Origin of the sequence: Rhizobium sp. BK196, from assembly GCF_014193255.1 — a bacterium.
Taxonomy (GTDB): Bacteria; Pseudomonadota; Alphaproteobacteria; order Rhizobiales; family Rhizobiaceae; genus Rhizobium.
In genome coordinates, this window is the sequence record NZ_JACHZB010000007.1 from 230,206 (window position 1) to 285,525 (window position 55,320).

Annotated in this window: 58 protein-coding genes (2 of these 58 cut by a window edge); 27 read left to right on the forward strand and 31 right to left on the reverse strand. The window is 60.1% G+C overall.

Annotation, left to right across the window (positions count from 1 at the left end; genetic code table 11):
- Both FHT78_RS22275 and FHT78_RS22280 read left to right on the forward strand, forming a co-directional pair.
- Positions 1 to 650 carry the 3' end of a sigma-54 dependent transcriptional regulator gene (locus FHT78_RS22275; protein WP_183748727.1) on the forward strand. It extends 895 nt beyond the left edge of the window, so the window shows 650 of its 1,545 coding nt (coding positions 896–1,545); its start codon lies off the left edge, out of view; it ends in the stop codon at positions 648 to 650.
- A 179-nt stretch (positions 651 to 829) separates the two neighbouring features.
- Positions 830 to 2,704 (forward strand): DUF882 domain-containing protein, encoded by a 1,875-nt coding sequence (locus FHT78_RS22280; protein ID WP_183748729.1) that lies wholly within the window; start codon positions 830 to 832, stop codon positions 2,702 to 2,704.
- 180 nt (positions 2,705 to 2,884) lie between these two features.
- On the opposite strand, the gene FHT78_RS22285 is transcribed toward FHT78_RS22280, so the two are convergent.
- From FHT78_RS22285 to FHT78_RS22295, 3 genes are all read right to left on the reverse strand, one after another.
- Complete coding sequence (locus tag FHT78_RS22285) at positions 2,885 to 3,148, reverse strand: DUF2312 domain-containing protein (RefSeq protein ID WP_007822869.1); 264 nt, start codon at positions 3,146 to 3,148, stop codon at positions 2,885 to 2,887.
- Positions 3,149 to 3,237: 89 nt separating this feature from the next.
- Positions 3,238 to 3,543 carry a DUF1244 domain-containing protein gene (locus tag FHT78_RS22290; RefSeq protein ID WP_183748731.1) on the reverse strand — a complete coding sequence of 102 codons (306 nt, stop codon included), beginning with the start codon at positions 3,541 to 3,543 and terminating at the stop codon, positions 3,238 to 3,240.
- A 17-nt stretch (positions 3,544 to 3,560) separates the two neighbouring features.
- Complete coding sequence (locus FHT78_RS22295; protein ID WP_183748865.1) at positions 3,561 to 4,349, reverse strand: N-formylglutamate amidohydrolase; 789 nt, start codon at positions 4,347 to 4,349, stop codon at positions 3,561 to 3,563.
- A gap of 203 nt (positions 4,350 to 4,552) precedes the next feature.
- Here FHT78_RS22295 and FHT78_RS22300 point away from each other — a divergent pair, with 203 nt between their 5' ends.
- Together FHT78_RS22300 and pyk are read left to right on the forward strand one after the other, a co-directional pair.
- Positions 4,553 to 5,038 (forward strand): DUF1036 domain-containing protein, encoded by a 486-nt coding sequence (locus FHT78_RS22300; protein ID WP_183748733.1) that lies wholly within the window; start codon positions 4,553 to 4,555, stop codon positions 5,036 to 5,038.
- Positions 5,038 to 6,477 carry a pyruvate kinase gene (gene pyk / locus FHT78_RS22305; RefSeq protein WP_183748735.1) on the forward strand — a complete coding sequence of 480 codons (1,440 nt, stop codon included), beginning with the start codon at positions 5,038 to 5,040 and terminating at the stop codon, positions 6,475 to 6,477. The genes FHT78_RS22300 and pyk overlap by 1 nt, the downstream gene beginning before the upstream one ends.
- Before the next feature lie 78 nt (positions 6,478 to 6,555).
- On the opposite strand, the gene FHT78_RS22310 is transcribed toward pyk, so the two are convergent.
- The 3 genes from FHT78_RS22310 to FHT78_RS22320 are packed head-to-tail and all read right to left on the reverse strand — an operon-like array spanning position 6,556 to position 7,924.
- Positions 6,556 to 7,107, reverse strand: a complete 552-nt coding sequence (locus tag FHT78_RS22310) for a DUF4865 family protein (RefSeq protein ID WP_183748737.1) — start codon at positions 7,105 to 7,107, stop codon at positions 6,556 to 6,558.
- Entirely contained in the window at positions 7,104 to 7,508 is a 405-nt protein-coding gene (locus FHT78_RS22315) for a cupin domain-containing protein (protein WP_183748739.1), read from the reverse strand. Before FHT78_RS22315 ends, FHT78_RS22310 begins: the two co-directional genes overlap by 4 nt.
- A complete protein-coding gene (locus FHT78_RS22320; protein ID WP_183748741.1) occupies positions 7,505 to 7,924 on the reverse strand; it encodes a tautomerase family protein in 420 nt (139 codons plus the stop codon). The genes FHT78_RS22315 and FHT78_RS22320 overlap by 4 nt, the downstream gene beginning before the upstream one ends.
- 107 nt (positions 7,925 to 8,031) lie before the next feature.
- Here FHT78_RS22320 and FHT78_RS22325 point away from each other — a divergent pair, with 107 nt between their 5' ends.
- Together FHT78_RS22325 and FHT78_RS22330 are read left to right on the forward strand one after the other, a co-directional pair.
- Positions 8,032 to 8,964: a LysR substrate-binding domain-containing protein gene (locus FHT78_RS22325; RefSeq protein ID WP_183748743.1), complete on the forward strand. Its 933-nt coding sequence runs from the start codon at positions 8,032 to 8,034 to the stop codon at positions 8,962 to 8,964.
- A 226-nt stretch (positions 8,965 to 9,190) separates the two neighbouring features.
- Positions 9,191 to 9,997: a phytanoyl-CoA dioxygenase family protein gene (locus tag FHT78_RS22330; protein ID WP_183748745.1), complete on the forward strand. Its 807-nt coding sequence runs from the start codon at positions 9,191 to 9,193 to the stop codon at positions 9,995 to 9,997.
- A gap of 428 nt (positions 9,998 to 10,425) precedes the next feature.
- Here the strand turns inward: FHT78_RS22330 and FHT78_RS22335 are convergent, their stop codons facing one another.
- Positions 10,426 to 11,364, reverse strand: coding sequence for a GlxA family transcriptional regulator (locus tag FHT78_RS22335; RefSeq protein WP_183748747.1), 939 nt, complete (start codon positions 11,362 to 11,364; stop codon positions 10,426 to 10,428).
- Positions 11,365 to 11,493: 129 nt separating this feature from the next.
- On the opposite strand from FHT78_RS22335, the gene FHT78_RS22340 reads away from it, so the two are divergent.
- A complete protein-coding gene (locus FHT78_RS22340) occupies positions 11,494 to 12,291 on the forward strand; it encodes an SDR family oxidoreductase (protein ID WP_183748749.1) in 798 nt (265 codons plus the stop codon).
- Positions 12,292 to 12,345: 54 nt separating this feature from the next.
- On the opposite strand, the gene FHT78_RS22345 is transcribed toward FHT78_RS22340, so the two are convergent.
- The 3 genes from FHT78_RS22345 to FHT78_RS22355 all read right to left on the reverse strand — a co-directional run bounded on the left by FHT78_RS22345 (position 12,346) and on the right by FHT78_RS22355 (position 15,612).
- Entirely contained in the window at positions 12,346 to 13,371 is a 1,026-nt protein-coding gene (locus tag FHT78_RS22345) for a dienelactone hydrolase (protein WP_183748750.1), read from the reverse strand.
- A gap of 131 nt (positions 13,372 to 13,502) precedes the next feature.
- Positions 13,503 to 14,477: a threonine/serine dehydratase gene (locus FHT78_RS22350; protein WP_183748752.1), complete on the reverse strand. Its 975-nt coding sequence runs from the start codon at positions 14,475 to 14,477 to the stop codon at positions 13,503 to 13,505.
- Positions 14,478 to 14,547: 70 nt separating this feature from the next.
- Positions 14,548 to 15,612, reverse strand: coding sequence for a helix-turn-helix domain-containing protein (locus FHT78_RS22355; RefSeq protein ID WP_183748754.1), 1,065 nt, complete (start codon positions 15,610 to 15,612; stop codon positions 14,548 to 14,550).
- Between the two features lie 149 nt (positions 15,613 to 15,761).
- Between FHT78_RS22355 and FHT78_RS22360 the strand changes: the two genes are divergently transcribed.
- Positions 15,762 to 16,466 carry a hypothetical protein gene (locus tag FHT78_RS22360; protein ID WP_183748756.1) on the forward strand — a complete coding sequence of 235 codons (705 nt, stop codon included), beginning with the start codon at positions 15,762 to 15,764 and terminating at the stop codon, positions 16,464 to 16,466.
- A 9-nt stretch (positions 16,467 to 16,475) separates the two neighbouring features.
- Here the strand turns inward: FHT78_RS22360 and ggt are convergent, their stop codons facing one another.
- On the reverse strand, positions 16,476 to 18,218 hold the full coding sequence (ggt, locus tag FHT78_RS22365; RefSeq protein WP_183748758.1) for a gamma-glutamyltransferase: 1,743 nt from the start codon (positions 18,216 to 18,218) through the stop codon (positions 16,476 to 16,478).
- 62 nt (positions 18,219 to 18,280) lie between these two features.
- The gene (locus tag FHT78_RS22370; RefSeq protein WP_183748760.1) at positions 18,281 to 19,135 is read right to left on the reverse strand and encodes a helix-turn-helix transcriptional regulator; all 855 of its coding nucleotides are present in this window, start codon (positions 19,133 to 19,135) and stop codon (positions 18,281 to 18,283) included.
- A gap of 113 nt (positions 19,136 to 19,248) precedes the next feature.
- On the opposite strand from FHT78_RS22370, the gene FHT78_RS22375 reads away from it, so the two are divergent.
- Positions 19,249 to 19,965, forward strand: coding sequence for an SDR family oxidoreductase (locus FHT78_RS22375; protein ID WP_183748762.1), 717 nt, complete (start codon positions 19,249 to 19,251; stop codon positions 19,963 to 19,965).
- 72 nt (positions 19,966 to 20,037) lie between these two features.
- Here FHT78_RS22375 and FHT78_RS22380 read toward each other — a convergent pair whose 3' ends face one another.
- The 6 genes from FHT78_RS22380 to FHT78_RS22405 form a co-directional block, all read right to left on the reverse strand.
- The gene (locus FHT78_RS22380; protein WP_183748764.1) at positions 20,038 to 21,087 is read right to left on the reverse strand and encodes an alpha/beta hydrolase; all 1,050 of its coding nucleotides are present in this window, start codon (positions 21,085 to 21,087) and stop codon (positions 20,038 to 20,040) included.
- A 78-nt stretch (positions 21,088 to 21,165) separates the two neighbouring features.
- Positions 21,166 to 21,783 (reverse strand): hypothetical protein, encoded by a 618-nt coding sequence (locus tag FHT78_RS22385; protein WP_183748766.1) that lies wholly within the window; start codon positions 21,781 to 21,783, stop codon positions 21,166 to 21,168.
- 99 nt (positions 21,784 to 21,882) lie between these two features.
- A complete protein-coding gene (ykgO, locus tag FHT78_RS22390; protein ID WP_109457334.1) occupies positions 21,883 to 22,008 on the reverse strand; it encodes a type B 50S ribosomal protein L36 in 126 nt (41 codons plus the stop codon).
- Between the two features lie 177 nt (positions 22,009 to 22,185).
- Positions 22,186 to 23,253, reverse strand: coding sequence for a 5-(carboxyamino)imidazole ribonucleotide synthase (locus FHT78_RS22395; protein ID WP_183748866.1), 1,068 nt, complete (start codon positions 23,251 to 23,253; stop codon positions 22,186 to 22,188).
- Positions 23,250 to 23,744 (reverse strand): 5-(carboxyamino)imidazole ribonucleotide mutase, encoded by a 495-nt coding sequence (purE, locus tag FHT78_RS22400; RefSeq protein ID WP_183748867.1) that lies wholly within the window; start codon positions 23,742 to 23,744, stop codon positions 23,250 to 23,252. Before purE ends, FHT78_RS22395 begins: the two co-directional genes overlap by 4 nt.
- A gap of 16 nt (positions 23,745 to 23,760) precedes the next feature.
- A complete protein-coding gene (locus FHT78_RS22405) occupies positions 23,761 to 23,964 on the reverse strand; it encodes a DUF465 domain-containing protein (RefSeq protein WP_007826473.1) in 204 nt (67 codons plus the stop codon).
- A gap of 230 nt (positions 23,965 to 24,194) precedes the next feature.
- Here FHT78_RS22405 and FHT78_RS22410 point away from each other — a divergent pair, with 230 nt between their 5' ends.
- Positions 24,195 to 24,368, forward strand: a complete 174-nt coding sequence (locus tag FHT78_RS22410; protein WP_007826474.1) for a DUF465 domain-containing protein — start codon at positions 24,195 to 24,197, stop codon at positions 24,366 to 24,368.
- A 154-nt stretch (positions 24,369 to 24,522) separates the two neighbouring features.
- Here FHT78_RS22410 and FHT78_RS22415 read toward each other — a convergent pair whose 3' ends face one another.
- Complete coding sequence (locus FHT78_RS22415) at positions 24,523 to 24,783, reverse strand: metalloregulator ArsR/SmtB family transcription factor (protein WP_025669780.1); 261 nt, start codon at positions 24,781 to 24,783, stop codon at positions 24,523 to 24,525.
- A gap of 64 nt (positions 24,784 to 24,847) precedes the next feature.
- Entirely contained in the window at positions 24,848 to 25,612 is a 765-nt protein-coding gene (locus FHT78_RS22420) for a sulfite exporter TauE/SafE family protein (RefSeq protein WP_183748768.1), read from the reverse strand.
- 108 nt (positions 25,613 to 25,720) lie between these two features.
- Here FHT78_RS22420 and FHT78_RS22425 point away from each other — a divergent pair, with 108 nt between their 5' ends.
- Together FHT78_RS22425 and FHT78_RS22430 are read left to right on the forward strand one after the other, a co-directional pair.
- Positions 25,721 to 26,374, forward strand: a complete 654-nt coding sequence (locus tag FHT78_RS22425) for a thiamine phosphate synthase (RefSeq protein WP_183748770.1) — start codon at positions 25,721 to 25,723, stop codon at positions 26,372 to 26,374.
- A 10-nt stretch (positions 26,375 to 26,384) separates the two neighbouring features.
- A complete protein-coding gene (locus tag FHT78_RS22430; RefSeq protein ID WP_183748772.1) occupies positions 26,385 to 27,464 on the forward strand; it encodes a tetratricopeptide repeat protein in 1,080 nt (359 codons plus the stop codon).
- 116 nt (positions 27,465 to 27,580) lie between these two features.
- Here FHT78_RS22430 and FHT78_RS22435 read toward each other — a convergent pair whose 3' ends face one another.
- Positions 27,581 to 29,314, reverse strand: a complete 1,734-nt coding sequence (locus FHT78_RS22435; RefSeq protein WP_183748774.1) for a chemotaxis protein — start codon at positions 29,312 to 29,314, stop codon at positions 27,581 to 27,583.
- Positions 29,315 to 29,667: 353 nt separating this feature from the next.
- Between FHT78_RS22435 and FHT78_RS22440 the strand changes: the two genes are divergently transcribed.
- From FHT78_RS22440 to FHT78_RS22490, 11 genes are all read left to right on the forward strand, one after another.
- Positions 29,668 to 29,997, forward strand: coding sequence for an STAS domain-containing protein (locus tag FHT78_RS22440; protein WP_183748776.1), 330 nt, complete (start codon positions 29,668 to 29,670; stop codon positions 29,995 to 29,997).
- A complete protein-coding gene (locus FHT78_RS22445; protein WP_183748778.1) occupies positions 29,994 to 30,362 on the forward strand; it encodes a response regulator in 369 nt (122 codons plus the stop codon). Before FHT78_RS22440 ends, FHT78_RS22445 begins: the two co-directional genes overlap by 4 nt.
- Positions 30,359 to 32,419 (forward strand): chemotaxis protein CheA, encoded by a 2,061-nt coding sequence (locus FHT78_RS22450; protein ID WP_183748780.1) that lies wholly within the window; start codon positions 30,359 to 30,361, stop codon positions 32,417 to 32,419. The genes FHT78_RS22445 and FHT78_RS22450 overlap by 4 nt, the downstream gene beginning before the upstream one ends.
- On the forward strand, positions 32,416 to 32,925 hold the full coding sequence (locus tag FHT78_RS22455; protein ID WP_183748782.1) for a chemotaxis protein CheW: 510 nt from the start codon (positions 32,416 to 32,418) through the stop codon (positions 32,923 to 32,925). The genes FHT78_RS22450 and FHT78_RS22455 overlap by 4 nt, the downstream gene beginning before the upstream one ends.
- Positions 32,926 to 32,955: 30 nt before the next feature.
- Positions 32,956 to 34,668 carry a methyl-accepting chemotaxis protein gene (locus tag FHT78_RS22460; protein ID WP_183748784.1) on the forward strand — a complete coding sequence of 571 codons (1,713 nt, stop codon included), beginning with the start codon at positions 32,956 to 32,958 and terminating at the stop codon, positions 34,666 to 34,668.
- A 360-nt stretch (positions 34,669 to 35,028) separates the two neighbouring features.
- On the forward strand, positions 35,029 to 36,957 hold the full coding sequence (locus FHT78_RS22465; protein ID WP_183748786.1) for a methyl-accepting chemotaxis protein: 1,929 nt from the start codon (positions 35,029 to 35,031) through the stop codon (positions 36,955 to 36,957).
- 158 nt (positions 36,958 to 37,115) lie between these two features.
- Positions 37,116 to 39,176, forward strand: a complete 2,061-nt coding sequence (locus tag FHT78_RS22470; protein ID WP_183748788.1) for a methyl-accepting chemotaxis protein — start codon at positions 37,116 to 37,118, stop codon at positions 39,174 to 39,176.
- A gap of 168 nt (positions 39,177 to 39,344) precedes the next feature.
- Positions 39,345 to 41,165 carry a methyl-accepting chemotaxis protein gene (locus FHT78_RS22475; RefSeq protein ID WP_183748790.1) on the forward strand — a complete coding sequence of 607 codons (1,821 nt, stop codon included), beginning with the start codon at positions 39,345 to 39,347 and terminating at the stop codon, positions 41,163 to 41,165.
- A gap of 76 nt (positions 41,166 to 41,241) precedes the next feature.
- The gene (locus FHT78_RS22480; RefSeq protein WP_183748791.1) at positions 41,242 to 41,718 is read left to right on the forward strand and encodes a chemotaxis protein CheW; all 477 of its coding nucleotides are present in this window, start codon (positions 41,242 to 41,244) and stop codon (positions 41,716 to 41,718) included.
- Positions 41,719 to 41,751: 33 nt separating this feature from the next.
- On the forward strand, positions 41,752 to 42,606 hold the full coding sequence (locus FHT78_RS22485; protein ID WP_183748792.1) for a CheR family methyltransferase: 855 nt from the start codon (positions 41,752 to 41,754) through the stop codon (positions 42,604 to 42,606).
- A gap of 9 nt (positions 42,607 to 42,615) precedes the next feature.
- Positions 42,616 to 43,713, forward strand: coding sequence for a chemotaxis response regulator protein-glutamate methylesterase (locus tag FHT78_RS22490; protein ID WP_183748793.1), 1,098 nt, complete (start codon positions 42,616 to 42,618; stop codon positions 43,711 to 43,713).
- 56 nt (positions 43,714 to 43,769) lie between these two features.
- Here FHT78_RS22490 and FHT78_RS22495 read toward each other — a convergent pair whose 3' ends face one another.
- Positions 43,770 to 44,510 (reverse strand): 3-oxoacyl-ACP reductase family protein, encoded by a 741-nt coding sequence (locus tag FHT78_RS22495; RefSeq protein WP_183748794.1) that lies wholly within the window; start codon positions 44,508 to 44,510, stop codon positions 43,770 to 43,772.
- A gap of 74 nt (positions 44,511 to 44,584) precedes the next feature.
- Positions 44,585 to 45,163, reverse strand: coding sequence for a TetR/AcrR family transcriptional regulator (locus tag FHT78_RS22500; RefSeq protein WP_183748795.1), 579 nt, complete (start codon positions 45,161 to 45,163; stop codon positions 44,585 to 44,587).
- A gap of 211 nt (positions 45,164 to 45,374) precedes the next feature.
- On the opposite strand from FHT78_RS22500, the gene FHT78_RS22505 reads away from it, so the two are divergent.
- The 3 genes from FHT78_RS22505 to FHT78_RS22515 all read left to right on the forward strand — a co-directional run bounded on the left by FHT78_RS22505 (position 45,375) and on the right by FHT78_RS22515 (position 48,423).
- Positions 45,375 to 46,175, forward strand: coding sequence for an inositol monophosphatase family protein (locus tag FHT78_RS22505; RefSeq protein WP_183748796.1), 801 nt, complete (start codon positions 45,375 to 45,377; stop codon positions 46,173 to 46,175).
- Between the two features lie 112 nt (positions 46,176 to 46,287).
- Entirely contained in the window at positions 46,288 to 47,388 is a 1,101-nt protein-coding gene (locus tag FHT78_RS22510) for a MotA/TolQ/ExbB proton channel family protein (protein ID WP_183748797.1), read from the forward strand.
- A 3-nt stretch (positions 47,389 to 47,391) separates the two neighbouring features.
- On the forward strand, positions 47,392 to 48,423 hold the full coding sequence (locus FHT78_RS22515) for a peptidoglycan -binding protein (protein WP_183748798.1): 1,032 nt from the start codon (positions 47,392 to 47,394) through the stop codon (positions 48,421 to 48,423).
- On the opposite strand, the gene FHT78_RS22520 is transcribed toward FHT78_RS22515, so the two are convergent.
- From FHT78_RS22520 to FHT78_RS22540, 5 genes are all read right to left on the reverse strand, one after another.
- Complete coding sequence (locus tag FHT78_RS22520; RefSeq protein ID WP_183748799.1) at positions 48,404 to 49,654, reverse strand: DUF6596 domain-containing protein; 1,251 nt, start codon at positions 49,652 to 49,654, stop codon at positions 48,404 to 48,406. The genes FHT78_RS22515 and FHT78_RS22520 overlap by 20 nt on opposite strands.
- 7 nt (positions 49,655 to 49,661) lie before the next feature.
- Positions 49,662 to 50,003: a YciI family protein gene (locus FHT78_RS22525; protein WP_183748800.1), complete on the reverse strand. Its 342-nt coding sequence runs from the start codon at positions 50,001 to 50,003 to the stop codon at positions 49,662 to 49,664.
- Positions 50,004 to 50,232: 229 nt separating this feature from the next.
- Positions 50,233 to 50,421, reverse strand: coding sequence for a YegP family protein (locus tag FHT78_RS22530; protein ID WP_183748801.1), 189 nt, complete (start codon positions 50,419 to 50,421; stop codon positions 50,233 to 50,235).
- 170 nt (positions 50,422 to 50,591) lie between these two features.
- Positions 50,592 to 51,581 carry a tripartite tricarboxylate transporter substrate binding protein gene (locus FHT78_RS22535; RefSeq protein WP_183748802.1) on the reverse strand — a complete coding sequence of 330 codons (990 nt, stop codon included), beginning with the start codon at positions 51,579 to 51,581 and terminating at the stop codon, positions 50,592 to 50,594.
- Positions 51,582 to 51,717: 136 nt separating this feature from the next.
- A complete protein-coding gene (locus FHT78_RS22540; RefSeq protein ID WP_183748803.1) occupies positions 51,718 to 53,520 on the reverse strand; it encodes an ABC transporter transmembrane domain-containing protein in 1,803 nt (600 codons plus the stop codon).
- A 194-nt stretch (positions 53,521 to 53,714) separates the two neighbouring features.
- Between FHT78_RS22540 and rpmE the strand changes: the two genes are divergently transcribed.
- Positions 53,715 to 53,936: a 50S ribosomal protein L31 gene (rpmE, locus tag FHT78_RS22545; RefSeq protein WP_183748804.1), complete on the forward strand. Its 222-nt coding sequence runs from the start codon at positions 53,715 to 53,717 to the stop codon at positions 53,934 to 53,936.
- A 138-nt stretch (positions 53,937 to 54,074) separates the two neighbouring features.
- Here rpmE and FHT78_RS22550 read toward each other — a convergent pair whose 3' ends face one another.
- From FHT78_RS22550 to FHT78_RS22560, 3 genes are all read right to left on the reverse strand, one after another.
- Positions 54,075 to 54,590, reverse strand: a complete 516-nt coding sequence (locus tag FHT78_RS22550; RefSeq protein ID WP_112545041.1) for a DUF1465 family protein — start codon at positions 54,588 to 54,590, stop codon at positions 54,075 to 54,077.
- Between the two features lie 373 nt (positions 54,591 to 54,963).
- Positions 54,964 to 55,155 (reverse strand): DUF1192 domain-containing protein, encoded by a 192-nt coding sequence (locus FHT78_RS22555; RefSeq protein WP_183748805.1) that lies wholly within the window; start codon positions 55,153 to 55,155, stop codon positions 54,964 to 54,966.
- A 119-nt stretch (positions 55,156 to 55,274) separates the two neighbouring features.
- On the reverse strand, positions 55,275 to 55,320 hold the 3' end of the coding sequence (locus tag FHT78_RS22560; protein WP_183748806.1) for an MFS transporter. 1,235 nt of this gene lie beyond the right edge of the window; only the last 46 of its 1,281 coding nucleotides appear in the window; the start codon falls outside the window, past its right edge; its stop codon occupies positions 55,275 to 55,277.

The window sequence follows — 55,320 nt, forward strand, 5'->3', positions numbered from 1 at the left end:
AAGAGGTCAAGAACGGCCACTTCCGCGAGGACCTCTACTATCGCCTGAACGTCTTCCCGATCACCATTCCGGCGCTGCGTAAGCGCAAGGAGGACATTCCGCATCTGGTGCGGGTCTTTGCAGACCGCTTCTCCAGCGAGCAAAAGAATGGCCGGCGCATGACAGTCAATGCCGGCGCCCTGGCACTGCTGACCGCCTACGACTGGCCTGGCAATATCCGCCAGCTCGAAAACGCGATCTTCCGTGCCGTCGTGCTTGCCGAAGGTCCGGAGCTGACTGAAGCGGACTTCCCGCAAATAGCCGCCCAGCTTCCGAACTATGAGGTCGTGGATCATCTGGCGCTCGTTGCCGACAATTCGCATCTCGATCCGGACGCGGAATTCCCCGAGGATTATCAGGCGGAACCCGCCGCCGAGACGATGCGCCGCGGGACTGAGGCTTCCGACAAGGCAATATCGAGCGTCAATCAGGCCGGTGACGTTCGGCGTCTTGCCGACGTCGAGGAAGAACTGATTCGTTTCGCCTTGAAATTCTACCGAGGACAAATGAGTCAAGTGGCAAGAAAGCTAGGTATCGGCCGGTCCACACTTTATAGAAAGCTCAAGGACTACGGTATCGACCCCGATAATCCTCAGAAAGATGCGGCATAAGCGCCTTTTTATTAAGAATGAGGCAACCACGTTTCGTTACTGTCCATAAACCACTTGTTAGCTGCTCGTTCACTATGTAAAGAAAAGGTTGATCATGTGTGGCATTTTTGCCATCGTGTGACCGCAATTGACAGCCATTTGAGACAGCACGGGACATTGACTGTCTGACGGGGATCGAGTTGCCGAATCTGAATGGGAATACCAAGCTTTCGCGCTTGAGTTGGCGCTTGTGCGCCAAGATTGGCGGAAGGGCAGTTAGGACGGCAGCGGCCGCCCTTCTTGCGCTCGCGGTTTCCTCACCTGTATTCGTAAGCACGCCGTCTCAGGCTGCAGGCGATACCCGCAGCCTGAAGCTCTATTTCATTCATACCGGTGAAAAGGCAGTCATCACCTACAAGCGAAACGGCAAGTTCGACCCCAAGGGCCTCGAACAGCTCAACCGGTTCCTGCGCGACTGGCGAAAGAATCAGCCGACGAAGATGGATCCGCGTCTCTTCGACCTCATCTGGGAAGTTTACCGCCAGTCCGGTTCCAGGGATTACATCAATGTCGTCTGCGGTTTCCGCTCGCCGGCTACCAACGAGATGCTGCGCGGCCGTTCGCGTAATTCCGGTGTCGCCGAAAAGAGCCAGCATATGCTTGGCAAGGCGATGGATTTCTTCATTCCTGACGTGAAGCTCGCCACCTTGCGCGGCATCGGCATGAAGATGCAGGTCGGTGGCGTCGGCTTCTATCCGAAATCGGGTTCACCCTTCGTGCATATGGATGTCGGCGGCGTCCGCGCGTGGCCGCGCATGAGCCGCGACGAGCTTGTCAGGCTCTTCCCTGATGGAAACACCATTCATATTCCCGCCGATGGCAAGCCGCTGCCAGGCTACCAGCAGGCGATGGCCGATTACAAGCGTCGCGTGGCGAACGGCAGCCAGATCATGATGGCGAGCGCCGGCGCTTCCGCTTCGGATGAAGAACCTCGCAAGCAAAAGACATTGTTTGCCTATCTCTTTGGTGGCGGCGCCGACGAGGAAGAGGATAATTCGGAGGATAGCACACCGGTGGCTGTCGCCAAGGCAACGCCGCCGAAGGCTGAAGCTGTCCCCGCTGCTGAACCGCAGCCTCAGACCGAAGTTGCAAGCGTCAACGCACCGGTGCCACAGGTTCGTCCGGCCTTCAGCAACCAGCTTGCCGGCAATGAGGTTGTCAATGCTCTGGTGCCGCCATCTGCCGGTAACGCGGCGCAGCAGGCACTTGCCGCCTTGCCGGCCGGCCAGCCGCAGGAACCGGAGCATTTCGCCGATCTCAGCGGCTACAGCATTCCGGTTCCATCGCTCCTTGGGCAGCGTCGTGCGCCGGGTGATGCTGAACTTGCCTCTGTCGATCCGAGCCTGATGTCGACGAGCGTTCCGACCCCAGCCGAACGTCCGGCCGTTGCCGAAAACCTGCTTGCTGCACAGAATGCCGATCCTGAAGCGGGGGAAGACGAAGCTGATCAGGATATGCTTTCCCCCGCCATGGCCGCGGCGCTTGCAAAGCAGCAGGACGAGAGTGGTGACGCTGATGTCGCTATGAACGCGCCCTCCGAGCCGCAGACCGTGGAGCAGGCAATCAATGCCGCCGCCCCGAAGAACCCGCCGGCACTCGACAAGCCGCCGCTGCAGCTTGCCGCACTTGCTCCGATGACCAAGTCCGCGAGCTTCGCTGCACCTCCTTCAGCACCGAAGCCTGTCACCCTCGACAGCCCGGTCGCGCAGGGCCTCCCCACCAAGGGTGGCCGGCCGACGAAGCAGGAAGCGGTCGCCGCCGACGAAGGCCGCCAGACGGTGCGTACGGAGCCGAAGCTGACCCAGAAGATGATCTCGCAGTGGGCTCTGACCAATGCCCGCCTGGAAATGGCGTCCAAAAAGGTACAGGCACCACGCTTCGTCAGCCAGACACTGCGCGCCCAGCCTACCTCGGTCTATGCCGAAGGCTTCCAGAAGACTGCTTCGGTAGATCCCGCCCGCTTCAGCGGCACGGCCGTCAACTTCATGGAAGTGCGCAAGTTCAACACGCGCTGATAGGATTATATTCTGACGAAACGAGGCCGCCTGGCATTTGTCGGGCGGCTTTTGCTTTTATGGCTGCGCAAGATGTTTTCATCACCTGCAAGTATGCTCTCGACCGGCGTGAATGGCCGTCGCTGAGCCAAAAGAAAAGCCGCCATGAAGGCGGCTTTCGCGAACGGAGCTGTCCGACCTTCAGCCTTCCGGCGGGGACTCAATCATGCCGAGAGCGTGCAGATAGGTGTCGAGGATCGCGTCTTCTTCCATGCGTTCCTGTTCGTCCTTCTTGCGCAGCGCAACGACCTTCTTGAGGATCTTGGTGTCGAAGCCCATGCCCTTTGCTTCGCCATAGACGTCCTTGATGTCGTCGGCGATGGTTTTCTTTTCTTCTTCCAGGCGTTCAATGCGCTCGACAAAAGCGCGAAGCTGATCGCGGGCGACGCCATGTGCATCAGACATCGTGTTCTCCTGATTTCGGGATATGTATTCGGTTGCCAGTGACTGCCGCGAAGTGCCGCCAGCGTCAAGGCGGTTTGAGGCGGTATGGTCTATTTGTGCGGGTTGTTCACCTCAAAAGCGGTCTTTTGCACAGGCGATGCTTCCGTCTGGTGAAGGTTCTTCCAGTCTTCGTAGGGCATGCCATAGACGACATCACGCGATTCGTCCTTCGTCATAGTGACGCCTTCGGCTTCCGCAGCCTCGCGATACCAGTTGGACAGGCAGTTGCGGCAGAAGCCGGCGAGATTCATCAGATCTATGTTCTGCACGTCGGTTCGTTCGCGAAGATGCGCGATGAGCCGGCGGAAGGCGGCTGCCTCGAATTCTGTCTGTTGTTCCTTGCTGAGCGTGGTCATGGGCCAAGTCCTTTCACTCAATAGGGGCCGGTCCGCGAAGCGTGCACGCTGTATGCATGCAGAGCCGGATCGGCGTTCATCTCCGCAAAGACGGGTGCCAGACGCGCCGCCCATTCCTCGATGCCGGTCTCGCTGCCGATGAGGTCCTGGCGCACTTCCAGAAGCGCGTGCGGGATACCCGTCGTCATGCAATGACGATACATGGTGTCACCCTTCAAGGCGCCGTCATAGGGTTCGTTGTCACCGACGACGAGATCGGGATCGGCGCGCAGTTTTTCAAGCAATGGGCCGACGGCGCGGTGGTCGCTATCCCAGAGCACTGCTGCATGCCAAGGACGGGGAACGCTTTTCCAGGCAGGCGTGAAGGAGTGGAGGGACAGTACCAGTGGGGCTTTGCCGGTCGCATTCGCCACCTTATCGATCGTCTCCGACACGGCATTGTGATAGGGTCTGTGGAAAGTCTCGATCCTGTAGTTCCACTCCTCCTCGCTAATAGGATGGTTGCCGGGAATGATGGCCCCGTCGGAGATCTTCATGATCAGTGTCGGGTCGTCCTCGCCTCTGTTAGGATCGATCAGAAGGCGCGAAAAACCGCCGAGCACGCCTGGCACGCCCAGTTGTGCACACAGCTTGCGGGTAAGGCCCTCAATGCCGATGTCATAGGCGATGTGCCTGGAGAAGGCACTCTCCGGCAGGCCGAGCTGGCCATATCGTGCGGGCAGGCGGTTCATGGCATGATCGCCGAGGATCACCATGCCTTTGTCATGTTGGCCGGGTAGGATTTCGAAGGATGGGAAGTGATCCATTTGGAAATTGCCGATTGTCATTTCGCGTCTTCGTCCAGTGATTGCATGCGCGTCCGGACGGTTCAAGCGCGATGGGCAGGTCAAGCGTGACGAGATGCATCCGAGGGGCGGTTATGAAAGGAAATATAATCGATTAGCATTGCGTTGACTTTCGTTTGATGGCGGCGCAAGAAGACACGGACAACGAATAACCGTGGAGCTATTTGGGAGTCGTGTTGATCCAAGCCGCGCCAAGTTTCCTCACGCGGTCCGGGCCGCTGGTCCGTCTCGCATTGTTCGCTCTTGCAGCCGTTTCACCGTTCTTCATCGCAGATGCCGCGCGCGCGGATTTCCGTGTCTGCAACGGTACGCAAAATCTGGTTGGCGTTGCGATCGGATATCGCGCGAAGGAAGGCTGGGTTACGGAGGGCTGGTGGCAGGTGCCGGCAACGACCTGCGCTACGCTGATCGAGGGAGAATTACAGTCGCGTTATTACTACCTCTACGCAGAGGATGCCGCCCGGGGAGGCCGATGGACGGGTGACGTGCAGATGTGCGTGGCGGAAAACGAATTCAAGATCGCGGGCGTGCAGGACTGCTATGCCCGGGGTTATCAAAAAATGGGATTCAAGGAATATGATACGGGCCGCCAGGGAAGCTGGATGGTTCAACTCTCCGACACCCCAGGGACGCAAGAAAGCCAGAATTGATGAAGCGTAACCGCAAAGTTAAAATCCTCGCCACCCTCGGCCCGGCCTCCTCCGAGGAATCGATGATCGAGAAGCTGCACCAGGCAGGTGCGGATATCTTCCGCATCAATATGAGCCATGCGAGCCATGATCTGATGCGCACGCTCGTCCAGCGTATCCGCGCCGTCGAAGCCCGCTCGGGCCGGCCGATCGGCATTCTGGCCGACCTCCAGGGCCCGAAGCTGCGCGTCGGCAAGTTCGCCGACGTTAAGGTCGAGCTGAAGCCCGGCCAGACCTTTACGCTCGACAACAATGACACCCCTGGCGACAACACTCGCGTTTATCTGCCGCATCCTGAAATTCTCGAAGCCGTGCAGCCGGGCCATCGCCTGCTGATCGATGACGGCAAGCTGGCGTTGCGCGCCGAAAAGTGCGACGGCAAAAGCATCGTCACCACGGTTATCGCCGGTACCAGCATTTCCGATCGCAAGGGCGTCAGTCTGCCCGACACGCTGCTCGGCGTCGGCGCGCTGACCGACAAGGACCGAGCCGATCTCGACGCGGTTCTCGCGACCGACGATGTCGACTGGGTGGCGCTCTCCTTCGTTCAGCGCCCCGACGATCTCGCAGAAGTGCGCAAGATCGCCCGCGGCCGCGTCGGCCTGATGTCGAAGATCGAAAAGCCCCAGGCTCTGGAGCGCATCGAGGAAATCATCGAGCTTTCCGACGCCCTGATGGTCGCTCGCGGCGACCTCGGCGTGGAAATGCCGCTCGAAGCCGTGCCGGGTATCCAGAAGCAGCTCATCCGCGCCTGCCGCCGTTCAGGCAAGCCCGTCATCGTCGCCACGCAGATGCTGGAATCGATGATCTCTTCGCCGGTTCCGACGCGTGCCGAGGTTTCGGACGTTTCCATTGCCGTCTTCGAAGGCGCCGATGCGATCATGCTGTCGGCCGAATCGGCTTCCGGCGCCTATCCCGTCGAATCCGTTTCGATGATGGCTTCGATCGCGAGCACGGTGGAAAGGGATCCGCATTATCCGGGCATCATCTACGCGCAGCGCGCCCAACCGGAAGCAACCGGTGCGGATGCTATCTCGCTCGCCGCCCGCCAGATCGCCGAGACGCTGAAGCTATCGGCCATCGTCTGTTATACGTCGTCGGGCACGACCGGCCTTCGCGCTTCGCGCGAGCGCCCGCAGGTGCCGATCATCGCTCTGTCGCCGATCATCAAGACGGCGCGCCGTTTGTCGGTTGTCTGGGGCATGCATTGCGTCGTCACCCATGACGCGACAGATCTCGATGATATGGTCAACCGCGCCTGCCGCATCGTTGCTGCCGAAGGCTTCGGCAAGCCGGGCGATCGCATCATCATCTCGGCCGGTGTGCCGCTCGGGACACCCGGGGCGACCAACATGCTGCGCATCGCCTATATCGGCTCCGACGGCCAGACTGGCATCTGATCGTTTTCAGGCACAGAAAATACAGAGCGTCTCTCGGAAGAGGGGCGCTTTTTGTTTTTGATTTTGCTCTTGGTGTTCTTAGCCGCGGGAGAGGTGACCGACGCGATAAATCTGCTTGCCGTCCGAGGCAGGCGGGGCTTCCGCGTGAAGGCCAAATCGCACCATCGTCCAGTCATGCGGATCGAAGGCGGCTATGCGGGTGAGCACATGTTTGCCGCCGGCTTCCTGTTTTGACAGATCCACCTCCTGCTGCCGCAGGTTGGGCAGAGGGGCATGCTGTTCGATAGGGAGATATTGACTGTCGGCGAAGCGGGCATTGGCAAGGTCCGGTAAGACATGCGCATGCCAGACGATCCAGTGGCGAATGCGCGGGCGACCAAAGGCGTCCGTCAGGGCGGCAAAGCCCGGACCACAAATGAAATTGCCGGCGCCTTCGGGCTGATCCCAGAGATAGAAGGGCGAATAAAGATTTTCCCGGCTGCCGAATTCGCCCCGGCGAGCGCTCAGAAAGGCCTTGAAACCGAGATGCGGGAAGCCGTTCATTGCCGGCCCCTTGTCGCGGATGCGGTGATCGATGATCTTCATGTCGTAATCTGCAGGCAAGGTGAAGGAATATTGCATGGCCATCATGGCTGTGTCTCCTCTCTGTCAGACCAGTCGACGAAGCGTCCCTTCTCGAAACCCTGGATGCTGAGATAGCTGAAAGGGCTGTCAGCTGTTGCCCCATGCCAGTGAAGCTCGTCCGGGGCGAACCATATTGCATCTCCGGTTCTGACCTCCTCGACTGATCCACCCTTCCGCTGCACGAGACCGACGCCGGAAAGGACATAAAGAAGCTGGCCGCGCGGATGCGTATGCCAGTGCGTCACGGTACCGGGGTCGAGGGTTGCGCGCATGGCGGTGTTCTCGCCATCGATCTCGCTGTCGAGCAGCATTTCGACCCAGAAGGGTGCATTCGAGATGCCTTCGGGAGAACGGGCCGCACTGCCGGGACGGCGGATCGCCATGGTTTTCGGATTTGCCGCGCTCATGTCGGGGTCCCCATGGCGCGAGCTTCCCAGCCGGGCTCAGTCATCTGCGCCAATCCGCCGCCGAAGGACCATTCACCCGGTTCGCTCGTCGAAACGACGATCATTACATCCTCCGGACGCAAACCAGGGGAGCGTTGCAGCAATTCGACGGTTCGGCGAAAGAAGGCATTGCGCATTTCTTGCGTTCGCGGCTTGCCGGTCGTGATCGAAATCAGCACGAAATCGTCAGAGCGCGGACCGGCAAGGTAATTGCGATCGAAGATCAATTCGCCCGGCTCATGTTGATGGACGACCTGGAAGCGGTCGGCTGACGGGACATTGAACGTTTCGACCATTGCCGTGTGGATGGCGTCTGAAAGGGCGCTGAGATAGTCCTGCGACTTCCCCTTCAGAAGGGAGATGCGAGCGAATGGCATTGAATGCCTCCTTGTTCTTTATCTTGACAGGAGAAGCATGCCACGACACCATGATGCAGAAAATCAGAATTTTATGGATATATAATCCTGAAAATTGGGATCATTACATGCGGCGGATTACATTCGACCTGGATGTGCTGAGGACATTCGCGACCGGCATGGATCTCGGCAATTTCGCCAGGGCGGCAGATCGGCTCGGACGGTCGACATCGGCCGTCAGCGCACAACTCAAGAAACTGGAGGAACAGGCCGGCACGCCGATCTTTCGTAAATCCGGGCGCGGACTGGCGCTGACGGAAGCCGGAGAGACGATGCTTGCCTACGCAAGGCGACTGCTCGATCTGAACGACGAGGCGGTCGCTGCGGTCCAGAGTGTCGAACTGGAAGGCTGGGTGCGGCTCGGCCTGCAGGAGGATTTCGGAGAGAACTTGCTACCCGAGGTGCTCGGACGTTTTGCCCGGGCGCATCCGAAGGTGCGGATCGAAGCACGGGTGGTGCGCAATGCCGAGCTTCTGGAACGGGTGACGACGGGGAAGCTCGATCTTGCGCTCGCCTGGAGCGCCGGCACTTTGACCGCCCATTGCGAGCATATTGCCGACGTGCCGATGCGCTGGATCGGCCCGGTGAACGGCTTACCTGCGTGGGCGGCTGGAAGCGGGGAGCCGATGCCGCTTGCTTCGCTTGAGGCGCCCTGCCTGCTCAGGAATGCCGCGACGAAAGTGCTGGACGAGGTCGGTATCTCCTGGCGGCTGTCCTTCGTCAGTCCAAGCCTCGGCGGCCTCTGGGCGGCAACCGCCGCGGGATTGGGCATTACAGTGCGAACGCCCATTGGGCTGCCCGCCAAGGTGCGGATGCTGGCGCCCGGCGAAGCGGGCTTGCCGGAGCTGCCTGACCTGGGTCTGGTCTTGCATCGAGCGGAAGCGGAGCCGGATGCTGCAACGAGTCGGCTGGCGGAACTGGTGCTGCAGGCGGTGCACGAGGCAGTGCGCGATATTCCTATCCCATCCGATCAGGAGAAGGCGCTGCGAAGGTTCGGGTGAAATATTGACCCTGCTCGCGGGAGCCGGTAGCCTCCCATCGCTATGAAAATGATCGCTCTCAACATCGCTACGGTCTTCTTCTTGAGCCTCTAAGGCTCTGCCCTCGGGCAAAGGAAGATGCGGCCGCTTCACCAGCCCGCCGGCTGGGGCGTTGCCGTGGACTGTAACCACCCTGCTTCCGGCCAATGGACAATGCCGGCAGGGTTCGGCGATAGAGAGATATTTCATGACATCCACTGGTTACCCGCCGGCGCTCAACGCCGCGCAGATCGAACAATTCATCGAGGACGGCTTTATGCGGATCGATGATGCTTTTCCCCGTGAGGTGGCTGAGGAAGCCCGCGCCATCATGTGGCGGGACATTCCTTTCGCCGCCGATGATCCGAAGACCTGGGTGCGGCCGGTCGTCCGGCTTGCCGGCTATGGCGGCGGACCGTTCAATGCGGCGGTCAATACGCCCGTGCTGCATTCGGCTTTTGATCAGCTCGTCGGCAAGGGACGCTGGGAGCCGCGTGACGGCCTTGGCAGCTTTCCTGTTCGCTTCCCGCATCCTGACGATCCTGGTGATGCCGGCTGGCATGTGGATCTGAGCTTTCCCGGAGAGGATGGAAACCCTGACGAGCAGCGGGATTTTTCGGCGTGGCGGGTGAACATCACCTCACGCGGACGGGCGCTCCTGATGCTCTTCCTGTTCTCGGATGTCGGCGAAGAAGACGCGCCGACGCGTATCCGGGTCGGATCGCACAAGGATATCGCAAGGATGCTGGAGCCGGCCGGCGAAGCGGGCATGGCGCATCTGTGGCTGGAGCATGTCGGCGAGGACAGGCCACTTGCTCTGGCGACCGGGCAGGCGGGTACGGTGTATTTGTGCCATCCTTTCCTTATCCATGCGGCGCAGATGCATCGGGGCAAGGAACCGCGCTTTATGGCGCAGCCGGGCCTTGCGCCTTCCGAGCCGCTAAAGCTTGTGCGTGAGGATGGCGCCTACTCGCCTGTCGAAATCGCCATCCGCAGGGCGCTTCAGCAGGGTTAACAGCATGTCCCCAACCGCTGCGCAACTCTGCGTGATGGCGGATGTGGAGGAGGTTGCTTCGTATCGGAACTTCCGCCACTTCGGGGAACCTCCTCCACAAGATGCCCATGTTCGCGAAAAGGGCGCTATTTTTGCGTCCGAACGGACGCTCGGTGCTCTCAGTGGAGGAGGTTCATCCCAAGTGGAGGAGGTTCGGAGGAGGTTGCCTCCGCCGGTTCAAATCATTGATATATATAGATTTAAATCGACTGGAGGAGGTGGAGGAGGTTAGTTGCTCAAACATGCCGGAAGTCACTTTTGCCGGCATTTATAGAGGCGGCATCGCAGCGCTTACGGCTCCTCTTGGAAATACGCTTTCTACCTCCGCCACCTCCGCCACCCCGCCGCGGACGGAGAGGATGCATCCAATTTTGCCTGCTACATCACGCCTACATTTCCTGTTGTGCCGCCCGGCGGATTGCCTGCGGCGGCTGGCCGAAGGCGCGCAGGAAGGCGCGGCGCATACGTTCGCGATCGGCAAAGCCGGTTTCGCGGGCGACGACATCGATCGGATGGCGGCCCTGCTCCATCATCAGGCGGGCCGCCTCCAGCCGCAGGTTTTCGACGGCCTTTGCCGGCGACTGACCCGTTTCGGCGCGGAAGGCACGGCTGAACTGACGGGGGCTCAGATGCGCGGCCTCGGCCAGTTCCTCCACTGAGAGCGTGGATTTCAGATTGCTGCGCGCATGCGCAAGGGCCTTCTGGATGCGGTCCGATTTCGGTTCGAGCTCCAGAAGAGCCGAAAACTGGGACTGACCACCGGCGCGGCGATGATAGACGACGAGCATGCGGGCGACGGCGCGGGCGATTTCCAGCCCGTGGTCCTTCTCGACCATTGCGAGCGCCAGATCGACCCCCGCCGTCATGCCCGCCGAGGTCCAGACGGAACCGTCGATAATGTAGATGCGGTCCTCTTCCATCCTGATCTCGGGGTAACGGTTCTGCAGTTCGCGGGCGAGATACCAATGCGTCGTCGCGCGTCGGCCACCAAGGACACCGGCTTCGGCAAGCAGGAAAGCGCCGGTGCAGATCGAGGCAAGGCGGCGCGCCGCGGGAAGGGCTGCGCGGATGAAATCCGCCTCGGCCTGACTGGGCAGCCTGATGTCGGGTGCTCCGGCGACGATCAGCGTGTCGAAATCGGGATCGCCGAAGGCTTCGGTTTCGATGATCATACCGAGCGAATTGGCGATCGGGCCGCCGGTCTCGGAAAGATAGTGGATGTCATAGGCCTTTTCCCCGAGTTCCAGATTGGCGAATTCAAAGGCGGAGACGGCAGCGAGGCTCATGATCTGGAAACCGGGAAAGAGCAGGAAACCGATTTGCTGCATGGCGTCACGTCCTCAAAAAGGGAATGTCCTAAAAGGTGGTATATATGACATTCAGGACATCGGCAATCGGGCGTAGAACTCTCCTCAAGCGCAGGCAATCGGGCCGGCGCACGAAATGGAGAAACGATCATGGCACAAGAACATAAGGGTACGGCGCTGGTCACGGGCGCCTCGTCAGGCATTGGCGCGATCTATGCCCACCGGCTGGCGAAGCAGGGCTACAATCTCATCCTTGTGGCCCGCAACGGCGAGCGGCTGAAGGCGCTGGCAAGCCGGCTGAGCGATGAAACGGGCCGAACCGTCGAGGCGCTGTCTGCCGATCTCGGCAACAAGGACGATCTCGCCAAAGTCGAGAAGGTGCTGAAGGAAGATCAGAGCATCACCATGCTCGTCAACAATGCCGGCTTTGGCGGCACGGCGCCGCTGCTCGCCTCCGACGTCGACAAGATGCAGGAAATGATCGAGCTCAACGTGACGGCGTTGACGCGGCTGACCTATGCAGCTGCGCCGGGCCTCGTTGCCCGCGGTGGCGGCACAATCATCAACATCGCCTCGATCGTCGCAATCGCGCCCGAGGTCCTGAACGGTGTCTATGGTGGCAGCAAAGCCTTCGTGCTCGCCTTCAGCCAGTCGCTGAAGCACGAGCTTGCCGACAAGAATATCCGCGTTCAAGTCGTATTGCCGGGTGCTACGGCGACCGAATTCTGGGGTATCGCCGGCACACCGGTCGAGCACCTGCCGGGCGAAATCGTCATGTCGGCGGAAAACATGGTCGATGCCTCGCTGGCAGGTCTTGCCGAGGGAGAGTTTGCGACGATCCCGGCGCTCGAAGATGCCGGCCTGCTCGCCGCTTATGAACAGGCGCGCCAGGCGCTGATGCCGAACCTGTCGCGTTCGCTGCCGGCTCCGCGCTACAAGGTCGCCTGAGGGCGGCCACCGGAGAACGACATCGTCCGCAGGTGGCCGCGGACGATGTTTCCGTTATGGGAGATCTGCGTGGAAGGTTGCTGCGACCATCTCTGCCAGGCGATCGTGAATAGAAGACCGCCTCGTTCCCTCGGTGTCGTCGCAGAGAGGCTCTTCACCTTCCTCGCGAAGGATCGCAGTGCCAGCCGGCTTGCACTCACTGAAGGCGCTGTATTGCGAAGCGTCCGTCAACAGATCGTAGCGCGCATTGGGTATTATGTCTTGCAGGCCTGATGCGCGCAGGCCGGGCCAGAGGGTTTCCGGTGTGCCGAGATTGATGAGTCGCACCGGGATCGATATGCGCTTGAGGCTTTCGGGCGCGAAATTGGCGGCGAATTCAGGATCGATGATAACAGCCGCCTTCACCCGGGCGTCGAGATGAGAGCGGCTGAGCTTCTGACGATCGACGGCACGGAGATCGATGCCGGTGCTCGCGAACTCGGCGCAGTCGACGCCTGTGCCGTCGGGATCGCATGATCGTGCAAAGCTTTCCGGATCTAAGTTGCCGCCTGCAAGCGAAAGTGCGGATGTTCCCCCGATGAGGAAGCCCAGCACGCCGATACGGTTTCGGTCTATCTGTGCAGGTAGCGTTCTGTCCTTCTCGATCGCGGTCAGCGCGGCTGAGAGGTCGGCAGGCCGAAGCCAAATTTCATGAATGCTCTTCTCGCTCGTTATTGTCTGTGGATACGGCTGACGCATCATTGCCACCACGAAGCCCTTGGAAGCGAGGCGCGACGCCATCCAGGCGCCGATGAAAGGGCCGGATTTCAGGCCGCCGTGGGAAAGCAGAACCAGCGGATAATTACCGGCAGCGGCAGTTGCGTCCCGCTGGACGATCTCGCCTTTGAAAAGCGGACTGTCGCCGATCAGGACGGGTGTTCCGCCTGTTGTGGCCGGGTACCAGAGCGTAATCTCCATGGTGCCGTGGCGTTCGGGAACCGGAACAGAAAGAAAGGACAGACCGACAGGGTCGGCCGCATGTGCCGGAGTGTTGGCAGCAAGAAGGCCGGCCGACAGCAGCAGGGTGAAAAGATGTCTCATAGAAACCTCGGAACGAGACCGCCATGTGGCGGCAAGACGAGGTTTTCGTTCTTTCCCAGGTGAGGGAGACCCCGATCATGATCGAGGTCGTCGTCGATCGCGATCAGGGTCTTCCAGAGCGCTGTCGCGCGTTAGCCGAAGCGTTCCAGCGCAGTGGTGAACACGTCGGCGTCGATATTGCCGCCGGAGGTGACGACGACGGCCGTGTCGCTTTCCAGCTGGTCGCCGTGGAAGAGGGCCGCAGCCAGTGCAACAGCTCCGCCCGGTTCGACGACGATCTTGAGGCGGGTGAAGGCGAGAGCTACGGCGCGCAGTGCCTCATCATCCGTCACCACAATACCCTGTCCGGCCAGACGCTTGAGAATTGGGAAGGTGATGTTGCCCGGCTGCGGCGTGATGATCGCATCGCAGATCGACCCGCTCATGGTAGCGTTGCGCTCGATCTTGCCTGATGCAAGCGAGCGGGTGGTGTCGTCGAAATTTTCCGGTTCGCAGGGGCGGACACGGAAGTCCGGCGCACTTGCTTCCAGTGCGAGGGCAATGCCCGAACTCAGGCCGCCGCCGCCGCAAGGGACGAGGACTTCGGCGTTCTTCACGCCTTCCTCTTCCGTCTGCTCGGCGATCTCCAGCCCGGTCGTACCCTGGCCTGCAATGACCAGCGGCTCGTCGAAGGGCTTGATGAGCGTCAGGCCACGCTCGGATGATAGCTTCGCGCCGATCTCGTCGCGATCTTCATTGGCGCGATCGTAGAGGACCACTTCGGCGCCGAAGGCGCGCGTATTGGCAATCTTCAGCTTCGGCGCGTCACTCGGCATGATGATGACACTGGGGATGCCGTGCATGCGGGCGGCGAGTGCCACCCCCTGCGCATGGTTGCCGGAGGAGAATGCGATGACGCCCTTCTTGCGTAGTTCCGGATCGATGCCCGAGACGGCGGACCAGCCGCCGCGGAACTTGAAGGAGCCGGAATGCTGCAGGCACTCGGCCTTCACGAACAGCCGCCGGCCGGCGATTTCATCGAGAAAAGGGGAGGAGAGAAGCGGCGTGCGCCGCGCGTGACCGCGCAGGCGAGCCCGGGCGGCAACGATCATTTCAATGGAAGCCATGGGAATCTCTTTTTGCTTTAATGCCGCTCATGCATAGAGCGCGCATCTTTGCTTGTGAACGGCGACTTTGTCACGGTGACATGAATATGACATTGGACGCGGCACCACCCGATTCCCGCGGGACGCGCCGCTTTCTGAACTGTGTGGGGTTTTCGCCATTCATGCGCGCGAATTCGCGATTGAAGTTGGACTTGCTGATGAAGCCGGAGTCGAACATCACCTGCGTTATTGGATGATCGGTGCCGACCAGCTGCTCGCAGGCGGCGCGGATACGGAAGTCGTTCACATATTGCGAGACGCTCATGCCGTGGATGCGGTTGACGGCCGTGGAGACGCGCCGGGCAGGGAGATTCATCCTGCGGGCAATGCGGGTGAGATTGAGTTCGGGATCTCGATAGAGCTGGCGGGCGCGCATCAGCGTATCGAGCGCTGCGGCGACGGCTTCGTCTTCTTCTGTCGCCGGCGGTGGCGGTGGGGGCGGCTCCGCGGATGCCACTTCGACCGTGCTGCCGCTGCTTGCCACGGACGCGGCGGTGCCAAGGATCAGCAGCGCGACGACATTGCCAAGTGCGACGATGGCGCCCGCATGAATGCCGCCGGTCTTGGTGAAATCGAAGCTGATGATGACGTCGGTGACGGCGGAGGCGATGAGGGCAAAGCCGGTGATCTGCAGCGAGCGATAGGACAGCACTGCACCGTCAAGGCGGGAGGCGACGAGCGCATCCGGGCCATGCCGGGCAAGCCAGAGGAGCGCTGCACCATAACCGAGGAAGATCAGAATGATCGCGAGACTGATCGGCTCTGGATAGAGCGCGATCAAGACGACGATCGAGGCCGTCGGCAAAAGGTGCGGCCAGAAACGGAAAAAGGTGGGTTGCTCTTCCATAGCAAGCCCTTTGAAGCAGACCCAGGCGAGGGCCGCGATTGTCGTCGCGATCAACGATTGAATCGGCATGATCGCGATGACGTCGTAACCCCAGCGGATGCCGATTACTACGGATTGGAGGATGTAGAACCCGATCAGCAGCAGGAAAGGCCGCTTTTCGGCGAGCGCCCCATCTCCCTGGCGCAACATGCGGATGAGCAGGATGGCAAGCAGCAAAGCCACGACGAATGGCAGGGGAACGAAGATCATCGGCGATATCCGGCGGCAACAATGATCCCAGAATGAACCCGATTGCGTTCGCGGTCGACCCGGATCGTGATCGAGGTCTCGAAATGAGGGCTGAAAATCCATCCTGGAAATGTCCTCGACGGGAGGACGTCATTCATGGACGGATTTCGATGATCATTCTTCTTGTGATGCCGGCGCTTCTGGTAGCGTCTGCGGCTCTGCCGGACAAGGCATCGACAACTGCAATTCCCGATCTTTCAGGCGTGCGTGCGGTTGCCATCAGCGGTGACGCAAGCTCGATCAACATCACCACGCGACGCGATCAGCCCTATGGCGCATCGCTGAGCGGGCGACGGAAAGGCTGGTTCTCATCCTGGTATTCAAGCTGGTACTTTGCCGATTGTCGCAACAATAGCGACATGCGGGTTGATGGTACGGTGTTGCATATCGATATCGCCGCATCGTCCTGGCTGGACCCATCCGACTGCGTGATTGAGGTCAATGCCAATGTGCCTGCCGGTGCGGCCCTCCGGATCGATCAGAGCGCCTTCACCGCAAGGCTCATTGGTCATTTTTCCGAGCTTGCCGTTGCCGGAAAGGCGGCCGACGTCACCCTCGACGGTCATGCCAGTGGCATCGATATCCGCGGGGATGCCGTGAAGGCTTCCCTCGACTTCGACAGGGTTGAAGCGGACGAAAACGTGTCGATCCGCGCTCGCGCGCTCGATGCCTATCTCGGCTTCGGAGACAATGTGCCGGTCGACTACAAGGTAGCGGCGCAGGCTTCCTGGGTCGACGCCCGGCAGCCAAGCGTGCCGGGCGCAAAACCGCATGTCGAGATCGACGGCGATTTTGTTCGGGTGAGAATCCGCTGAGGCGCTTGCTCAATAGCCGTTGGCGGAACCTTCGGCTGCGCGACTGTCCATCGCGCCGTTGTAACGGGCGCCGCCGCCCTTCTCGATCGCCGCAAGGCTCCTGCCGCCGACGAGAATGCCGGCCGCCTGTCCCCAGACGGGCGTATTATTGCCGGCATCGAACTTGTAACCCATTGCGGCAAGCGCCTTTTCGGTATCCGGCGAGAGGGCGTAGGGCTCCAGGTAGACCATGTCCGGCTGCCACTGGTGATGGATGCGCGGAGCATTGACCGCCTGGCTGATATCCATGCCAAAATCGACGACGTTGAGGATGGCTTCCAGGGTGATCGTGATGATGCGCGAGCCGCCGGGGCTGCCGATCACCATGAAGGGCTTGCCGTCCTTGGTGACGATCGTCGGGCTCATCGAAGAAAGCGGCGTCTTCTTCGGCGCGATGGCATTAGCCTCGCCCTGCACGAGGCCATAGAGGTTCGGCACGCCGGGCTTGGAGGTGAAATCGTCCATCTCGTTGTTGAGCAGCACGCCGGTACCGGGTGCGACGACACCGGCACCGAAGGAGCCGTTCAGCGTATAGGTCACGGCAACTGCATTGCCCTCATCATCGATAATGGAATAATGCGTGGTCTCGGTGCTTTCCTTACCGCCGAGCGGCTTCAGATTGGCCGAGGTGCCGGCCCGATAGGGATCGATCTTGGCACGAATTGACGCCGCATAACTTCTGTCCAGCAGTTTAGAGACGGGATTGTCGATGAAGTCGGGGTCGCCGAGGGCGGCGTTGCGGTCCACATAGGCATAACGCATGGCCTCGACCATGATGTGTACTGCCTCGGCCGATCCGTAACCGAAATAAGAGAGCGGATAGCCTTCGAGGACGTTCAAGATCTCGCAGATGATGACGCCGCCGGAGGAGGGCGGCGGCGAAGAAATGATGTCATAGCCGCGATAATTGCACTCGATCGGCTTCAGTTCCCTCACCTTGTACTGCTCGAAATCGTCCTTGGCGAGAATGCCGCCCTTGGCCTGGCTGGCCTTGACGATCGCCTCGGCAGGCGCGCCCTTGTAGAAGGCATCGGGGCCTTTCTCCGAGATCGACTGCAGGACGGCGGCGAGATCGGGCTGCACCAGTTTCTCACCGGGCATATAGGCGCCGCCGCCGCTTTTCAGGAAGATTTTTGCAGCTTCTTCGTCTTTTGCGAGCCGTTTGGCGCTGCTGGCGAAAGTGGCTGCGTCACCCTGTTCCAGCGTAAAGCCTTCCTTCGCATATTTTAAAGCCGGGGCGATCAGTTCCTCACGCGTCCTGGTCCCGTATTTCTCGCGGGCGGTCTCAAAGCCCATTACCGAACCCGGTGTACCGACGGCGAGATAACCGTCGAGGCTGGCGCGCGGGACGATATCGCCTTTGGCATCGAGATACATGGTTTTGGTTGCAGCGAGCGGTGCGCGTTCGCGGAAATCAAGAAAGGTCGTTTTTCCATCCTTCATCCGGATCGTCATGAAGCCACCGCCGCCGAGATTGCCGGCCGTCGGATAGACGACGGCGAGCGCATAGCCGACTGCGACCGCGGCATCGACGGCATTGCCGCCGCTCTTCAACACGTCGACGCCGACATCGGTTGCCAGATGCTGGGCGGTGACGACCATGCCATGCTCAGCTTCGACGGGTGCCGGCGAAGCGGCAAAAGCCGGCAACGGTGCGAGACAAAGCGAAATGGCGGCGAGAATGGCGACGGATTGTCTGGGAAGGCGGTCCATGATTTTCCCCTCGAAGGACGGCGATGGGGAAGATATGGCGTCGCTTCTGTGAGAGACAATGATCAGGTGAGAAGCTCAGCGAGTTTCCTGTTCGTGTCGTGCTCTTCGAGAGGCGTGTAGACGATCAGCTTCATGTCCGGCTGGCTCATCAGCGCGAGGCCGGTATGTTCGAAACACATCAAGCCCTTGAGCGGATGGTTCAGGCGCTTCACGCCTGACAGCGGAGCGACGACTTCATGGCGTGGCCACCAGGCGCGGAATTCCGCACTCGCCTGCTGGAGCAGTGCGATGAGACGCTCGAAATCCGGGTCGCCGGCATAACGGGCGCTGTCGGCGCGAAACATAGCGAGCGAGACGCGGGCGACGGCCTCCCAGTCGACCAGCAGGGTGCGGTGAAAATCATCGGCAAACAGCCGGTGCATGGTGTTGCGCTCGTCCGGCCCCAGCCGGTCATAACCACCGAAGAGCAGGTCGGCGGCACGGTTCCAGGCCAGTACGTCCCAGCGGCGACCAAGCACATAAGCCGGCTGATGTGTCAGATTGTCCAGCATGCGGCGCAGCGGCTTATCGACCACCTCAGGGGCTGACGAAAGTGGCTGCGGCGACTGGCGACTGTTGAGGGTGAAGAGATGCTGGCGCTCGGCCTCATCAAGGCGAAGTGCGTTTGCGAGCGCGTTCAGCACCTGCGGGGAGGGGCGGATGTCGCGCCCCTGTTCCAACCAGGTGTACCAGGTGGTGCCGACACCGGCGATCATGGCGAGCTCTTCGCGCCTGAGCCCCGGCGTGCGGCGGCGAAAACCGTCCGGCAGGCCGACGTCGGCAGGCCGCAGCCGCTCGCGGCGCGAGCGCAGGAAGGCCGCGAATTCTCGACGGCGGGCTTCGAACGTATCGAATTTCTGATCCATGGCAGTCATCATATCAGTATCGATACCAGGATAAAATTGGGTCTGTTTGCGATTTTGGAACCCCGCAAGATGAAACCGCTCCCGGCAACGAAAGCCGGAAGTTCGATCATGCAAAGGAGTATTCCATGTCATTGCAGCACGCAGTCGTTATCGGCGGCTCTTCAGGCATCGGCCTTGCCTCGGCAAGACTGCTTCTGGAACAGGGGTTTCGCGTCACCATCGCCGCGCGGGATCAGGCGAAGCTCAAGGCTTCTGTTGACCATCTTTCCGGCAAGGTCGGAATGATCGCCATCGATGCGCGAGATCCCGCCGCGGTGAAGCAGGCCTTCGAAAGCCTCGGACCCTTCGATCATCTCGTGCTGGCGTTAGGCAGCGGCCATGGTGCCGGTCCTTTCGCGACGCTCGACATGGCCGACCTGCTCGCCGGCTTCCAGACGAAGCTCATCCCGCATGCGGCGATGGCGCAAGTGGCTCTGACTTTCCTGCAGCCAGAAGGCAGTATCACCTTCGTATCTGCCGTTAGTGCGCAGTCCGCAATGCCGGGAACCGCAGGTCTTGCCGCCGTCAATGCGGGGATCGAGGCGATGGTACGGGTGCTTGCGGCTGAGTTGAAGCCGTTGCGCGTGAACGGCGTTTCGCCTGGTGTGATCGATACGCCGTGGTGGGATTTCCTGTCGGCCGGGGAGCGTCAGGCCGTCTTCGAGGATTTTGCCGGCCGCACCCCGGTCGGTCGCATCGGCCGGCCGGAGGATGTCGCCAAGGCCGTCGCCTTCCTGGTATCGAGCAGCTTCATGAGCGGTCACGTCCTGACTTGTGACGGCGGCATTCACCTCGCGACCTGATGAGGCGTCCCATCGGTGATGCCTCGGGAGCGAAAACCAAAACGGCCTGGTTCTCCCTTCACGTCGCCCAGTTCACGGTGCTGAACATACGATTGATGGTGGCATTGTTCCGAGCGTCTGATTGGTGGAAGAACCGGCGAGCCGTTCTTCTGCCTTGCGGGCAATCGCTGCAAGGTTGCGCGGCTTGCCGGCAATCTTCTCGATGGCTGCAATGGCGACGTCGGTCGCAAGATAGTCAGGCTTGTGGCCGACGCCTTTGATCGTGACGAGTTCCGATCCCCTTATATCTCGCGACAATCCACGCGAATGCAGATGCTCCCAGACGATCTCGTCCTTGTCGCCGGTGATGATAACTGATGGTGCTGATATCTCGGAATAGTGCGGCGCGTTGGCCGTCAGATATTCATGGAGCCGCTTGAAGTCGGTGGCGTTATTGTAAAAGGCGCGCGGCCGCAATACCAGCGACGGACCGGTCCTGGCAACGTAATCGAGGGGCCGGGGGTTGGGGCGGAAGACATTCACCGTACCGCGCTCCAGCCGGTGCAGGCCAAGCGGCACGACGAGCGCATGATTGAAGAGCCATCCGACAACCGGTGTCGTCGCGACATGATAATACCAGTCGATGCCGCCAGGCCATGGATGGGAAGCAGGGGCCAGGAACAGCAGACCCGCCGTCTTGTCCGGATGGCGGACGCCGAAGGCTGCAGCGATCGCGCCGCCGAAGGAATGGCCGATGATAACAGCCTTCTCGATGCCGCGCTTTTCCATCAGTTTGGCAATGGCATCGGCCTGGCCTGACGGCAGCGCGTTCTCCGGCCCGCCGCGTTCGGAGTAGCCGTGACCGGGGCGGTCGACGAAGAGCATCTCGGCGCGGCCTTCCAGCGGCTCGCGAAAGGCGCCCGCCTGGTCCAGCAAGTTGCCGCTCGCGCCATGGATGAAGACCAGGGGCGGAAGATCGGCAGCGTCGGGGCGCCGGATATGCACAGCATTCATGCGATAGCCGCCAATATCGGTCAGTTCGCCGATATTGGGATAGGCATGTTCGAACTGGCGAGCCTTGTAGGAGGAATAGCCGATAGCGGCAGCAACGGGAGCGAGAAGGGCAGAAACTTCGGCAAGCATGGCTTCAACCGGACAGAGACCACATCACTGAGTTAAGATTGTACGCTTTCCTACGCCGTCAAGTGCGCGCCGGATCTGTCAGGTGCGGCTGCCGGCGAGCTTTTCCGAGAGCGTGCCGACCTGCTCTTGCGCAGTGCGATCGGCGGGGTAGACATCCAGAACGCGCTCCCAGGCCTTGAGGGCGATCTGGTCATTGCCCGTGGCGGCGAGAATAGCCGCCATGCCTGACAGCGCGCCGAAATGACGGGGTTCGAGCTTCAGCACCTGTTCGATATCTGCCATCGACTTGCGATAATTGCCGAGCACGAAGTTCAGCGTTGCGCGACGATTCCAGCTTTCGGTATAGGTGGGTTTCAGGGCGATGGCTTCATCGAGAAAATCGAGCGCTGCGGGATTGCGCTTCTCCTCGATCGCTTTGTCAGCCCATTGCATCAGGAGATTGATCGTCGCGCTGTTGGAATCGTTCCATTCCATGCGAATCTGATTGGCGATGCTGCCTGCCTTGTCCGGGTCGCGTTCACGCTTCAACTGATCATAGAGTTGGTCGAGACGCTGCTTCGGCGACGAATCGGTGTTGGCCTGTTGTTCGACAATAACATCCTTCTGCTGCGCCATGGCAGGAGGGGCAGGGGCAAACAAGGTGAAAGCAAGCGGCAGCGCCGCTGAGGTCAAGGCAAAAAAGCGCATGGCGGACATATTAGCCCGCCATCGCTGAAGATCAAACAAATTTGGCGTGATCACCGAAGCGACCAACCGATATGCCCGCCTGAGGGCAGGCAAACCGGATACGCGCAATCAGCCCTGACGAGCCTTGAAGCGCGGGTTCTGCTTGTTGATGATGTAGATGCGGCCCTTGCGGCGAACGAGACGGTTGTCACGATGACGCGCCTTGAGCGACTTGAGCGAATTCTTGATCTTCATTTTTCTGATCCGCGATGTTTCTGGGGGAATTCACATTCGCCCGTGTCTTTTAACAATCAAAAGCGCGCCGGCTGGGCGCGCTCTTTAGGTGGGGGAGCAGATAACCCGGCCTCTTCCTTGTGTCAACCACGTGAAGGCTTTTTTCCGCGGGTTTCAGGCGCTGGCCGGGCAAACGGCTCAGCAGGCTTTGCCCGTCAGCGTCGTCACGTGGCCCATCTTCCGACCGGCGCGCGCCTCGGTCTTGCCGTAGAGATGCACCAGCGTGTCGTCACGTTTCAGCCAGTCCGGAACGGCAAGAATATCGTCGCCGATGAGGTTCTGCATCACGCAATCGGAATGGCGGCGCGGATTGCCGAGCGGCAGGCCGGCGACGGCGCGGATATGCTGTTCGAATTGCGAGACGACGCAGGCAGCTTCCGTCCAGTGGCCGGAATTGTGGACCCGCGGCGCCATCTCGTTGGCGATCAGGCTGCCATCGGCCAGCACGAAGAACTCGATGCCGATGACGCCGACATAATCGAGCGCGGTGAGAATCTGTTCGGCAGCCTTGCGCGCCGCATCGGCGGTGGCGGCGGAGATTGTCGCCGGAATTGTGGACGTATGCAGGATGCCGTTGCGGTGCACGTTTTCGGCCGGGTCGAAACAGAGCACAGTGCCGTCGGCGGCGCGGGCGGCGATGATCGACACCTCGCGTTCGAAGGCGACGAAGCTTTCGAGAATGAGCGGCACAGAGCCAAGTTCCGCATAGGCGCCGTGAGGACTGTCGGCGGGCGAGCGGAATACCTTCTGGCCCTTGCCGTCATAGCCGAGGCGGCGGGTTTTCAGCACGCCCTGGCCGCCGAAATCTTTCAATGCAGATTCGAGATCGGCCTGGCTGTCGACCGCGTGGAAACGGGCCGTCGGAATGTTGCAGCCATTGATGAAGCGTTTTTCGGCCAGTCGGTCCTGAGCAGCTTCCAGCGCCCTCGGCGGCGGATAGACGGGCACGCTCTTTGCCAGCATTTCTGCAGCGGTGACGGGAACATTCTCGAATTCGTAGGTTACGACATCGCAGAGCCCGGCCAGTTCGGCGAGTGCTGAAGGATCGTCATAGGCGGCGGTGATCTGGCGGTTGGCGAGCTGGGCGGCGGGGCTGTCGGCCTGCGGTTCCAATATCACCGTGCGGAAATTCAGCCGTGCTGCGGCCATGGCAAGCATGCGGCCGAGCTGGCCACCGCCGATGATGCCTATCGTCCTTACCATCAGAGATCGTCCATCGGATATTCGGCAACAGAAGCGCTCTGGCGCTCGCGCCATTCGTCGAGGCGTTCGGCGACCTCGTCGTCGGAAAGAGCAAGCACGGCAGCAGCAAGAAGTGCTGCGTTGATCGCGCCGGCCTTGCCGATGGCAAGCGTGCCGACGGGGATGCCGCCTGGCATCTGGACGATAGAGAGCAGGCTGTCCTGGCCGGACATAGTCTTCGACTGGACCGGCACGCCGAAAACCGGCAGCGGCGTCATGGCCGCCGTCATGCCCGGAAGGTGAGCCGCGCCACCCGCGCCTGCTATGATGACCTTGAAGCCTTCGGCACGTGCGCCTTTGGCGAAATTCACGAGCCGGTCGGGTGTGCGATGAGCCGAGATGATACGCGCGTCATACTCGATTTCCAGCGCCTCCAGCGTATCGGCAGCATTCTTCATGGTTTCCCAGTCTGACTGGCTGCCCATGATAATGGCGACTGGCGGTCTGTCTGTTATCGTCACAATCGTTCCTTCAGGCGATGATATCGGGGATGATCTGATCTTCCAGTTTGGACAACTTGTCCTTGATCACGAGCTTTTTCTTCTTCATGCGCTGGATGCGCAGAGCATCGCATCCCGTCTCGATCATGGCGTTGATCGCGGCGTCGTAATCCTCATGCTCCTGGCGCAGGCGCGCCACCATGAGCCTGATTTCCGCCTGTTCCTGATCGGCCATTTGCATTCCCCATGATCGTCTTCGGACCTTGTCCGGTCTGCCGATAATTTCCGCAAGCTCCTATCACCAAATAGAGGTAACGGGAAGTTAGTGTTGATCATGAATTTGCCGCTTAGTCTCCATCTTTTGGCCTTCGACAAGCATTCAAAAATGTGTCACAGTCCGCGCGTTGACACCTTGGATCTCCAGCAATGGATGGCTGGGGAAGGGTAAGAGGAAGGAAGGGTCAAATGACTGTTCAAGCTCATCTTGAATCGCTCCAGAAAAAGCATGTCGCTCTCGAGGAGGAGTTGCATGCCCTGAGAACATCTCCCTCTATTTCCGATACTGAACTTGCCGAATGCAAGCGCCGTAAGCTGCGCATCAAGGACGAGATCGAGCGTCTCAAGTCATCCGTCCATTGATCTTTCCAGGATATCGCCGGACATCAGTCTTGTGAAAGAAAAGGTAAATTCCCCAATTTCTAGTTTAGCAAGCAAGACCCGGTGAATAACCGAAATCAAGCGCCAGTCCCTTGCATGCGGCATCGGGCTGGCGTTTTTACGAAAAAGGGCGCCTTCAGGCCCAGAACTGATCCAGCCAGAGATTGAGCTTGTCGAAGCCGCGGTTATTGACCGTGTAGATGCGCTTCGTTCCCTCCGAAGTCACGGAAACGAGGTTGCTTTCGAGCAGCGCTTTCAGGTGTTGCGACACGGCGGGGCGGCTGATCGGCAGGCCCTCGGCAAGCTCATTGACCGTCTTTGGCGCGCGTCGCAATTCCTCCAGCAAGAACCGCCGGTTCGGATCGGCAATCGCGGCGAAAGGGTCCGTGTTCGACATCCCAAAAAGTTACGTCAAACAGGCGTATCCAGCAAGGGAATTGTGCATCGCAACGAAACGCATCCTATTCGAGCATGCCTTCACGCAGGATCAGGAAAGCAGCGATCAGTGCCATGGCATACATGAATGGGTAGAATATCTGCGGCTGCATGCGCCGCACACACCATGCCCCGGTAATCGTTGCCAGCGGGGCGAAGGGCAAGAGCGTGGCAGAGGCCAGAAGATTGCGGGTCTCGAACTGCCCAAGCGCAAAATACGGAACGAGCTTGACAGCATTCAAAATGGCGAAGAAGCGCACGCTTGTGCCGGTGAATTCGCGTGGCGGCAACTTGAGCGGCAGGGCGTAGATCTGGAAGGGCGCGCCGCCGGCATGGGCGACGAAACTGCCGTAACCGGAAAACGTGCCCCAAAGACTTGCCAGGACCGGGCGCTGGGGTCGTGGCGGGACGACTTTTCCCTTGCCGGGGCCGAAATTGTTCCAGAAGTAACGCAGGCAGAAGGCAACGGTGACGGTACCGATGAGAATGCGCAGCACGCTTCCCGGCACCAGAGCGGAGGTGGCCCAGCCGAAAGCGATGCCGAGAAGGGCGCCCGGTAGCATCATCTTCAGCGTCCTCCAGTCGCCATGCTGGCGCCAGATGACCAGCGATATCATGTCCATGAAGACGAGGATGGGAAGCAGGATCGCGGCGGCTTCGACGGGCGCCACGACGAGGGCGAGAAAGGGAAGACCGATCAGCGACAAAGCGTCGCCCATCCCGCCTTTGGCAAGCCCGACAAGAATGACAGCCGGGATTGCGGCGTAGTAAAATGACAGATCATGCGGCATGCTTTTGAAGTTCCTCCCCTTGCAAGCCCCCTCTATCGGAATTACTCACTCAAAACGAGTGCGGATCCGCCATAGAGCGGGAAAAACCGCCGCAGATGGAAAGACTTCATGACCGAACCGGAAAACCGCTGCCGCCTTGTTCTCGTTGTGCCCGATATCGCCGATGCCGATGAACGGGCGACGATCGTTGCCGATGCGTTGAAGGGCGGCGATGTCGCGTCCGTTATCCTGCCGCAATATGGTCTCGATGACGGCAGCTTTCAGAAACATGCCGAAAAGCTCGTGCCCATCATCCAGAATGCCGGTGCTGCGGCTCTGATTGCCGGTGATAGCCGCGTCGTCGGCCGTTCGAAAGCCGATGGCCTGCACATCACGGGACCGGCAAGCGAGATTGCCGATGCGATCGATCGTTATGCGGACAAGCTGATCGTCGGCGGCGGCAATGCCGCCGACCGGCATAGTGCACTGGAGGTCGGCGAGGAGCGGCCCGATTACATCTTCTTCGGCAAGCTCGACGGCGACATCAAGCCGGAGGCGCACCCGAAGAACCTGGCGCTTGCCGAGTGGTGGGCGTCGATGATCGAAATTCCGTGCATCGTCATGGGCGGCACTGATCCGGCTTCCGTGCTTGCCGTTGCGGAGACCGGGGCCGAGTTCGTGGCAATGCGCGTGGGGGTATTCGCAGAGCCGGCTCAGGCGCCCTCGATCGTGGCTCAGATCAATGCTTTGCTTGACGAAAAAGCGCCACGGTTTGAGGATTGATATCGCGCTTATGCCGATGCTCGCCCGCCCTTCGAGATGCGCTCTCCTTTGTATCACGGCCTTTCTGGCGGTCTGGCCGGAATTTGTGCTGGCACAGACAAATGAAGCGATCACCGAACCTTCTGCGGCACCCAGCCAGACGTTCCGTACCGACCGACCGCAGCCGCAGGGGATTGTACCGTCCGATGGTGTCGGGGTTTTCGATCGCATGGGTGCGAAGCTGCCCGACCTGCCGCCTGAAAAGGAATATACGGGTCCGGTCGACGAGGCGTTCGGCGCCTATCAGCGTGGCTATTATCTGACCGCCATGGACAAGGCGCTGCCACGGGCGCAACTCGGCGATCCGGCAGCCCAGACCCTGATCGCCGAAATCCTGTCGCAGGGCCTCGGCGTCAAGCGGGACATGAAGAATGCTGCCTTCTGGTACGGCAAGGCGGCGGAGGGCGGCGATCCGGCCGCCATGTTCAAATATGCGTTGCTCCTGATGGAGGGCAACAATGTCACGCGCGACAAGGCGAAGGCCGACGAATATATGCGCAAGGCGGCCGACGGCGGGAATTCGTCCGCCCAATTCAATTGGGCGCAGACCCTCGTTGCCGACAATCCCGGCAACAAGGGTCTGAAACTTGCCCTGCCTTACTATGAAAAGGCGGGAGAGCAGGGCGTCGCCGACGCGCAATATGCGGTAGCGCAGATCTATCAGCAGGTCTCAGACCTGCCCGAAGACAAGAAGCAGCTGGCCCGGGACTGGATGGCGCGCGCGGCGCGGGCGGGCTTCGATACGGCTCAACTCGATATGGGTATTTGGCTGGTCAACGGTGTCGGCGGGCCGAAGGATTACGTGCGCGGTTTCGAATGGCTGAAGCTTGCCGCCAACCGGGGCAATGTCGTCGCGCAGAACAAGCTCGCGCATCTCTACATCAATGCGATCGGTACGGCGCCCGATCCGATCGAAGCTGCCAAATGGTATGTCCTGTCGCGGCGGGCGGGATTGAGCGACCCCTCGCTCGAGGATTTCTATCTCGGCATCGAGGACGACCAGCAGAAGGCGGCGATCGAAGCGGCGAACAAGTTCCGCCGCATCAACTAGAGCATTTCCAGCGAAAACAGAGTCGCCTTCAATGCTCTACCTTATTGTTTTTCTGCAATTCCGGACGCAAAACCGGTTCCCACTTTTGCTGGAATTGCTCTAACCCGTGGCCCCTTCTAAAAAAGGGCGTCCTCGAACAGATCTTCGTCGCTCCGGACTTTGGCGGGCTCAGCAGGAGCCGCTGCCGTTGCTTGCTCGGTGGCGGGAATGATGTCGCGATGGACATTGCGTTCCTGGACCATGGTGTAGAGCTTGAAGATCGTGCGGTCGAGCGGAGCGATTGCTTCGGCGATGTCGGAAATATCGGCGATCTGGTCGCCGGCCGCGGTTTCCAGCACATCGGTGCAGCGGGCGAGCACGTCGCCGAGATCATGCTGGAAATCGAGCTTGCCGATCAGCAGGTTGATCGTGGTCGCGACCTCGCGGCCATGTTCGGCAAGCACCTGGAGTTCGTCTTCCATCAAGTTGGCGGCCGAGCGGATCGTGCTGACGGCCGAGGTGAGGCTTTCGGCAAGACCGCCATTCTTGGTGCCGGCGGCGGGGGCAACGCGCCCAGCCGAGGCTTCGAGCGCCGGCAGGCCATTGACGATGGCATCGGCTGAATCATCGAGCTTGCCGGCAAAGATGCGCAACTCGGCGGTGACGACGTTGATCGACTTGCCTTCCTCGCCGAGACGGCTGCAGCGCAGGTTGGTATTCAGCGCCATATAGTGAATATCAGTCTTGACTGCTCGGATCGCTTCGATTGACTGCAGAAGCGTTGCAGCAGTGCCGATCGTCGATTGACTGACCTGGTCGGCTTGACGGCTTGCCGTATCGACCTGCTTGACGATCTCATGGGCAGCGGAGACGCTGGATTCCAGCGCGCGCATGAAATTGCCGCCGCTGCCGTCGCTCTGACCGCTCATCTGGTCGCGCAATCGCAGAATTTGCTGCGTATCCTGGCTGAAGCTCGCGATGGTCTTTACGACGTTGCGGGAATCCCTTTGGAAGTCGGTGCACATCTCAGCCATCTGCGCGGCGGTCAGGTGGTGGATGACGTTCTGCAGCCGTTTGCGTGCATCGGCATCGAGCTTGGCGCCGTCTGCGCTCGCGAAGAAATTCTCCAGCAGCGAGAAGATACTCTGCACATGCTCGATGCGCTGGCGGGTAATGTCACCGATCTGCAGTGCCGAAAGCGTAGATGCGACTTTGCCCTGTACGCCGCGAGCGATGGCGCCTACCTCGCGGGCGATGGCGCCGAGGTTCTGACGGTGATCGGCAATCTTCTTTGCGTCGTCCTTAAGCGCCGTGGCGACTGCGGGAACGGTGCCGGCGTAGCTTTTGGACAGACTGTTGCCAAAGGAGAGGGCGAGCTTGACCTCCTTCAGCAGACTGTCCAGATGGCTTGCAAAGCGATTGACTTCGTCCGTCCCCGAATAGATGCGCTCGAGGATTTCCTGTGCGAAGCCCGCGAATTCGGCGAGACCCGCACCCGTTATCTTTACCGTGACTGCGAAGGTGCGCAGGTAGCGCATCGTCTCCTGCATATCCGCGACGTGCCGGTGCAGTTCCGAGCCCGTTTGGGCCAGTGCCGTCAGAGCCTGCTGACGGTTTTCCTCAGCGCCGGGAAGCTCAATCAAGTTCTGAACGGTCGCATTCAGATCGGCGCTGGTGTCACTCGCCTCATTGGTGTCCAATGCCTTGGTGAGCTGGTCCAGCGACGTCAACAGACGATTGAGGACATCCATCACCGAAAGCAGAACGGTGCCACCTTCGAGGAAACGTTCCTCGACTTGAGCGCGGGCCGATTCCAGGGTCAGGCTGATATCTGACCCTGAGGCGTAGAGCGCAGTCTGTGCCGATGACATCGTGTTTGTCACATTTGTACCTTTACTTCTAAACACAGGCAATTTGATTCTATTTTTACGGGCAGGATGGAAACGGCAGGTAAACGCCGCAGACTCGTCAACGTTGTGATTAACAACGCTTAAAAGAGTTCGGCGAAATTTGATGCGTACCGTTTACATCTGGATTATCTATATGTTTTTACGACTTATTTTATAACATGAACATGCATCAGTATAAGTTATCTTGGATGAGAAATCAGGGAGTCCGGACTCGCTGTAATTGCAATTTCCTACAACCGCTGTTTACGCGCTGTTAAGCCTGTCATGAGAGTCCTTTTGGGGTCGTTAAGTATTCTCCGACCATGGAGGCTGCATTGAATACTCAGGCGCAATATTTCGAATCTATATCGCTTCCCGAAGTTCTGAGCATTCGTACTGCTTCAGAAGTATACGCGAAGATTATCGATCAATTTCGCGACAGTAATAACATTATTCTAAGCCTTCCCGAAAACGCGGAAGCGGATCTGAGTTTTCTTCAGCTCGTCGAAGCCGCCCGTCGTCAGGCAAAAGCGACAGGCAAGACTCTCACGCTTTCGGCTCCGGCCAGCGGCTCGCTTCTCAAGGTTCTTGAGCGTGCCGGATTTGCGGAAGCCTTCGATCACGAAGACACAAAGTTCTGGTTGCATAAAGAGGTGACGCTATGAGCGCAAACATCCTGACCGTCGACGATTCCGCCAGCATCCGGCTGACCACCAAGGTCACGCTCACCAATGCAGGCTATGCAGTCACCGAAGCCGTCAATGGCGCCGAGGGCCTGGCGATTGCCAAGAGCGGCAATTTCGACCTGATCGTCACTGATCTCAACATGCCCGTCATGGACGGGCTGACGATGATCGAGGAGCTGCGGAAACTGCCCGCCCAGGCCGGCGTGCCGATCATCTTCCTGACGACGGAGTCCGATGCGGACCTCAAGGCCCGTGCCAAGGCCGCCGGCGCCACCGGCTGGCTCACCAAACCGTTCGATCCGGAAAATCTCGTTAAGATCGCGAAGAAGGTTCTGGGCAGATGAGTTCGCTTGATCCAGTCGCAGTCTTTCGTACCGAAGCGGCCGAATGCCTCGAGGCGATCGAAGCCGGCCTTCTCGACCTGAACCACGACCTCGAAAACAAGGATCTCGTCGACGCCGTGTTCCGCGGCCTTCACACGTTGAAGGGCTCGGGGGCAATGTTTGGCTTTGAGGCGCTAGCCGCTTTCACCCATCATTGCGAGACGGCCTTCGACCGTGTTCGCAAGGGTGAGGTTCCGGCAACCGCTGAGCTCGTCGCTGCCGTGCTCGCCGCGCAGGACCATATGCGCGCCCTCGTCGAACAGCCCGACGCGGATCACGGCGATACCGGTCACAAGCTGCTTGCACAACTCCAGGCCGCCGTCGGCGGTAAGGCCGAAGTCAAAGAAGCCGTCGCCTCCGCTGCTGCCGCGCCTGCGGCGGCCGCTCCTACCAAGAAGAAAACGACCTGGGGCATCCGCTTCAGCCTGCCGGCGAATTCCATGGCTAACGGCACCAATCCGCTTGGTCTTCTGGATGAACTGCGCGATCTCGGCGAATGCACAGTCCGCGCAAACACATCAGGCATTCCGCAGCTCGACGATCTGGTTCCAACTGAGCTTTACGTCTCCTGGGACGTCATTCTGACCAGCGAACAGGACCGTTCGGCGATCGACGACGTCTTCATCTTCGTCATGGATGACATGGAGCTCGACGTTCAGGAAATCTCCGATCCGCAAGCCGCATCTGCCGAGACAAAGAGAGATGGAGCTCCCGCTCCGGTCGCCCCGGTTACGCCAGCCCCGGTCGCATCCGCGCCAGCCGCCGCTCCGGAATTCCGACCGGTCGAGGCGGTTCCGGTGAAACGCGAAACGGCTCCCGTTCAGGCGGCAGCCCAGGCAAAGGCACAGGAAAACGTCCGCGTTCCGGCAGAGCGTCTCGACGAGCTGATGGACCGCGTCGGTGAACTCGTCATTGCCCAGTCGCGCCTCAGCCAGCTGGCAAGCTCCAGTTCGGATATTGCCCTGCGCTCGGTTTCGGAAGAAATCGAACGTCTCTCCGGCGAGCTGCGCGACACGATGATGGTGTTGCGCATGGTGCCCGTCGGGACGCTCTTCTCACGCTTCCGCCGCCTCGTCCATGATCTTGCGCGTGAAACCGGCAAGGTGATCGAACTCGTCACCGAAGGCGAGACCACCGAAGTCGACAAGACCGTCATCGAGCGTCTCGCCGATCCATTGGTTCACCTCGTTCGCAACTCGATCGATCACGGCCTCGAGCCGCCTGCCGAACGCCTTGCTGCCGGCAAAACGGAAGCAGGAACTGTGACGCTTGCCGCCCGTCAGTCCGGCGGCGAGGTCATCATCTCGATCAAGGATGACGGCCGCGGCATCAACCGCGATCGGGTTCGCGCCAAGGCGGAATCCTCGGGGCTCATCGCGCCTGGCCAGCCGCTTTCCGATCAGGAATTGCTGCAACTCATCTTCGCACCGGGCTTCTCTACGGCTGCAACGATCACCAATCTCTCTGGTCGTGGCGTCGGCATGGACGTCGTCAAGAAAACGGTTGAGGCGCTGCGCGGCGCAATCGAGATCGTCAGCCTGCCGGGGCAGGGCTCGGAAGTCTCTCTCCGCATTCCGCTGACGCTTGCCATCATCGACGGCCTGCTCGTTCGTGTCGGTTCCGGTCGTTATGTCATCCCACTCTCGGCGGTCGAGGAATGCCTCGAACTGTCGCTCGAAGAAGATCTTCGCTCGCGTGGGCGCAGCTTCATCTCGCTGCGCGACAGTCTGGTGCCGTTCCTCAGGCTTCGCGATCTCTTCCGTACCGGCACCAAGCCGGACGTGCATCAAAAGGTCGTCGTCATTTCGACGGGCACCGAACGTGTCGGCCTCGTGGTCGATCAGATCATCGGCGACCACCAGACGGTCATCAAGTCGATGTCGAAACTGCACAACGACGTGGCGACCTTCTCTGGCGCCACCATTCTCGGCGACGGCAGCGTCGCCCTCATTCTTGACGTCGGGCACCTCGTTGCCGCGGGTCAGCAACAGGAGGCGCAATTGCGCGTGGCAGGATGAGCACAGCAGCAACAGCCGAAAAATTAGACAAGCACTGGAAATACGCCGAGGAAATCGAAGTTCTGACCTTCGATCTCAATGGCGAAACCTTCGCGCTGGAAGCTGTCATCGTCCAGGAAATCCTGGATCTGCTTCCCGAGACCGCGGTGCCGGGCAGCCAGCCCTTCGTCGCCAGCGTCATCAACTTCCGCGGCAAGGTCATTCCGCTTGCCGATCTTCGCCTCGCTTTTGGGATGGAAGCTTCGGAAGCGACGATCGACAGCCGCATCATCGTCATCGAGGTCGATCTGCAGGGGGAGCAGACCCTGGTGGGAATGCGTACCGACAAGGTGAACGAGGTGACGACCTTGACGAGGAGCGCCAGTGAACCGCCGCCAAGCGTGGGCATGCGCTGGCGCGCGGATTACATCAACTGCCTGGTCAAGAGGGATGGCGAGTTCATCATCCTCCCGAATTTGCAAGCAATTTTTTCATCGAGGCATGAGACGGCGGGGGCCGTCAACTAGCCGGCGGCCAATTATTGAGGGGTTAAGACGATGCGATTGACGATCAAGACAAAGCTGGTGACAGCGTTCACTTTTATCATTCTCATGCTCATGGGCACTGCCGCCTACGGCATCTTCAGCCTCGGTTCGCTGAACGACACGATCGGCAATCTTCTTGCTGGTCCCGCTGCGCGCCTCGACCTGGCGCAACAGATCAATATCGCCCAGCTCGAAGCCATCCGCCAGCAGAAGAACCTCCTGACGGCGCGTAATGCCGACGACGCTTCCGGTGCTATCGAAAAGGGCAACAAGGCTCGTAAGGATTTCGCCGATGCCTTCGCTGCCGTGACGAAGCTTGCGACCGAGCAAGGCAAGGCGCGTTGGGAACGCGTTGCCGAACTCTCTAAGGCATTCAATCAGGCTGACGACCAGATCCGAAATTTCATCAAAGACGGCAATGTGGACGGCGCCAACAATGTCTCGGTCACGACGGCTCGCCAGGCGGCCAACGATATCGACGCCACACTCGATGAAGTTCTGACGCTCGAAAAGCAGCGCATGAAAGAAGCCGATGATAGCGCCGATCAGCAGTATGCCACGACGCGCACGACGATGATTGCGGTTGCTGCCGTAGCGTTGCTGATTGCCGGCCTCACTGCCTTCTGGATCGCGAATACTATCAGCAAGGGTCTCAGCCGCGCCAACACCGTTGTCCGCGAAGTTGCCGAAGGCGACCTGACGAAGATGGCCGAAATCACCACGCATGACGAAATCGGTGAACTGCTCGGCAACGTCAATGTCATGATCGAACGCCTGCGCGGCGTCGTCGCCGACGCCTTGTCCGCCGCCGATAATGTTTCATCGGGCAGTCAGGAACTCTCGGCCAGCTCCGAGCAGGTCTCGCAGGGTGCGACAGAGCAGGCTGCTTCGGCTGAAGAGGCATCCGCTTCGATGGAGCAGATGGCTGCCAACATCAAGCAGAATGCCGACAATGCTGCCCAGACCGAGAAGATCGCCCGCCAATCTGCCAAGGACGCGGAAGCTTCCGGGGATGCTGTCAACCGCGCCGTCGATGCGATGCGCACGATTGCCGAGAAGATCGGCATCGTCCAGGAAATCGCCCGTCAGACCGACCTTCTTGCCCTGAATGCCGCTGTCGAAGCTGCGCGTGCCGGCGAACATGGCAAGGGGTTTGCGGTCGTCGCCTCGGAAGTCCGCAAGCTGGCTGAACGCAGTCAGTCTGCAGCCGCTGAGATCTCTTCCATGTCGAGCGACACCGTCAAGGCCGCACGCGATGCCGGCGAAATGCTCGGCCGTCTGGTTCCTGACATCCGGAAAACCGCCGAACTGGTCTCGGAGATCAGTGCCGCCTGCCGCGAGCAGGATATCGGCGCCTCGCAGATCAACGAGGCGATCCAGCAGCTCGACAAGGTGACCCAGCAGAATGCCGGCGCCTCGGAAGAAATGTCGGCTACTTCGGAAGAGCTTGCCGCTCAGGCCGAGGAACTGCAGGCTTCAATTGCCTTCTTCAAGGTCGATGCGGCAGGTGCGACCCGTGCCGGCGTACGGAAGACCGTTACAAAGACGGCTGCCAAGGTGGTCAACGGTTCCGCCGCTGCCCCACGCAAGCCAGCTCCGGCGATGCATAACCACAATCAGGGCCACACCGTTGCTTCCCAACAGGCACGCGCCAAGGGCTTTGCTCTGGACATGTCGATGGGCGGCCCGGACGCCGGTGACGACGATTTCCGCGAAAGCGCCTGAGTGGTTTCGTTGAAATGAAGACTGCCGCGGACCTCTGGCCCGTGGCTTAAGGAAATGCCCGACGTGTGTATGCGTTGGTATCGATCGGCAGATGTCCGCCTGCCAGCTTTAAGAGACAGGCGGAGCATCGGGTTTCCCCGAAAGTGGGATCTTCCGCAGTCAGACGCGCTGCGGTTTTGCAAGCCGATCGTGAACTCCCGCAGGGGTCCGTAACGATGGACATGCGGAGCAAGCGACGATGGCCTCCAGCAATTGAACGTGCCCGCAATGCATGCCGCCAAAAGCGGCAGAATGACGACCCATGCCCGAACTTCGAGTCATGCATCCAGCTCTGTCGATCACCTTCAAGGAAGTATTCAAATGCGCTTCACCATTAAACTGAAACTGGGTCTTGCCTTCGGCTTGATGACCCTCTTGTTGGTCGGCATCGCCGTTTATGGCAGCATGAGTCTCGGCTCTTTGAATGATGCCAGCGGTGCTATGATCGATGGGCCTGTGCGCCGTCTTGAACTCGCGCTGACAGCCAACGTGGCCGAAGTCAACGCCATTCGCGCGCAGAAAAATGCCCTGCTTTCAACCGATCCGCAGACGTCGTACGGATTCTACAAGGAGGCCGATCAGAACCTGCAGGCGATGCTTGAGTCCGTCAACGACGGCCACAAAATCGCTTCGCCCGAAGGCAAGCCCTATTGGGAAAAGTTGCAAGGCATTGGTGCGAAATTCCGTGAGAAATCCGCTGAACTTCAACAGCTCGACGCCAAGGGCGATCAGGCCGGTGCCCAGGCCCTCTCGCTTGGCGAACTGCGTGACATGACGAACGATATGGGCGAAGCAATTGCCGCCCTTGTCGAAATCCAGCGCAAGGGAATGAAGGCGACTAACCAGGCCAACGACGATCTTTATAACTCTACCAAACTGATCCTCAGCGTTGCATCGGGTATTGCCGTGTTGATCGCGCTGAGCGCTGCCATCTGGATCATGTTTGGCATCAGCAATGGTCTCAAGAAGATCGCGACTGTCGCAAAGGCCGTTTCAATCGGTGACCTCGACCAGAATGTTGCCGTCAAGACCAATGACGAAATCAAAGATCTGATCGAGACCGTCAATGTCATGACGGCCAATCTGCGCAATACCGCAGAACTTGCCGACAAGATCTCTATGGGTGACCTGTCCGTCGATGCCAAGCCCCTGTCGGACAAGGACGTTCTCGGCATCGCGATGCGCAGCATGGTGACGAATCTGCGCACAACGGCGCAGATAGCCAACCAGATCGCTAACGGCGACCTGACCGTCTCTCCGCAGCCGCTGTCCGACAAGGATACGTTGGGGATCGCCCTGGAGCAGATGGTGGAGCGCCTGCGCGGTGTCGTTGCCGATGCGATTGCCGCAGCTGAAAACGTCTCGTCCGGCAGCCAGGAACTGTCGGCGAGTTCCGAGCAGGTGTCGCAGGGCGCAACAGAGCAGGCGGCCTCGGCTGAAGAAGCGTCCGCGTCGATGGAGGAGATGGCCGCCAACATCAAGCAGAATGCCGACAATGCCGCCCAGACCGAGAAGATTGCCCGCCAGTCCGCCAAGGATGCGGAGAATTCCGGTGATGCCGTCAACCGTGCGGTGGCCGCTATGCGCACGATTGCCGAGAAGATCGGCATCGTTCAGGAAATCGCCCGTCAGACCGACCTGCTCGCCCTGAACGCCGCCGTGGAAGCTGCTCGTGCCGGCGAACATGGCAAGGGCTTCGCAGTGGTCGCTTCCGAAGTGCGCAAGCTTGCCGAACGCAGCCAGTCGGCAGCAGCGGAAATCAGTGCGATGTCAGGTGATACGGTGAAGGCAGCGCAGGAAGCCGGCGACATGCTCGGGCGCCTGGTGCCCGACATCCGCAAGACGGCCGAACTGGTGTCCGAAATCAGCGCCGCCTGCCGTGAACAGGATATCGGTGCAGCCCAGATCAACGAAGCGATCCAGCAGCTCGACAAGGTGACGCAGCAGAATGCCGGCGCTTCCGAGGAAATGTCGGCGACCTCCGAAGAACTGGCGACCCAGGCTGAGGAACTGCAGGCGTCGATCGCCTTCTTCAAGGTGGATATGGCCGGCAACCGCCTGTCGCGCGCTCCGGCTGCCAAGGTGACGGTGCGCACACCGGCTCCGGCCGCAGCCCGAAAGCCGGTCGCCAAGAAGACCGCACCTGCCAATACGGTCGCCGCCCAGCAGGCACGCGCCAAGGGCTTTGCTCTCGACCTTTCCATGGGTGGCCCCGACGACGGCGATGCCGAGTTCAAGGAAAGCGCCTGAGCACTTTCCTGATTGATCCCGTCAGGGGCCTCGCATGTGGCCCCTGACACGAGCTTTCGGGGCCTAGGAACGCCGGACGGGATGCTTTGCTGCATGAGGCGGCAACAAGGAAACCATCATTCAAATTATTTATGTCGCTTTCAAATAGGGGTATTGCGATGCGCATCACGATCAAGCTCAAGCTCGCAGCCGCATTCGGCTTCGTCATACTGTTGCTAGTGGGTAGTGCAGTCTTTGGAATTATCAGCCTCAGTTCGCTGAACGATGCCGTTGGCAACCTGATCGCAGGCCCTTCAAAAAGCCTGGAGCTGGCTCTGGAGGCCAAAGCTGCCGAGCTCGATGCCATCAGGTGGCAGAAGAACGCCCTTCTGGAAACGGATCCTGAAGCGGCCAAGAAACACTACGAAAACTCGGCAAAAAGCATGGATGAAATGCTCGCGTTCGCGACAGGCGGTCAGCAGATCGCAATGGCTGACAGCAAGCCGACATGGGACAGGCTGATCGAGCTGAGCAAACGTTTCGTTGATGGTTCCAACAAAGTCGCCTTGATCCAGGAAAGCGGCGACAGGGCAGGGGCCACGGCTTATTCCGGTGGTGAGGTTCGCGCCATCGTCATGGAGCTGGAAGACGTCTTCACGGCGCTTGTCACTCATCAGCAGAAGGCGATGACCCAGGCCGACGACGATACGGAAATCCTCTACGGCAACACCAGAAACTTGCTGATCGGCATTGCCATCGGCGCTTCCGTCATCGCTTTTGCCGCCGCACTGTGGATCGCGCTTGGCATCAACAGTGGCCTGCGCAAGATCATGAACGTCGCCAGCGCTGTCGCCATCGGCGATCTGAACCAGAAGGTCGAGATCAAGAGCAACGACGAGATCAAGGATCTGGTGAACACGATCAACGTCATGACGGATAATCTGCGCAATACCGCTGGCATCGCGAACGAGATTTCGAACGGTGACCTCAGCGTTACACCGAAACCGCTCTCCGACAAGGATACGCTCGGCATTGCCATGCTCGGCATGGTGAACAACCTGCGCGCCACCGCCGATGTTGCCAACCAGATCGCTGAAGGCGACCTCTCGGTCGAGGTCAAGCCGCTTTCAGCCAAGGATACGCTCGGCATCGCGATGCAAAGCATGGTCACCAATCTTCGTGCCACCGCCGATATTGCCACGCAGATTGCTGCCGGCGATCTGACCGTTTCTCCGAAGGCGCTCTCGGCCAAGGATACACTCGGCACTGCGCTCGAACAGATGGTGGAGCGCTTGCGTGATGTCGTCGCGGATGCAATTGCAGCCGCCGAGAATGTTTCGGCCGGCAGCCAGGAGCTTTCGGCGAGCTCGGAGCAGGTATCGCAGGGCGCCACCGAGCAGGCCTCTGCGGCCGAGGAAGCTTCCTCCTCGATGGAAGAAATGGCTGCCAACATCAAACAGAACGCCGACAATGCCGCCCAGACGGAAAAGATCGCCCGTCAGTCCGCCAAGGATGCGGAGATGAGCGGCAGCGCCGTTTCCCGCGCCGTCGAAGCCATGCGTACGATCGCCCAGAAAATCAGCATCGTTCAGGAAATCGCCCGCCAGACCGACCTTCTCGCACTCAACGCTGCCGTGGAGGCTGCTCGTGCCGGCGAGCACGGCAAAGGCTTTGCCGTCGTCGCTTCCGAAGTGCGCAAGCTTGCCGAGCGCAGCCAGTCGGCAGCAGCCGAAATCAGCGCCATGTCGAGCGATACCGTCACGGCCGCCCAGGAGGCAGGCGATATGCTCGGCCGCCTGGTGCCTGATATTAGAAAGACGGCGGAACTCGTGGCGGAGATCAGTTCGGCATGCCGCGAACAGGATGTCGGTGCGTCGCAAATCAACGAGGCGATCCAGCAGCTCGACAAGGTAACCCAGCAGAATGCGGGTGCTTCCGAGCAGATGTCTGCGACGTCGGAAGAGCTCGCTGCCCAGGCCGAGGAACTGCAAACGTCCATCGCCTTCTTCAAAGTGGACACGGCGGGTGGCAAGGCAATGGCGACGGGTGGCCGTCAGGGCCGCGCACCGGCCGCCAAGGTGACCACACGCCCGGCTCCGTCTGCGGCCCGCAAGCCGACCGGCAAGGCGGCTCCCGCCAACGGCGTTGCTGCTCAGCAGGCCCGCGCCAAAGGTTTTGCCCTCGACATGTCCATGGGCGGACCAGACATGGCGGACGATGATTTCCGGGAAAGTGCATAGCCTCTTCCCGGCGGACGCATCGGGGCCGCGGCAACAGCGGCCCCGTTACAGCCGGCGCATGGAAGCGCCGGGGCACACCGGCTCAGCCGGCAACGCATGAAGCGTTTTTACGGCGGCACAATGTGTCATTTCGCGGGATATCCGCTGCAGTCCTAAAGGGGGCTTGGAATGCGCTTCACGATCAAACTCAAACTGGGCCTGGTGTTCGGTTTTATCGTTCTCCTGACCTGCGCCATGGCCGGTCTTTCGATCTATAATCTCTCGTCGCTGAATAACGACATCACGGTCATGGTTGCCGGTCCGGTGGCCAATCTGCGCGATTCCGGCGACCTCTCCGATGCCGTGATGCGTTCCATCCGCGCCGAAAAGGATGCGATCATCAACACGGATCCGAGCAAGATCGCCGGCTATGTCGATGAGATTTCGCAGCAGCGCGAACAGATCAAGACACTGCAGGCTCGCCTTGCCACTTCCGAAGATACTGACATTAGGAATGGCATGGCTCAGTTCGGCGACCTCTACGGCAAGTGGACGGCGCTGCAGGATCGCGTTGCCGACCTCGCCAAGCAGAACACCAGCGAATCCAACACCCAGGCCGGCGTCATTTCGATGGGCGAAGGCCAGGCGGTAACAACCCAGCTTCTCAGCATTCTCACCAAGCTGAATGACACCGTGACCGGCAATGTCGCCGAAACCGACGCCGCCACCAACGATCAGTATGCGCAGTCGCGCAACATGCTCGTGATGATGACGATCGGCCTGATCATCGTATCCTCTGCTGCTGCCATCTGGATCCTGCTCAATATCTCCCGTGGCCTCAAGCGCGCAGTCCAACTCGCGGATGCGGTCAGCATTGGCGATCTCGAACAGGACATTGAGCACAGGAGCAACGACGAGATCCGTGACCTGGTCAATTCCATGACGCGGATGACCGGCAATCTGCGCACAACGGCGCAGATCGCCAACCAGATCGCTAACGGCGACCTGACCGTCTCTCCGCAGCCGCTGTCCGACAAGGATACGCTGGGGATCGCCCTGGAGCAGATGGTCGAGCGCCTGCGTGGTGTCGTTGCCGATGCGATTGCCGCAGCTGAAAACGTCTCGTCCGGCAGCCAGGAACTGTCGGCGAGTTCCGAGCAGGTGTCACAGGGCGCAACAGAGCAGGCGGCCTCGGCTGAAGAAGCGTCCGCGTCGATGGAGGAGATGGCCGCCAACATCAAGCAGAATGCCGACAATGCCGCCCAGACCGAGAAGATTGCCCGTCAGTCCGCCAAGGATGCGGAGAATTCCGGTGATGCCGTCAACCGGGCGGTGGCCGCCATGCGTACGATCGCCGAGAAGATCGGCATCGTTCAGGAAATCGCCCGTCAGACCGACCTGCTCGCCCTGAACGCTGCTGTCGAAGCTGCACGTGCCGGCGAACATGGCAAGGGCTTCGCAGTGGTCGCTTCCGAAGTGCGCAAGCTTGCCGAACGCAGCCAGTCGGCAGCAGCGGAAATCAGTGCGATGTCCGGCGATACGGTGAAGGCAGCGCAGGAAGCCGGCGACATGCTCGGGCGCCTGGTGCCCGACATCCGCAAGACGGCCGAACTGGTCTCCGAAATCAGCGCCGCCTGCCGTGAACAGGATATCGGTGCAGCCCAGATCAACGAAGCGATCCAGCAGCTCGACAAGGTGACGCAGCAGAATGCGGGTGCTTCCGAGGAAATGTCGGCGACCTCCGAAGAGCTGGCGACCCAGGCTGAGGAACTGCAGGCCTCGATCGCCTTTTTCAAGGTGGATACGGCTGGCAACCGCCTGTCGCGCGCTCCGGCTGCCAAGGTCAGCGTCCGCACGCCGGCTCCGGCCGCAGCCCGAAAGCCGGTCGCCAAGAAGACCGCAGCTGCAAACACGGTCGCCGCCCAGCAGGCACGCGCCAAGGGCTTTGCTCTCGACCTTTCAATGGGTGGCCCCGACGACGGCGATGCCGAATTCAAGGAAAGCGCCTGAGCGTCCGGGTCCTTTCAATCTATTAACAGGCGTCTCCGATAATGGGGGCGCCCGAATCCAAGGAAAGCGGTTGATCATGGCAACAACATCTCTGGAAGCCCAATTCGTGACCTTCAGCCTCGGCGAAGAGATCTTCGCCGTTCCGGTGGAGGTGGTGCGCGAAATCCTCGACTATGCGGAAGCGTTCAAGATTCCGAATGGTCCCGACTATCTGCTCGGTCTGCGTGACGTGCGCGGCCAGGGCGTTCCGACGATCGATCTGCGCCTGAAGCTCGGCATGTCGAAAACCGTGCCGACGCCGCATACGCGCGTGCTGGTTCTCGACGTTCCGATGGAAAATCGCCTTCTGACGCTCGGCCTCGTTGCCGATCGCGTTTTCGAAGTGACGCCCTTCCGTCGCGATCAGATCGAGTCCGCACCTGATATCGGCGTACGCTGGCGTTCGGATTACATCGCCGGTGTCGTGCGCCGCGAGAACGGCTTCGTCGTCATAATCGACCTTGCCCGACTTCTGTCGGGCGAGGATGCCACTGTCCTGCAATCGGCCGCCTGAGGCCTTCAAAACCTGTTCGGAGCGTCACGTTTTATGAGTATGGCTGCGGTAGAAACCCAATTGCCGGGTGACAGGATCAGCAAACGTAATTTCGACAAGCTGGCTCGGTTCATCTACGACTATAGCGGCATCAAAATGCCGTCGACAAAGCTGACGATGCTGGAGGGTCGGCTGCGCCGGCGCTTGCGCGCTACGCGCCATGCGAGCTTCGACGATTATTGTGATTTCCTGTTCAACGAGGGCGGTCTCGATCAGGAGGCCGTCTATCTGATCGACGTCGTGACGACCAACAAGACTGACTTCTTCCGGGAAGCCAAGCATTTCGAATATATGCAGACGATCGCACTGCCGACGCTCGCCGACAGCGGCTTGCGGACGATCCGCACATGGAGTTCTGCCTGCTCGACGGGGGCCGAGCCCTATACGATGGCTATGGTGTTGGCCGAATTCGTCGAGAGTCGCAGCGATGTTTCCTATAGTGTACTGGCGACCGATCTTTCCACCGATGTGCTGCAGACCGCGCGAAAGGGTATTTATGCGGAAGATCTGGTCGCTCCAGTGCCGCGCGACCTGCAGAAGAAATATGTCATGGTTGCCAAGCAGCAGGGTCGCCGTGAGGTTCGCATCTCGCCGAAGCTGCGCAGCCGTGTCGGCTTTGCTCGTATGAACCTGATGGATGAGAAATATCCTGTTGGTGACATGATGCACCTGATCTTTTGCCGCAACGTGTTGATCTACTTCGACAAGCAGACCCAGGCGGGCGTCCTCGGCCGCCTCTGCGATTGCCTCGCTAAAGGAGGATACATGTTTATCGGCCACTCGGAATCGATCACCGGCTTCGACCTTCCCTTGAAGCAGGTTTCAAATACGGTGTTTCAGCGTATCTGAGAGGATTTCATGAATAAGAAGATCCGTGTCCTCATCATCGACGATTCCGCCAGCGTTCGGCAGACGTTGACGAAGGTTCTGGAGGGAGATCCGGACATTGAGATCATGGGTGTCGCCTCCGATCCCTTTATGGCGGCGCGCAAGATTCAGGAAGAAATCCCCGATGTGATTACGCTCGATGTGGAAATGCCGCGCATGGACGGCATCACCTTCCTGCGCAAGCTCATGTCACAGCGGCCCATCCCGGTCGTCATGTGTTCGTCGCTGACGGAAGCAGGTTCGGAAACACTGCTGCAGGCGCTGGAGGCTGGAGCTGTCGACGTCATCCTGAAATCGAAGATCGGTGCGGCCGACAGTCTCGCCGATGATGCAATGCGTATCCGTGAAGTGGTGAAAAGCGCTTCGCATGCACGGCTTGCGAATGTGCGCCGCGCTGCAGGCCGCGTCCGTTCGGCTTCGGCGGAAGGGCCGGCCAAGAAGCTGACGGCCGATGCGATGCTGCCGCCACCAACTGGCCGGGCCATGGCGAAGACGACGGAAATGGTCGTCTGCGTCGGCGCTTCGACGGGCGGGACGGAAGCCCTGCGTGAGTTCCTGGAGGCATTGCCGGCCAATGCGCCGGGCATGGTCATCGTCCAGCATATGCCGGAAAAATTCACCGCGGCATTCGCCAAACGTCTCAACGGTCTTTGCGAAGTGGAGGTCAAGGAGGCGGCCGATGGTGATCCCGTGTTGCGCGGTCACGTGCTGATTGCGCCGGGCGACAAGCATATGCTGCTGGAGCGGCAGGGCGCGCGGTATTACGTGTCCGTCAAGCCAGGACCGCTAGTTTCCCGCCACCGTCCGTCTGTTGATGTGCTGTTCCGTTCCGCTGCCCGTTCGGCTGGCTCGAACGCCATGGGGATCATCATGACGGGAATGGGGGACGATGGTGCGCGCGGCATGCTGGAAATGCATCAGGCCGGCGCCTACACAGTTGCCCAGGACGAGACCAGTTCAGTCGTCTTCGGCATGCCGAAGGAAGCGATCGCCAAGGGCGGCGTCGACCGTATTCTGCCACTCGACCAAATCGCCCGCGAAGTGCTGATCACGCAGCAGAAATCCTGAGTTTCGAACACTGAAGGGAACGGCGGCGCATCTGCGCCGCCTTTCGCTTGTCAGCATCAGGCCAGATAACCGCCGTCGATCGTCAGACTGGCACCGGTGATGAAGGAGGCTTCCGGGCTGGCGAGATAGGCGGCGAAGCTGGCGATTTCCTTGTCCTCGCCCATGCGGCCGAGTGCCATCAACTGTTTCAGCATCTCATGGCTGGCTTCGTTTGAGTTCATGTCCGTTGCCGTCGGACCTGGCTGGATGTTGTTGACGGTGATGCCGCGCGGGCCGAGGTCGCGGGCGAGGCCGCGCGTCATGGCGGCGACAGCGCCCTTGGTCATGGAATAGACCGAAGAGGTCGGGAAGCCACTGCGGTCGGCGACGATGCTGCCGATGGTGATGATGCGCCCGCCCGCTCTCATGTGGCGCACGGCAGCCTGCGTACCGGCGAAGACAGCACGCACGTTGATTGCAAACATGCGGTCGAAGTCTTCGAGGGGGAAATTCTCTACCGAATTCAGCATCAGAATTCCGGCACTGTTCACAAGGATGTCGATGCCGCCGAATGCCGAGACAGTCTGATCGACCGCATCCTGAACGGCCTTCGGATCGGCGCTATCTGCCTTGATGGCCAGCGCCTTCGCACCTTTTGCTTCTATCTCGGCAACGATGGCCTTCGCCTTGTCGCCGGAGGCGGAATAGGTGAAGGCAACGGTTGCGCCATCGCTGCTGAGGCGGCGGACGATTGCGGCACCGATACCGCGCGAGCCCCCGGTTACGACTGCGATCTTGCCGGAAAGTGGTTGAGACATTTTGGCTTCCTTTCTTTTTGGACTGTTTGATCTATAATTGGGCATACGAAATCGGATTGAGAGTTCCAGCACTTTTACCGGAGGCTTCGGATGGCGAGGCGGGCTATTCCGCGGAGCGTTTCGCGAGAGGCGCCGTTGCGGGCACTGATCTTCATGCCCGAGAGGGTCGAGCCGAGAAACTGAACGGCGTCGGTGATGTCGACATCATCTGCGACCTCGCCCCGCTTCTTGCCTTCCTCGAGGATTGTCTGCACTGTGGATGAAAGCAGGCGGGACGCCTTGTCGGTCAGCGCCGAGACCTCCCTGTCCGTGCGTCCGAACTCGCACACGGCGCTGACGCCAAGGCAGCCATGCCCGGCTTCGGTTTCCGGACGGGAGGCGAAGGCGATGAGCATTTCTTCCAAAGCTTTCAAAGGTGCCATATCGCGGCGCAGATCGGCCACGATTTGAGAGACGCTGTCGAGATTGTAACGGTCGAGCGCTGCCAGATAGAGGCGGCGCTTGTCGCCGAAAGTGTCGTACATGCTTTGCCGGCTGATCTTCATGGCCGACAGCAGCGCATCCGTCGACGTGCCCTCGTAGCCGTGTTCGGTGAACACGGTAATAGCCGCCTTGAGTACGGTGTCGCGATCGAATTCCTTGTGTCTTGCCATAATGTCTCAATAAGGTTTATGGACTTATCTGTCCAGAATAATTGGGAACTATCCTTTCGTACTGCAACCCTGCCATGCGGCATTCCCCTTGAAATTTCCCTGATTTTGTGGTCTTGAGGCCGCCAATCTATGCAGCGCTGTCGCTTCCGGCGTTCAGGGACATATCCCGCCCCTGACAGCGCGTCCCGTATTATCCAAGGAAAATGCCCACATGGCCCGTTCAGCTCTTCTCAATGTCATGGTTCAGGCTGCCATCAAGGCAGGCAAGTCGCTGGGGCGTGATTTCGGGGAAGTGCAGAACCTGCAGGTATCCGTGAAGGGACCGGGCGACTTCGTTTCGAATGCCGACCGCAAGGCCGAGAGGATCGTCAAGGAAGAGCTTCTCAAGGCTCGTCCGACCTATGGCTTCCTTGGCGAAGAGAGCGAAGAGATCAAGGGCACCGACGGCGCGCACCGCTGGATCGTCGATCCGCTCGACGGCACGACCAATTTCCTGCACGGTATTCCGGCTTTTGCCGTTTCGATTGCGCTCGAGCGCAACAATGAGATCGTCGCAGGCGTAGTCTTCAATCCGGCTACCGACGAGCTCTACACTGCCGAGCGTGGCGGTGGCGCGTTCCTGAACGATCGGCGTCTGCGCGTCGCCTCGCGCCGGGTGCTTTCCGACAGCGTCATCGGCTGCGGCGTGCCCCATCTCGGCCGCGGCAATCACGGTAAGTTCCTGATCGAGCTGCGCCATGTCATGGGCGAAGTCGCCGGCATCCGCCGCATGGGCGCTGTCTCGCTCGATCTTGCTTATGTGGCCGCCGGTCGTTTCGACGGCTTCTGGGAGGCGGCACTGTCGCCCTGGGACATGGCTGCCGGCATTCTGCTCATCCGCGAAGCGGGTGGTTATGCGACTGACTGGGACGGCGGGGCGTCAATTCTGGAGACCGGTGCGATCATAGCCGGCAACGAGCATATCCACAAAGCGCTCACGGAAGTCGTCAAGCGGCCGGTTCCGATCAAGTGACGATCCGGGCAACAGCCTGTTGTAAAGTCCGGCTTTTCGCCTGCGCATACTTCAATTTGGCACAATGTTGATCTAGTCTTCGGCTGTAAAGAGTCCGGAGGCCGAGGAACCTATGGAAAATGTGAATGTGGCTGAGTTCGGCTCGACCGAGAAGACGGCCGGTGGCTACGCTTACAAACTCTCCAGTCCGATGTCGTTCTTTTGGACGATGGTGCTGTTCCTCATCATCGTGGGCTTCATAGCGGCGATCCTGTTCCGGCAGACACAGACTGCCTTCATGCATAATCCGGGCCTGAACGGTCTCATCGTTGGCGTTCTTGCCGTTGGAATCATTCTCGTTTTCAATCATGTATTGTCGCTTCGGCCGGAAGTACGCTGGTTCAATTCTTTCCGCGCTGCTGGCAGTGCGGAGAAGGTGAACCGCCATCCGCGGCTGCTTGCGCCGATGCGGGCGCTGATCGGAAATCGTAGCAGGTCCGGGGTTGCATTATCGACCACAGCGCTGCGCTCCATTCTGGATTCGATTGCCAACCGCCTCGACGAGTCGCGTGACGTTTCCCGCTATCTCATCGGCCTGCTCGTCTTCCTCGGCCTGCTCGGCACCTTCTGGGGCCTTATCGGCACAATCGGCTCGATCAGCTCTGTCATCCAGTCGCTCGATGCCGGCTCGAATGGCACGGGCGATGTGCTTTCGACGCTGAAGGAAGGGCTCGCAACGCCACTTTCTGGCATGGGCCAGGCTTTCTCGTCCTCGCTGCTCGGTCTTTCGGGTTCGCTGATCCTCGGGTTCCTCGATTTGCAGGCCGGACGTGCGCAGAACCGTTTCTATACGGAGCTGGAAAACTGGCTCTCCTCCATTACCGATGTCGGCTCGGACATCCCGGTGCCGGCGCTCGATGGCGTTTCCGGCGGCTCCTCGGAAGATATGAAGGCACTGTCGGAATATCTGCGAAAGGTCGCCGAAGGGGACGGCGCGTCCAGCCAGCGGTCGGTCGCCGCCATGGCGAGCCTTGCCGAAGGCATCCAGGGCCTCGTCAAGAACATGCGCAACGAGCAGCAGATGCTGCGCGACTGGATCGAGGTCCAGCAGGACGAAGCAAAGGCGATGCGCCGCACGCTCGATCGTCTGGCTGAACGCATCGGCGTCCAAGACCGCGGCAGCGACAGAGCGCGCGAACGGTCCGTCCATGTCGAAAAGAGCGAGGGCAAGTAAGCCATGCCTCTTGCCCGCAACCGCCGCCACCAACGCGCGGTGGACTACTGGCCGGGCTTCGTCGATGCTCTATCGACGCTGCTCATCGCCATCATGTTCATCCTTACGGTTTTCGTTGTCGGCCAGTTCATTCTCAGCCGCGAAATCAGTGGCCGCGACGAGGTGCTGACACGTCTCAATGGCCAGATCAACGAGCTCACGCAATTGCTGGCGCTGGAGAAGGGCAGCAATCAGGATCTTCAGGATTCCGTTGCCAATCTGCAGGCTTCGCTTGCAAGTGCCGAAGGCGAGCGTACGCGATTACAGGCGCTTCTCAGCGCCGGTGCCGGCGGCCAGGATGCGGCAAAGCAGCAGATCGGAACGCTGACGCAGCAGCTCGATGAGCAGAAGCAGGTCAGCGACCGTGCCCTCAGTCAGGTCGAGCTCCTCAACCAGCAGATCGCGGCACTACGCAGCCAGATCGCCGCTGTCGAGGCCGCACTTCAGGCTTCCGAGGAGAAGGATCAGACCTCGCAGACGAAAATCGCCGATCTCGGCCGCCGCCTGAACGTGGCGCTGGCTGCGCGCGTGCAGGAACTCAACCGCTACCGGTCGGACTTCTTCGGCCGCCTGCGTGAAATCCTGTCCGACCGCGACAACATCCGCGTCGTCGGCGACCGTTTCGTCTTCCAGTCCGAAGTGCTGTTTCCATCCGGCGGTGCCGACCTCAATCCAGATGGCCAAACGGAGATGGCAAAGCTTGCCGCTGCCTTGCTGGACCTCGCCAAGGAAATTCCGCCTGAGATCAACTGGGTTCTGCGCGTCGATGGCCATACGGACAATGTCGCGCTGTCGGGCTCAGGCCGCTACCGCGACAACTGGGAGCTTTCATCCGCCCGCGCGATTTCAGTCGTGAAGTTCCTGATCGCGCAGGGCGTGCCCGCAGACCGGCTCGTTGCGGCAGGGTTTGGTGAGTTCCAGCCGATTGCACCGGGCGATACGCCGGAAGCTCGCGCCACCAATCGCCGTATCGAGCTCAAGCTGACCGAGAAATAACGGCCTGAAGTTTGCCGGTGAGGAAGGTGCGGACGGCGGGACTGTCGCTGAGGCCGATCGCTATCCTGTAAGCTTCTGCCGCGGTATCGCTTTCGCCAAGGTCTGCCAGCAGATGAGCCCGCACCGCCCAGTAAGGCTGGTAGCTGGCGATGCCTCGCTGTTCCAATCCGTTCAGCAGCGCGATAGCCGGGGCCGCGCCATCGACCCTGCCGATCACGGCGGCATGGCTGACCTGGGACCCGAGTGTCGGCTTCATCGCGATGAGCGCTCGGTAGAGGGTGACGAGCGCCTTCCAATCGGTCGTACCCGTCCGGCGGCGCGTGGCGTGGACGGACTGGATCGCCGCCAGGCACTGGAACGGACCGAAACGGTCGAAGGTGCCTGCCTTCCTCAAGAATGCATCGGCTTCGGCCATCATGATTTCGTTCCAGAGACCGGTATCCTGCTCCTCAAGCGGTATGTAGACGCCATCGCTATCACGCCGTGCGTGTCTTCTCGCCTCGCAATAAAGCATCAGTGAGAGTAGCCCGACGACCTCCGGCTCCTCGGGCAGGATGGTCATGAGTGTGCGGCCAAGCCAGATCGCTTCATCGGTCAGGCCCGTGCGACTGTCTCCTTCACCATCGAGACCGTCCCAGCCGAGCCCGTAGGCGGCATAGATTGCCGAGAGCACGTCTGCCAGCCGTTCCGTCAGGATCTGCCGCTCGGGAATGGTGAAGGGAATGCCGGCCTCGCGGATCTTGGCCTTGGCCCGCACCAGGCGTTGGCTCATGGCATCCGGGGAGATTACGAAGGCCTGCGCGATTGTCTTCGCATCAATGCCGAGCACGGTCTGAAGCATCAGGGGCGTGTGAACGGACAGATCAATTGCCGGGTGTGTGCAGGCAAAAAGCAGCTTCAGCCGTTCATCGGAAAAGTCGGCGTTTCGTGCATCGTTCATGCGCTGCTCGGCCTCCTCGACGGCCAGCGCAATCGTCTCGTTGGCATTGTCGCGCACGGTTCGATGGCGGGCAGCCTGTATGAGGTTGCGGCGGGCTGCGGTGAGAAGCCAGCCCTCCGGATTGTCGGGAATGCCGCGCTCGGGCCAGACCCGCAACGCGGCCGCCAGCGCATCAGACAGGGCGTCCTCCGCGGCCGGAACGTCGCGGGAGCGGGCGGCAAGGAAGGCGATGAGTTTGCCGTAGGATTGCCGTGCCACCTTCTCGGCGGCACGGCCCGCATCTGATGTCACAACGGCCTCACGCGACCTGCAGCCGGGGCCGTATTTCCACCGAGCCCTGTTCGGAGACGGGAACCCGTGTGGCCCATGCGAGCGCTGTATCGAGATCGGGCACATCGATCACATAGAAGCCGCCGAGCGATTCCTTGCCCTCCGGGTAGGGGCCATCCTGTACATCGTGGTTCTCACCCTTGCGACGCACAATCGTGCCTGTCTCGGGCGGGGTCAGGCCGGCACCGGCGGTCAAGATCCCGGCTTGCACCAGTGCTTTGGTATAGGCCGTCCAGCCATCGCGGTAGGCAGGGTCGCTGCGGCGGACGAAGTCTTCTGCGGATTCACGAATGATAAGGGCGTATTGCATCAGAAACTCCTGATCCTCTAGGGGCGTTTGACCGGACAAGCCGCATGTAAGGCCGAATTCGCCCATGCTGCAATGTTCCGGTGGCGCGGCCTCAAGCCGTTCCGAAACAATGAGGTCTCAGTCGTCCTCATTTCGACATTGCGATCGAAAAAACCGATGACAGAGAAATGCGCAAAAAATACGCTGAGTAGGGAGTGCTGGGAGGCGACCGAGCCGCCTCCGTTTCCGGTCAGGCTTCCGCCTTCGTCTGATCCACGACATCGGCGCCAGACGAATTCTTCTTGATGGATTCGATGGCGTTCATTGCGGACGCCTTCGCCTTGTAGCCTTCGGACGAGAACATGGTCTCGCCGTTCGATGCCTTGAAGCGGAAGCGGAAATCACCGGTCTTATCCTTGTAAACTTCAAATCTGTACATGGATCCCTCCTGGTAAGCTGAAATTGTCCATCAGCCTTCCGAAAGCTAGCCCAGAATAATGAGCTTTTCCACTGCCTTAATTAGAATTCAGTCGCATGGCGTCCAAATGCCACCGGCTGGATCAGGCGTGAGAGAAGGAGCTAACGGCATGCTGTCCCCTCCCGTTGTAATCATTCCATTTGGATATGAGCGCCGTCCACGACCGGTTTCCATTTCGCAAGCTCGGCTTTCACATGGGCGGCGAGTTCCTCCGGCGTGGAACCCACGATCCTCGCGCTGAATTCCTTCATCCGCTCGGCTACGGCCGGATCCGCCAGCGCCTTCTTGGCGGAGGTGTTGAGGCGGGCGATCACATCGGCCGGCGTATTGGCCGGTGCAAAGAGCGCATTCCACGTATAGGTCTCGTATCCTGATATACCGGATTCTGCGACGGTCGGAATATCAGGGAAGGATGACGCGCGTTCGGCGGTCGTTACGGCGAGTGCCCGCAGCGTGCCGGCCTTGATGTGACTCGACGACGAGGGCAGGTTGTCGAACATGATCGGCACCTGATTGCCGATGACGTCGTTCAATGCCGGCCCAGCGCCCTTATAGGGAATATGCTGCATGTCGACGCCCGCCATGCTTTTAAAAAGTTCGCCGGAAAGATGCAGCGGCGTGCCGTTACCGGATGAGGCATAGCTATATTTGTCCGGATCGGCTTTTAGCAGCGCGATCAGTTCCTGCACGTTCTTTGCGGGCAGTTGCGGATTGACAACCAGCACGTTCGGCACGATCACGAGCAACGAGATCGGCGCGAAATCCTTCTCTGGGTCATAGGGCGTCGACTTCAGGATCAGCGGATTGAGCGCGTGGGTTGCGACGGTACCCATCAGGATCGTATAGCCGTCCGGTTCGGCGCGCGCGACATTGTCAGCGCCGAGGTTGCCGCCGGCTCCCGCGACATTCTGCACGATGACCTGCTGGCCGAGATCTTCGGACATTTTCTGCGCGACGATACGGGCGACGACATCGGTCGAGCCTCCTGCCGCGAAGGGCACGATCATGGTTATGGATCGGTCAGGAAAGCTCTGGGCCGATGCGGCCGTGCCCGTGGCCGCTGCTAGCAGGCCAAGGCCGAGCGCCAGGCTCATGCGACGGGTTATATCAGAAAGCGCCATCCGAATCTCCTCCCACAGACTTCAACAGCAAAGGCCCTACCTCGGGCATAGGGAGGTTAGGGCGGGTTGCCGCAAAGGCAACCGCGTCCGGGGAGTTATAGCGATCAGACTTTAGTCGCGATGGCGCGTGAGGCAGCTATTTGGCGGCTGCCAGCACATCCTCGTTGGCTGCATCGAATTGCAGGCGGGCGAGCTTCGCATAGATGCCGCCGTGACGGATCAGGCTCTGATGTGTGCCTTCCTCGACGACACGGCCCTGATCCATGACGAGAATGCGGTCGGCCTTGAGAACAGTGGCGAGGCGGTGAGCGATGACAACAGTAGTGCGGCCATGCATAAGCCCGTCAAGCGCCCTCTGCACAAGCGTTTCGCTCTCGGCGTCAAGAGCCGAGGTCGCTTCGTCCAGAAGCAGGATGGGCGCGTTTTTCATGATCGCGCGGGCAATGGCGATGCGCTGGCGCTGGCCACCGGATAGGGTTACGCCCCGTTCACCGACTTGGGTATCGTAGCCCCTGTCCAGCCGGTTGATGAATTCATCGGCCTGGGCCGCGATCGCGGCGGTGCGTACCTGCTCGCGCGTGGCGCCTTGAATACCGAAAGCGATGTTGTCGTGGATCGAAGCGGCGAAGATGGTGACATCCTGCGGCACGATAGCAATGCGCTGCCGCAAGGCGTCCGGGTCTGCCTGGCGGGCGTCGATACCGTCGACCTTCACGCTACCCTGTTGCGGATCGTAGAAGCGCAGCAGCAGCGAGAAGACCGTGCTCTTGCCGGCGCCTGATGCACCGACGATCGCGACCGTTTCTCCCGGCAGCACCGTGAAATCCAGTCCGTGCAGGGCCGACTTGCCTGGGCGAGACGGATAGGCGAAGTGCACGCCGTCGAATTGCACGCGGCCTTGGGCGGGCGAGGGGAGAGCTTGCGGGTTTTCGGGGGCGGCGATCGGCGAGACTTCGTCGAGAAGCTCGGTCAGGCGGTCAGCGGCACCGGCAGCCTGCGAAAGCTCGCCCCAGACTTCCGAGAGCGCACCGAGCGAGCCGGCTGCAATGACTGCATAGAGCAGGAACTGGCCGAGCGTGCCGGCCGAAAGCGTGCCGGCAAGGACACTATGAGCGCCAAACCAGAGAACGGCGACCACGCTGCCGAAGATCAGGGTGATGGCGATGCCCGTCAGCAGCGCTCGGGAAGAGACGGCGGAACGTGCGGCCCGATAGGCGGATTCGACGGCCGAGCCGTAGCGGTCTGCCGCAGCGGTCTCGGCGTTGAAAGCCTGCACGGTGCGGCTTGCAGCGATCGTCTCATTAGCGAAGGCGGAAGCCTCTGCCAGTGTATCCTGCGCTGCTCGGGAACGCTTGCGCACCGAGCGGCCGCCGGCGACAAGCGGAAAAACAATGATCGGGATTGCGACAATGACAAGGCTCGAAAGTCTTGGCGAGGTCACGATCATCATGCCGAGCGCGCCGATACAGAGGATCAGGTTGCGAAGCGCCACGGAAGCGGTGGCGCCGACGGCCGATTTGATTTGCGTGGTGTCGGCCGTCAGTCGCGAGACGATCTCGCCGGACTGGTTGACGTCGAAGAAGGAGGGCGACAGCCGTGTGACATGCGAGAAGACATCGCGGCGCAGGTCCGAAACGATGCGCTCGCCGATGGTGATGACGAAATAGTAGCGGAGTGCACTGGCGACGGCGAGCACGATGGCCATGACCATCAGCATGGCAAAGTAGCTGTTGATGAAGGTACCGTCGGCCTGGGTAAAGCCGTGATCGATCATGCGCCGCACGGCAAGCGGTATGGCAAGCGATGTGACGGCGGCGAGCGCCAGCGAAATCAGAGCACCGGCCACCATGCCACGGTAGCGTGCCACATAAGGTGTCAACCTGCCGAGCGGCTTCAGCGAACGCGACTTCTTCTCCCCAAGTTCTGCCTGCTCTGCCAAATTGTCTCCGATCGCCCTCAAAGACCGCGTATTGCGGCTTCGTTGGCCCTTGTTATCCCGGCGCCCTTGATGTATAGGCACCGCATTCTAATGGAAAGCCGTAGCCTTCACGACTGCGGCTTCATTTATTCAATCGGTTCTTCCGCCGCAACTGTCTGCGGCAAATTGGACCTCGGCATCGCAGGAAGATTGTCATGAAGGAAGGCATCCATCCCGACTACCACACCATCAAGGTAGTCATGACCGATGGCACCGAGTACGAAACCCGCTCGACCTGGGGTTCGGAAGGCGCTGTCATGAACCTCGAAATCGACTCCAAGTCGCACCCGGCCTGGACCGGCGGTAACCAGCAGCTGATGGACCGCGGCGGCCGTGTTTCGAAGTTCAACAAGCGTTTCAGTGGCCTCGGCCTCTAATTCGCTTCCGCTCGGCGGAATTCGCAAAAGCCCGGTTTCAAGCCGGGCTTTTTTGTGTTTCATGACTGTAGCGTCGAGCAAACAAAAAACCGGCCGCGTTGCCGCAGCCGGTTTTCAACGAAACTCTATGATGCCGGATCAGTTGTTGCCGAAGGCCGTCTGCAGCAGGGAAAGCTGAGCCTGGACACTGTTCTGATTGTCCGGAACGATCGCAGCTTCTGCGGGGCGATAGATTTCGCGGTCAAGCAAGGCGATACGGTTCTGCAGGCGAAGCGACCGCTCTACGAGGTCGCGGAAGGATTCTGGCAGGTCGCCCCAGCCCGGAGCGTTGCGGTCGACGTTGAAGCCGTCGAGCCGAACCTTGTTCTTCTCAGCCAGAACCTGATCGCGGGACATTTCGCCGTTGTTGACGGCACGCTGCAGGAGCAGCCAGGAAGCCATCTGCATGAGACGGGTGGTCAGGCGCATCGATTCAGCCGCGTAAAGGACCGAGGCCATGCGCGGCAGCACCTTGGAGGCTGCGCGGCCTTGGCCGTCGAGGTAGGATGCGGTTTCCTCAACCAGCGACATGCCCTCTGCATACAGCGTCTTGAACTGTGAGGATGCGGCAGCGCGCCCTGCAAAACTGATCGTGTTCAATCCAAGTTCCGACATCTAAAGAATCCCTGTTGCACGCATCTACTATCAGGTAACGCCGGTTTCCGCGGAAAAGTTTCCAAGGCCGGTCTTTATGACTTCAAGATGGTATCTTTAGCCTAGATGCGCAAGCCGTTTCTTAAGAAAAGGTTAATCTCCACAGTTTCGTGGAAAGATCCAAGGCAGCGCAAAAAGAAGAGCCGCAAAGGCGGCTCTCAAGGTAAAACAGGGAGAAAAATCAGACCAATTCACCGCTTGGAAAACTGTCTGAGGTCCAGAAGAATCCGAACGGCACGAGTAATATCTTATAAAGCTTAATTTTTTATTAACGCCGTCCCAATTTAAGACTTGTGACAAGTAATTTCGAAGCAATATTTGCTCGTTCACAGTCTTATGATCGGAAAAGGCTTTCGGCGGCAATCCGGCCGGACGCCTTCTTGGTGGCTTCGGCTTCCAGCCGCGCGATCTCAGCCTTCAATAGCTCCACGCGCGCCTTCAGCTCGTCCACCGAAAGCATGGAGAGATCGGAGCCGATCTCGTGTGCGGTCTTCTTCTGTGGTCTGTCGTCATCCATGAGGCTCATTGTCGCTCCTCCTTTAAACCGTGTCGTGATCTCTCAGATTCGCTTCCAGACTTTAAGTCTCTGTTTCAGGGCACGTCGCGCAAAACCGCGGCACAGTTTGCGCGACACGCTTCAGTTCATCACCCGAACTTTACAGCAGGATCGCCGCTTTCGGGAGACTTGTTG

Coding starts and splice junctions, on each gene's coding strand:
- FHT78_RS22310 (WP_183748737.1), bottom strand. CDS start 7,107: ATGATGGCCATGCAATATTCCTTCACCTTGCCTGCAGATTACGACATG.
- FHT78_RS22495 (WP_183748794.1), bottom strand. CDS start 44,510: ATGTCTCAACCACTTTCCGGCAAGATCGCAGTCGTAACCGGGGGCTCG.
- FHT78_RS22325 (WP_183748743.1), top strand. CDS start 8,032: ATGCGGCGGATTACATTCGACCTGGATGTGCTGAGGACATTCGCGACC.
- FHT78_RS22490 (WP_183748793.1), top strand. CDS start 42,616: ATGAATAAGAAGATCCGTGTCCTCATCATCGACGATTCCGCCAGCGTT.
- FHT78_RS22415 (WP_025669780.1), bottom strand. CDS start 24,783: ATGTCGAACACGGACCCTTTCGCCGCGATTGCCGATCCGAACCGGCGG.
- FHT78_RS22535 (WP_183748802.1), bottom strand. CDS start 51,581: ATGGCGCTTTCTGATATAACCCGTCGCATGAGCCTGGCGCTCGGCCTT.
- FHT78_RS22525 (WP_183748800.1), bottom strand. CDS start 50,003: ATGCAATACGCCCTTATCATTCGTGAATCCGCAGAAGACTTCGTCCGC.
- FHT78_RS22510 (WP_183748797.1), top strand. CDS start 46,288: ATGGAAAATGTGAATGTGGCTGAGTTCGGCTCGACCGAGAAGACGGCC.
- FHT78_RS22295 (WP_183748865.1), bottom strand. CDS start 4,349: ATGGATCACTTCCCATCCTTCGAAATCCTACCCGGCCAACATGACAAA.
- FHT78_RS22530 (WP_183748801.1), bottom strand. CDS start 50,421: ATGTACAGATTTGAAGTTTACAAGGATAAGACCGGTGATTTCCGCTTC.
- FHT78_RS22455 (WP_183748782.1), top strand. CDS start 32,416: ATGAGCACAGCAGCAACAGCCGAAAAATTAGACAAGCACTGGAAATAC.
- FHT78_RS22345 (WP_183748750.1), bottom strand. CDS start 13,371: ATGAGACATCTTTTCACCCTGCTGCTGTCGGCCGGCCTTCTTGCTGCC.
- FHT78_RS22465 (WP_183748786.1), top strand. CDS start 35,029: ATGCGCTTCACCATTAAACTGAAACTGGGTCTTGCCTTCGGCTTGATG.
- FHT78_RS22360 (WP_183748756.1), top strand. CDS start 15,762: ATGATCATTCTTCTTGTGATGCCGGCGCTTCTGGTAGCGTCTGCGGCT.
- FHT78_RS22480 (WP_183748791.1), top strand. CDS start 41,242: ATGGCAACAACATCTCTGGAAGCCCAATTCGTGACCTTCAGCCTCGGC.
- ggt (WP_183748758.1), bottom strand. CDS start 18,218: ATGGACCGCCTTCCCAGACAATCCGTCGCCATTCTCGCCGCCATTTCG.
- FHT78_RS22380 (WP_183748764.1), bottom strand. CDS start 21,087: ATGCTTGCCGAAGTTTCTGCCCTTCTCGCTCCCGTTGCTGCCGCTATC.
- FHT78_RS22450 (WP_183748780.1), top strand. CDS start 30,359: ATGAGTTCGCTTGATCCAGTCGCAGTCTTTCGTACCGAAGCGGCCGAA.
- FHT78_RS22420 (WP_183748768.1), bottom strand. CDS start 25,612: ATGCCGCATGATCTGTCATTTTACTACGCCGCAATCCCGGCTGTCATT.
- FHT78_RS22290 (WP_183748731.1), bottom strand. CDS start 3,543: ATGACCACGCTCAGCAAGGAACAACAGACAGAATTCGAGGCAGCCGCC.
- FHT78_RS22350 (WP_183748752.1), bottom strand. CDS start 14,477: ATGGCTTCCATTGAAATGATCGTTGCCGCCCGGGCTCGCCTGCGCGGT.
- FHT78_RS22285 (WP_007822869.1), bottom strand. CDS start 3,148: ATGTCTGATGCACATGGCGTCGCCCGCGATCAGCTTCGCGCTTTTGTC.
- FHT78_RS22330 (WP_183748745.1), top strand. CDS start 9,191: ATGACATCCACTGGTTACCCGCCGGCGCTCAACGCCGCGCAGATCGAA.
- FHT78_RS22485 (WP_183748792.1), top strand. CDS start 41,752: ATGAGTATGGCTGCGGTAGAAACCCAATTGCCGGGTGACAGGATCAGC.
- FHT78_RS22445 (WP_183748778.1), top strand. CDS start 29,994: ATGAGCGCAAACATCCTGACCGTCGACGATTCCGCCAGCATCCGGCTG.
- FHT78_RS22500 (WP_183748795.1), bottom strand. CDS start 45,163: ATGGCAAGACACAAGGAATTCGATCGCGACACCGTACTCAAGGCGGCT.
- FHT78_RS22435 (WP_183748774.1), bottom strand. CDS start 29,314: ATGTCATCGGCACAGACTGCGCTCTACGCCTCAGGGTCAGATATCAGC.
- FHT78_RS22320 (WP_183748741.1), bottom strand. CDS start 7,924: ATGCCATTCGCTCGCATCTCCCTTCTGAAGGGGAAGTCGCAGGACTAT.
- FHT78_RS22370 (WP_183748760.1), bottom strand. CDS start 19,135: ATGATGACTGCCATGGATCAGAAATTCGATACGTTCGAAGCCCGCCGT.
- FHT78_RS22505 (WP_183748796.1), top strand. CDS start 45,375: ATGGCCCGTTCAGCTCTTCTCAATGTCATGGTTCAGGCTGCCATCAAG.
- FHT78_RS22555 (WP_183748805.1), bottom strand. CDS start 55,155: ATGAGCCTCATGGATGACGACAGACCACAGAAGAAGACCGCACACGAG.
- ykgO (WP_109457334.1), bottom strand. CDS start 22,008: ATGAAGATCAAGAATTCGCTCAAGTCGCTCAAGGCGCGTCATCGTGAC.
- FHT78_RS22430 (WP_183748772.1), top strand. CDS start 26,385: ATGCCGATGCTCGCCCGCCCTTCGAGATGCGCTCTCCTTTGTATCACG.
- FHT78_RS22475 (WP_183748790.1), top strand. CDS start 39,345: ATGCGCTTCACGATCAAACTCAAACTGGGCCTGGTGTTCGGTTTTATC.
- FHT78_RS22405 (WP_007826473.1), bottom strand. CDS start 23,964: ATGGCCGATCAGGAACAGGCGGAAATCAGGCTCATGGTGGCGCGCCTG.
- FHT78_RS22355 (WP_183748754.1), bottom strand. CDS start 15,612: ATGATCTTCGTTCCCCTGCCATTCGTCGTGGCTTTGCTGCTTGCCATC.
- FHT78_RS22470 (WP_183748788.1), top strand. CDS start 37,116: ATGCGCATCACGATCAAGCTCAAGCTCGCAGCCGCATTCGGCTTCGTC.
- FHT78_RS22385 (WP_183748766.1), bottom strand. CDS start 21,783: ATGTCCGCCATGCGCTTTTTTGCCTTGACCTCAGCGGCGCTGCCGCTT.
- FHT78_RS22550 (WP_112545041.1), bottom strand. CDS start 54,590: ATGTCGGAACTTGGATTGAACACGATCAGTTTTGCAGGGCGCGCTGCC.
- FHT78_RS22425 (WP_183748770.1), top strand. CDS start 25,721: ATGACCGAACCGGAAAACCGCTGCCGCCTTGTTCTCGTTGTGCCCGAT.
- FHT78_RS22340 (WP_183748749.1), top strand. CDS start 11,494: ATGGCACAAGAACATAAGGGTACGGCGCTGGTCACGGGCGCCTCGTCA.
- FHT78_RS22460 (WP_183748784.1), top strand. CDS start 32,956: ATGCGATTGACGATCAAGACAAAGCTGGTGACAGCGTTCACTTTTATC.
- FHT78_RS22410 (WP_007826474.1), top strand. CDS start 24,195: ATGACTGTTCAAGCTCATCTTGAATCGCTCCAGAAAAAGCATGTCGCT.
- FHT78_RS22375 (WP_183748762.1), top strand. CDS start 19,249: ATGTCATTGCAGCACGCAGTCGTTATCGGCGGCTCTTCAGGCATCGGC.
- FHT78_RS22515 (WP_183748798.1), top strand. CDS start 47,392: ATGCCTCTTGCCCGCAACCGCCGCCACCAACGCGCGGTGGACTACTGG.
- pyk (WP_183748735.1), top strand. CDS start 5,038: ATGAAGCGTAACCGCAAAGTTAAAATCCTCGCCACCCTCGGCCCGGCC.
- rpmE (WP_183748804.1), top strand. CDS start 53,715: ATGAAGGAAGGCATCCATCCCGACTACCACACCATCAAGGTAGTCATG.
- FHT78_RS22315 (WP_183748739.1), bottom strand. CDS start 7,508: ATGAGCGCGGCAAATCCGAAAACCATGGCGATCCGCCGTCCCGGCAGT.
- FHT78_RS22335 (WP_183748747.1), bottom strand. CDS start 11,364: ATGCAGCAAATCGGTTTCCTGCTCTTTCCCGGTTTCCAGATCATGAGC.